The organism is Actibacterium sp. 188UL27-1 (assembly GCF_016901225.1).
Lineage (GTDB): Bacteria > Pseudomonadota > Alphaproteobacteria > Rhodobacterales > Rhodobacteraceae > 188UL27-1.
This window is the reverse complement of the sequence record NZ_JAFEUL010000002.1, coordinates 228,463-285,193: the sequence shown is the minus strand read 5'-3', so window position 1 is coordinate 285,193 and position 56,731 is coordinate 228,463. Positions and strand designations below refer to the sequence as shown.

Genomic DNA, 56,731 nt, shown 5'->3' with positions numbered 1-56,731 from the left:
GGCGGAGCGGTCGCAATTGGGCGGTCGGACACGGCTTGAACTTGCGGCATTGACACCCAGAAGTCGCCCTCAGAACGTGGTGGAGGAGGCGTTGGCAGTTCGCGCCGCTTTGGCGGCTGCCGAGCGCGAGGCAGAGGCCCGCGCCCAGCAGGAAGCCGAGGAGCTTGCCGCCAAACTTGCCGCAGAGGCCGCCGCCGCAAACCGGCCACCAAGCGCTTTGGCCGTTACCGCATCCATAGCACCCAAGAACAGGCCCCGTGCACCGGCTCGCAGCGCCCAGCCGAGTGCCGAGGATAACAATCGTGCCGTGCGCGCTAGTGCCTCGACAGCGACGACGCGGTCAGGACCTGCCGTATCGCGCAATCAACGGCTAAGGCCAACAACGCCCACCCGGGCTTCGGTCGCGCGCCAGGCAACTGTAAAAGATGCGATTCGGTTGGGCCGTGTGAACCTTATCGGCGTGTTCGGCCCTCCCAACCAGCGCCGGGCCCTGGTACGCCTGCCATCCGGCAAGCTGATGCGAGTCAAAATCGGGGACCGGGTTGATGGCGGTCGCGTGGCGGCCATCGGCAATGAGGAACTGCGCTACGTGAAAGGTGGCCGCAACCTCGTGTTAAAGATGCCCCAAGGATAATCGGGCCGTTCGGTCCGTCAGATCGAAACCAATCGAATCGTAGACCGGAATAGATAACCTAATCCCATGCCAGTGCTGCCACCATGGTGGAACTGTGCATAAAACCCAACGGCTTCGTCAATCATCCCGCGGGCGAATGGCTCGCACATCCTCAAAAACCCGGCCAGGTCGCCCGATAGACTGCAGATCCCCGGTTGGCCCCAAACGAAACTGACCTCCTTCCGGGACAGATGAAATGGACACATTCTCAACTCTCATCGCCTCGCCACATTTCGCAGATACCATGTATTCCATCTCCGTGGTCTGCCTGGTGTTCGCAGTCGGGCTTTCTGTCATAGCTTTCGCATATTACGGGCATGGACGGGAAACGGACACGGGTGATCCCCAAGCAGATCGTTGGGTCCTGTTATTTGCAACCTGGCGCGACAGCCTGATCATCACGTTGCTGTTTGTGGCCCAGGGGATGTCCTACCGCTATGGCGCGTTCAACGGATTGGCCAACCTGTCGAACCAGGGCTACGCGCTGACCGCTTCACTGGTCGTGCCCACCCTGGCACTGGTGATTGATATTCTGATCTTCATGGTCGCTGCGATGCGGATCATCGTGTTGACGCGGTGGCTGCATCGGAAGGGCCAAGACGACACAGCTGCACCTTGACCACGGCCCTTGTCATGGCCGGTCCGCATCTTATTTGCCACGCTAGGGTTGCGTCGCACGTCCATAGGGCGGGGATAATGCGCCCTTGGCCCAATCTGCCATCAGGTCATAAAAACCCGCTGTGATCCTGGTAAAATCGCGCGACCCGTCGGGCTGATCCTCATATTCCCACATGCCGTGATCCGTCGTCGGAAAGGTATGGATCGCGATATTCAGCCCGGCATCCCGCAGCTTAATCAATCGCTCCAGCGTCAGATCCACCGGGGCTTGGCGATCCGCCGCGGCAAGCACCCACAACTGCGGCACCTCCACCGCGCGCACCACCTCCACAGGATCGAGTGACCAATCGATGTTATACTGCACGAACCGGGGCAGGATCTTGATCCGGATCTCATCCACGGGAACGCTCAACAGCAGGCCCGTGTAGTCCCCCTGAACCAGCCCAAACCATGGCGCATACTCAAATCTGCGGCGGACCTGCGCAAAAGCAGCGATGGCCTCATCCGATCCGGTGGTCGCAATGCGGGCCGTCGCATCCGTGATCAGCCGCGCATCCGCGAGCGTCTGCGCCCCGTATCCGGCGGCCTGCAAATCCTGTGCGACCTGGGCGGCATCCTCCTCCCGGATATCGATGACCAGCCCATACCCGACCCCGATGAATTCAGCACCCGCCCGCCGTGCCGCCAAGGGCGCGACCCAACCGCCTTGGCTTAGACCAAAAAGGCCGAAACGACCAAAGCGCCCCTGGGCCAGCCGCTTTGCCTCGCGCGAGGCCGCAACAAGGTCATCGGCCAATTGTGGAAAATTCTGGGTATAGACACCGCCGGACCGGCCAGTGCCCCGTTTGTCATAGACAAAGACGGAAATCCCACGACCGACCATCTGATAGGGATCCCGGGCGTGGTCCAGCCAACCCGTCTCCTCCGACCCATGGGCATATACCACCAGCGGTGTATGGGGCCCCGCACCGGGTGGTTCGATCAAACGTCCAGCCAGATAAATGTCACCCGCCCGGACCACCGTATCGGTCTCCCGCAAGGCCACCCTGTCCCCATGCACGCCATCGACCTGTTGAAGGCGGCCCCCGTTGCACAGGATCCCATCCTGATCCAGCGCGCCGGTCCGGCCATCACTGAAGGTGTAGCGCAGACCGGCCTGCGACCGGGTAACCGCGACAAAGCCTGGCGCCAGCCCGCGATAGATCCCGACCGCACAGGGCTCTGGCTCAGCCATGGCAGGCATGGTGGAAGTCAGAACGGTACTCAACGCGGCTGCCCCGACCCCGCCCCACCGCAGGATCAGCCAAACACGAAAAAGCACAGCTTGTGACCATCCGGATCCCGCACATAGGCGCCATAAAAGCGATCAGGCACGCGCTGGCCAGGCGCCCCATCGCATGTCGCACCCAGAGTGATCGCCTTGTGATACATGGCATCCGCTGCCTCTTTCGACGGGGCGGGAAAGGCCACCATCACGCCATTGCCCACCGTGGCGGGTTCTTCATCATAGGGCGTACAGACGGCAATCATCGGCTTGCCCATCTCGGGCCCGATCATTGCAATCCGCCCGGCATCGATAAGCACCTTGGCCCCCTGATCCGCAAAGAGGTCGCAATAGAACGCCTTGGACTTGTCCAAATCCGCCACGCCGAGTGTTGTATATCCGATCATGTGCCTGTTCCTTTGGTTCCGGCTATGGGCCACAGCTGTAAGGGATGACACCCGCAAGCGGTATTCACGACTGCGACAGATCCCATCCCTGGTAGATCGGATCCTGTTTCGCAATCTCGGTGCTGGCCGCTGCTCCGCTGCGCGCGGCCTTGTAGATGGCGCTGACCAGCGCGACGGAGGCGCGCCCCGCCGTCAGGGTCACCGCATTGTTGGGCCTGCCGGACAACGCCGCAGCGATATCCAGAAAATACCCCTGATACCCCGACGGTTCGGGGTTGACCCGCTTCAGTACCGTATCGATCCGCGCCTGCATCTCGGCACCCCGCCCGGCAAAGCGCCACTTGCCCTGCATCGGCGCATAGGGCGGGCTGTCGCTTTCGGCTGTCAGATGTTCAAACAGCAACCGCATGCGCGACCTGTCATCGACCCCGCCCAGCGAGACCGAACTGGTGACCAACGCCCCGGCTGCGCTCCGCCAGGACAGGGCCGCACAATCCTCGGTCTCGATCGGGTTGACGCGGGTCGCCACGACACCGCTGACCTGCTCAGCCGGGCCCATGATCGCGCTGATCAAATCATGAATATGGATCGCATGGCCCAGAACCGCGCCGCCTTGCTCCCCGGCCCAGGTGCCCCGCCAGGGCACAGCGTAATAGGCAGCGTCGCGGTTCCAATGGGTCTCTAATGTGGCCACAAAGGGCCGCCCCGTCAGCTCCGCGGCCATCAACGCCCGCAACTGCGCCATGGCCGGACCGTAGCGATACTGAAAGACCGGAAAGACCTGCTTGCCCGCCCGGGCGGCCGCAGCCTCTAGCCTGTCCACATCGCAGAGCGAACAGGCAATCGGCTTTTCACAAACCACATGCTTGCCCGCCCCAAGGGCCTGCACCGCGATCGGCACATGCATCAGCGGCGGCAGACAGATATCAACGATATCGGCATCGCTGGCCAGAACGTCTTCAATCTTTCCCGTTACCGCAATGTTGCCCGCCAGATCACCAGCGCGGTCCAGATCACGGTCGCAGATCAGGCTGACGGTGAAATCATCCGGCAAGGCCAGCAGCGCCTCCAGATGTTGCGCGCCAATGCCCGCCCCAATGATGGCAATGCGCAGGGTCATGCCTCTGCCAAGGCCTGCGCCTGCACGGCCAGCTCCATCACGGTAAAGGCATGGGCCTGGGGCATCGCCGTCTCGGTCCGGTCGCGAATATCGGCGATCAGCCGGGCAAAATAGGGCAACCCTGCGCCACCCCCACTGATCCGCTCACACCGCGTGCCATTGACCAGAAACAGATGATCGGTGCCCCCGGCCCCACCAACATCCACGTATTTGCGCAGCTCCAACTGGCCTTCGGTGCCCAGGATCATCAGCCGCCCGTCCCCCCACGTCGGCAACGCATCGGGCGTATACCAATCCACCCGGATATACCCATGGCCCCGGTCGCTTTCCAACGCGATCTGCCCGAAATCCTGCAGGCCCGGATCGTTGGGATTGGCAAAGTTACCGACGCTGGCCATGGTCACACGCGCCGTATCCGAACCCGTGAAATACAAGAACTGATCGATCTGGTGCGACGCGATATCAACCAGGATCCCGCCATACCGCGCCCGGTCGAAAAACCAATCGGGCCGGGTCGCGCGGTTCAGCCGGTGCGGCCCAATCCCCACGGTCTGTACAACGCGGCCCACCGCACCCTCGGCCACCAGCTCGGCGGCGCGGGTCACGCATTCGACCTCGAACCGTTCCGAGAAATCGACAGACCAGATCCGCCCGGTCCGCGCCACGACCTCCCGCAACCGCTTGAGCTGGTCCAACGTCGTGCAGCCGGGCTTGTCGGTCATCACATCCTTGCCTGCCTCCATCGCCGCAACGGCCATGTCGGCCCGGTCCGCGGGGATGCCCGCCAACAAGATCAGGTTAATCGTCGGATCCTCTAGCAGACGCCGATGGTCGTAGGCCCGGGGCAAATCCGGGAACCGCTTCACAAAGCCCTCCAATGTCTCCGGTGTCCCGTCGGTCCACCACCCCGCCAGCTCCGCGCCCGCATCCACCATGTTCTGCGCCATGGTATAGATATGCCGGTGATCAATCCCGATGATCCCAATCCGCACCGCATCAGCCATCGCCCACCTCCACAAATCGTTTCTCGCGCGAGGCCACTTGGATTGCGTCGATCAGCCGATGCACATGCAGCGCCTCCACCCCCGTCACGCACGGATCGCGCCCCGTCTCCAGACAGGCCGCGAAATCCTCAATGATCCCCCGGTGCCAATCGGCGGTAAACGCCATCGGGTCAGCGCCGCCGCCTGTGTCTGCCGCCTGACCGACAATCTCGCTCCGCCCGTCCTGCCAATGCAGGCTGAGGCTGGCGGCATCCAGGATGGCAGAGCCCTGGGCTCCGTGCAGCGCAATCCGCTCTGCCCCGCCGGGGAAGCTTGCTGTGCTCGCCGTCAGCGACCCAACGGCGCCACTGGCAAATTCCAAACCGGCAACCACGAAATCCTCCGCCTCCATGGTGTGAAGGGCCGTGGTCCGCGCCATCGCCTGCACCCGCGCCACCGGCCCGGTCAACCGCAAAGCCAGCTCCATCGTGTGGATCGCCTGGGTGAGCAGAACACCGCCCCCATCGCGGGCATAGGTCCCCCGCCCCGGCACGTCGTAATAGGATTGCGGCCGCCACCAGGGCACCGCGATCTCAATCGCGGCCAACGCTCCCAACGCGCCTCGATCGACCAGATCCATGAGCTGCATCGCGGCGGGCCGCTTGCGATGCTGGAACACAATCCCAAGGGGCATGTCCCGGCACAGGCCAACGATCTGCGCCGCCGCCTCTGCCGTCCGCTCAATGGGTTTTTCCAACAAGATCGGTTTGCCCGTCGCCACCAGCGCCTGCACGATCTCAAGCCGCGCATCGGGCGGGGTGGCAACGATGACAAAATCCAGCGCCGGATCCCCGGCCAACGCTGCCAGATCCCCATAAACCCGCGCCGCGACATCCTGCTGCTCCAGAAAGGCCCGCGCCCGATCCGCATCGCGCGATAGCACCCCGCGCAAGGTGACCGCGCCACTGGCCTGGATCGCCTGCACATGGGTTGCGGCCACCATGCCCAACCCGATCAACGCCACCTGTTTCATGCTGCCCCCCAACTTACCATGAGTTATGGCGGGGGAGCGCCACGACATCAACCGATGCCACCCCATTGCGGTGCCCGCTCGTCAGGCTTGCTCTTTTCGGTGATAGCTAATTCCGGTCAGCCCTGCTTCTTGTAGCCGGGCAGCAAAGGTATCGGACATGAAAGTCGGCCCGGCAAACTTATCCACCCACATATGGTGATCGCCGATGGCCTCCATCGAATAGACAAGGGAGGCCGGCTCGCCTTCCACAGATTTCCAGAAACCGCGTTCATTGCGGGGATAGGTCAGCTCAGGATGATACGTATCCAGTCGGTTGCAGACATTTAGCCAGTAGTAGTCAGCAATTTTCTTCTTCCTCTCGAAGATCTCCATGGGGAAGAATTGATGCGTCTCCGGCTCCATCAAGCCACTCAAAATAAACACTATGGACAGGTTCTTGATCCTCGAGCCTAATCCCAGGATTGACGAAATACACCATCTCCACACCTCACCGCTGCGCCCCGACACCCCTCTGCCGCTCCCGCATCCAGATGATCAGGCCGGACACAACGATGATACCTGCGCCCAGCAAGGTCCAGCCATCCGGCAGGTCTGCAAACACCAGATAGCCCGCCACGGTCAAATAAATCATGAAGGAATAGGTGAAGGGCATCAGCGTGTTGGCGGGCGCAAAGGCGTGGGCGCGGGTTAGCAGCTCATGCCCGCCCCAGCCCCAGATCCCCAGCGCCACCATCAGCCCCCAGTCCAGCCCGGTCGCAGGCGCCGTCCAGACCCAAACCGCGAACGGCAACAGCGTCAGCGTGCCAAGGCCACCCATGTAGATCTGCATCGTCTCGGTCGCGACCACCCCTGCCAGCCGCCGGGTCAGGATCGAATAGAGCGCCAGTGCAGACGCGTTATAGACGCACAGCAACGCGGCCCAATGGAACGTCTCGCCAAAAGGGCGGATCACGACCATCACGCCGACAAACCCCAACAGGATCGCCGCCCAACGCCACGGTCCGACGCGCTCTCCCAATAACGGCATCGACAGGGCACACAGAATGATCGGCGCCGAAAACATGATGGCCGACGTCACCGTCAGCGTCAGGTATTTCAGTGCAATGAAATTCAGTACCGTTGCGCTGATCAATAGCGCGCCGCGCACCAGAACCAGCCCCAGATGATCCGTCGCGAACCGCTCCCACCGGGCCCCGCCCCAAACGATTTGAACGGCCGAGATCGCAAAGGCCCCGGCATAGCGCATGAAGGCCAGCTGCACCGCAGGAAGCCCGGCCAGGACAAGCCATTTGACTGACGTGTCGATGAACGCAAAGACCAGATAAGCCACCAGCATCATCGCCATGCCCAGTTCGGCCCGATCCTCCAGGGCGCGGGCCGCGATGCCGGTCATGGATCAGCCGCCATAGGTCTTGACATAGAAATCAACCATCTGGGGTACCAGGGCCTCTCCCATATCTGCCGCAACAGCGGCGCCCAGCCCAGCCTTGGCCGAGCGTGACATGATGCTATCGACGCCCAGATCCTCCGCCATCTGGGCATAATATCCAACGTCTTTCGAGGCATTCTTGACCGCAAAGGCAAGCTTGTTCGGATCGCCCTCCAACGCATAGGCCGCCACGAAATCCATCATCCCGGAATGGACGGGCCCGGCCGACATCACGTCATAGACACTTTTGCGGTCAATCCCCGCCTTGTCGGCCATGGCAAAGGCTTCGGCCATGGCGTTCGCGGTGGTCATGGCGAAAAAGTTGTTGATCAGCTTGATCGTGTGGCCGGTGCCCAGATCACCCAGGTGAAAGACGTTTTCCCCCAGATCATCCAGGACAGGGCGCACCGTGGCAAAGGCCTCCGCGTCGCCAGAGCACATGATGTTCAATTGTCCCTCCAGCGCATGGGACGGTGTGCGCCCCAGCGGCGCGTCCAGATAGGTCCCTCCCGCCGCGGCCACCTTGGCGCCCAGCGTCTTGGTCGATCCCGGCAAGGATGTGCCAAAATCGATAACCACAGCGCCCGGACGCAATCCCGCAATCACGCCATCCGGCCCCAGCATCCGCCCCTCGACCGAGGCGGAGGTGTCCATGCACAGCATCACGATGTCGCTGGCCGCCGCGACCTTTTGCGCCGCGCCAACCTCAACCGCACCGCGCGCGACCGCCGCATCGACCCGCGGACGGGACCGGTTGGCCATGACCGTCACGCCATATCCCTGCGCCTGCAACCGCTCCACCATGGCGCTGCCCATCAGGCCCAAGCCAATAAATCCGATTGCCGGTTTCGTCATTATATCATCCTCTTTTGTATCCCGTTGCGGGGGCCTGGCCCTAAACCGGCTGCAAACGCAGCAGGTGGGGCATAATCTCGTCTGGGTGCAAATCGACACCGGTATAGGTCTGGAACGACCTCAGGGCCATGTGCCGAAACAGGTCAAAGCCCGTCAAAATGCGCAGACCAGCGGCGTTGGCATCTTGCAAAAAGGCCGTGTCCACCGGCGTGTAGACGGCATCAAATGCCCAGCTTTGCCCGCCCAGATCGGCCGAGTCGAAAGCACTGCCAGGATGCTCCGCCATGCCGATGGGGGTCGCGTTGACCACACCGTCGGCGGTCCGCACGGCCTGGCTAATCTCATCATGCTTTAGCGCTGTGGCGGGCCCGCTCAATCGCGCTGTCAGATCCTGGGCGCGTGCGAGACTCACGTCCCAACAGACCACATGAAGGGCGCCGAGGGTCTGCAAAGCCGGGCCAAGGGCGCGCGCAACACCGCCCGCCCCTGCCATCGCGACCCGGCCCGGCACATCCTGGCCCAGTTGCGCCCGCCAGGCCGACAGAAAACCACTGTAATCGGTATTAAACCCGGCGACCGTGTCACCGAAAACCAGCAAGTTCGCGGCCCCCAGATGCGCCACATCCTCGGCCATACCGGGCCCGGCATACTGTGCCGCTGCGCGTTTCCACGGATGGGTCACGGTGACCCCGGACCAGCCCCGTTGGCGCAGGTCATCGACACAGGCGGCAAGGTCGAACTCCACCCGATCCGCCGTATCAATCAGTTCAAATTCCAGGTGCAAACCTGCCCGATTGCACATGATCTGCAAGGCCGCAGGCAACCGCGTCCGGCTGATATTCTCCCCAATCAGACCGGCGCGCAGGGTGGTCACATCACCGCCCCGATCTGCCAGGGCACGAATTCGTAATCGCCCAGACCCTGCGCTTCAGATTTGCTCATCTCGCCAGAGGCCACGCGCAGGATCAGGTCATAGATCTCGCGCCCCTTCTCCTGCAGCGACACGCCGTCGCTCAACATCGCGCCCGCATTCACGTCCATATCCTCGGTCATGCGGGCATACATCTCTGAATTCGTGGCGACCTTGATGGTGGGCGCAGGTTTTGACCCAAAGGCCGAACCGCGCCCGGTCGTGAACACCACCATGTTGCAGCCCGACGCGATCTGCCCCGTCACACTGGCCGGGTCATAGCCAGGACTGTCCATAAAGGTGAAGCCGCGCGCGGTCACCGGTTCCGCATATTTATAGACGCCGGTCAGGGGGGTCGTGCCGCCCTTGGCCGCAGCCCCTAGTGATTTCTCCAGGATGGTCGTCAGCCCGCCCTTCTTGTTGCCGGGGCTCGGATTGTTATCCATCGAACCCTTGTTGCGCGCCGTATAATCCTCCCACCAGCCGATCAGACCGACCAGCTTGTCGCCCACGGCGCGGTCCACGGCCCGGCGGGTTAGCAGATGTTCGGCGCCATAGATTTCGGGCGTCTCGGCCAGCACACCGGTACCGCCTTGCGCCACCAGCAGGTCGCAGGCATGGCCAAGCGCGGGATTGGCCGTGATGCCGGACCACGCATCCGATCCGCCACATTGCAGCGCCACCATCAACTCGGCGGCCGGGCACGGCTCCCGCACCGCCGCATTGGCCAAGGGCAGCATGGCGCGCACCTTCTCGATACCCATCTCGACCGTGCGGCGCAGCCCGGCCACGCCCTGAATGTTCATCGTCTGGAACAGCGGCCCCTGCTTCAGGCCGTAAGCCTCCAGCAACCAATCGATCTGGTTCATCTCGCAACCCAACCCCACCATCAGCACACCGGCATGGTTGGGATGGCGGGCATAGCCCCACATGACCCGCTGCAGCGCCTCAAACCCGTCGCCGCTATCCGCCATCCCGCAGCCCGTGCCATGGACGAACGCCACGACGCCATCAACATTGGGATAGGCGGCCAACTCCGCGGGCCCAAACGCATCGGCAATCCGGCGTGCCGCCGTCGCCGAACAGTTCACCGACGTCACGATGGCAATGTAATTGCGCGTCCCCACCCGCCCGCTGTCACGCCGATATCCCAGGAACGTATCGCCGCTGGCCGGGGTCACGGGCCGCAGATCTGTGCCAAATTCATAATCCGCTTCGGTCGCGCGGAAATCCACGTTCTGGGTATGCACATGGTCCCCCGCCTGGATCGCGGCGGACGCGTATCCGATGACTTGCGCATATTTTCGGATCGGATCCCCGATTGCGATGTCACGAACGGCGATCTTGTGACCCGATGGGATGAGGGTTGTGGTCTGCGTCCCCTCGACCGCGGTGCCCGCCTCCAGGCTACGCGTCGCCGTCACCACGTCATCGGCCGGATCCAGGCAGATGACATCCTTCATCTCAGGTCACCGCGCCGTTGCCATCCCCAGCCATGCAACCCGCGGTCCATGCATACGCGATATGCATGGTTTGTGCATGGAATGTGCATCACATCTGCCCCCGGTTATTTGAGCAAAACTTCGACGATGGGCGGCCAGATCAGCAGCACGCTCAGCGCGCAAATCTGGATGCAGATGAATGGCAGGAACCCCCGAAAGATGTCCGTCAGGGAAATATGGGGCGGTGCCACAGATTTCAGGTAGAACGCCGCCGGGCCAAAGGGCGGGCTAAGGAAACTGACCTGCATATTCATACAGAACAGGACCCCGAACCATACCGCCAGATAACGGGGGTTCAGCTCTCCAAAAAGGCCGATTTCTTCGATAGGCAGGCGTTGAACGATGGGCAGAAACACCGGGATGATCAGCAGAACGATCCCGACCCAATCCATAAAAGCGCCCATAAACAACAGGATAAGCATCATCATCAACAGGATGCCCATGGTCGGCAGGTCCGATCCCACGATCAGGTCAGCCACGTATTGGGGCCCGCCCGCAATGGTATAGGCCCCGGCCAATGTGGCTGCTCCAATGGTCACCCAGATGATGGTGCCGGTAGACTTCAGCGTCCGCATCAGGCTGTCCCAGACCAGTTCAAACGAGGCTTCACCGCGGAACAGCGCCAACAGGAACACGGCAAAGGCGCCCATGCCAGCAGCCTCCGTAATGCCCGTGATGCCCCCATATATGGACCCCATGACGACACCGATCACCACAATTGGGGGAACCAGCCCCTTGCCCATGGCCCAACCCTTGGCCGTGCGCTCCTTGCCCAGAACGAAAAAGATCAGCGCGATCGACAGGATCACGGCCCCACCGAACCATGGCAGATAATCCGCCGTGCCCAGGGTGATGGCCTCCCCGGTATTGGAGGCATTCTGCCCCGACAGCTCAAAAAATAGCGCCCGCAGGAACAAGGCAGTCGAAAAGCCCGCAACCAGAACCGCCAGGAAGGCACCGAAAAGGGCCCATTTTTCAAGGCCTTCCGGCTCTCCCGGCACGGGGTCGGGCAGCGGCGCATCTTCCGGCACCAGCCGGGTGCGCACGATGATGTAGATGATGATGAACGAGGCCAGCATGAACCCCGGCAGGAATGCCGCGGTAAACAGGGCCTTGATCGACGTCTCTGTGATCAAACCGTAGATGATCAGCACGATAGAAGGGGGGATCATCGTCCCCAACGACCCACTCGCACAAATCGTACCGATGGCAAGGTTCTGGTTATAGCCCAGTCGCAGCATTTGCGGCAGTGCGATCAGGCCCAGCAACACCACTTCACCGCCAATGATCCCCGACATCGCCGCCATGATCACCGCCATGATGGAGGTCACAACCGCGATTCCACCCCGTGTCCGGTTCAGCCAGATACTGAGGGAGGAATACATGTCCTTGGCGATGCCGGAGCGCTCCAGCAAAGCCGCCATGAAGATGAATAACGGAATGGATATAAGGACATAGTCGGTTAAGAGCCCGTATATCTTCTGCGCCAAAATGTTCAACGGCCCCGATCCCGGCCTGCCCGTCAGGATCCCGTCACCAAAGGCGAATGGGTTCATCAGCAGGCCCGGTTCAAACTTCATGACCAGCACCAGCACGGCCAAAATGGCGGAGGCAAGGCCCAGGGGCATCCCGATTGCCAGCAATGCCAGAAGCCCCAGCATCAGCACCAGCGAGATTGTTCCAATGTCCACTTATTCAGTCCCCACGGCCTTTTTGAGCCGCCTTAGCTCGTCTTCATCGATGTCATCGGCGGCGGTATGAATCACCGGTTCGGCGTTCCAGTCCGAGATCAGGTTGATCACCGCCTGCACGGCCACCATCGCCACGATGAACAACACCGTCGGCTTTACCGTGGCCGGGATTGGCGGGTTAAAGGCCGAGCCATAAAGCTCCCACCGCCCGAATTTCTGGAACGCCTCGCCGTAGCCGCCATAGAACAGGAAGAACGCAAAAAGCACGATCAACAGGGTTGAGATCGTATCACAAACCTTCTGTAGCCAGCGTGGCAACACATCATAAAGCAGGAAGATGCGGATATGGCTGCGCTGCTGCATGGCGTAAAGTCCAGAGCACAAAAAGATAAATCCAGCCAGCCATAGCGACATCTCGTTGGCCCACAGCGTACCTGCATTCAGTACGTAGCGGTTAAACACCTCGTAAAGCATCACGCTGACCAAAACGACGACCAGCATCATGGTGACCCGCCCGATAAAGACCGACAGACGGTCCAGCGGGCCCCATGCCTCAAACTCCATGGGAGCACGGCGGACGGTCATAACACCAAGGACGGCAAGGACAGGGATCATGATCAGCGAAAGCAGATCAAGGATATCGATATGGCTGCCCAGAACCACGGGCAGGCCGGGTGCAACATCCACGCGGGCGAAATGCGCGGCCAGCTGATCCCCATGACCTCCCCAATCCAGGATAAAGGCGGGCATGTGCCAGATCAGCCATCCGGCGCAAAAGATAAAGGCCAAGGGGACCAGCCACTCGACAGGCCGACCGGTATTGGGCTGCATGGTCTTCCTCCTGGGCAGGCCGCTTGTATGTATTTGTTTACGGGGCCAAAACCGGCGGCCCGGATGGGCCACCGGGATCATTCAAACGCTTACTCGGCGACGAGGCCAAGCTGGGTCAGGTAGGCCATGTGCGATTCGACGAGGGCCTTCGCCTCCGGCGTATCCGCAAATTCGGGCCATGTGGCCTGGGCTGCGGCACGGAACTTCGCCAACTCTTCAGTCGACCATTCGGACAGCGTCACGCCCTGTTCACGCAACGTGGCGGCGGCTTCGGCATTTGCCTTTTCAAAGGTCAACGCAGTCCGCAGGGCCAGGGCCTCCATCGCGACCTTCATGATGCGCTGATGCGCTTCGGGCATCGCATCAAAGACCGCCTTATTGCAGGCGAGGTGGTCAGACGGCATGGAGTGGAAGCCGGGGAAGTTGGCATATTTCGCAATATCATACAAACCCAGACCCACATTGTTGGCCAGGCCAGACGCATCCGCGCCGTCGATGATGCCGGTTTCCAGCGCCGTGAAGATCTCGGTAAAGTCCATCACGATGGGCGAGGCGCCCAGCTTTTCAAAGATCTTGGTTTCCATGCCCGGGGGCGAGCGGAATTTCCAATCCTTGAAATCCTCCGTCGAGGCGATGGGCTTGGTCGAGGCAAAGCTCTCCTGCCCATAGACCCACCAGCCGATCAACTCCATGTCGTACTTGTTGTAAAGCGGCGCGGCAGCCTCGCGACCGCCACCGTAATACAGCCAGCTGAGCTGCTGATACGGCGTGGAATATCCGCCCATGATGTCGCCCACGAACTGGAAGGCAGAGTTCTTGCCGGTCTGATAGCCACCGCCGGTCATGTCGCAATCCAGGATGCCCGTGGCGGCCGCATCAAAGGTTTCGACCGATTTGACGACCGAGGAGGAGTAGAACATCTCAACCTCAATATTGCCGCCGGACATTGCCTGAATGTCCTCGACATATTGCGCGGCCAGCTTGCCCGATACCGTTTCGGGCGCGTAATGCGTCTGGATCCGGAGTGTGGTTTTGGTGTCATGGCCATCGGCCACGGCAGCACCCGTCGCAAGGGCCGCCACCGCGACGGAGGTCGCGGCGAAATTCAACAGTTTCATGATGTCCTCCCAGACATTGTTGGCTTAGGTTTCACGCGGCTTGGCACCGTCTTTCCCCTCGGTAGACAAAGCCTAGCAAGGGTCTTTGTTAGCGGCAACAAAAATTCCTGATAATGCATACATTCATGAAATCGTCCAAAATTCAGGCGGTTGCCAGGTCGTCATCCATGTAGACCTGAATGATGCGGCGAAACGACGGCTCGGCCCGAAAACCAAGCGAGATGGCGCGTTCCGGGGCGAAATTGCGCGGCCAGGCTTTGACAATGGCTTCAATTGCTGGATCCGGTTCACGGCGGATCAGTTTGGCGATGTCATTTCCAGCCACAGCTTTCAGTGCCTCGATCTGTTCAGCGATGGTGCAACTCACACCCGGAAGGCTAAGCGCGCGTCGCCCTTCCAGTCGATCGGTGTCCAATGCGGCAGCATGGGTCAGAAAGCCGATGGCCGCGCGCGGGCTGGCATGCCAGTGGCGCACCGTATCGGGAACGGGCAGGATCGCCTCCACCCCATTCAGCGGCTCGCGGATGATACCGCTGAAAAACCCGGACGCGGCCTTGTTCGGCTTACCGGGCCGCACGCAGATCGTGGGCAACCGCAGGGATAGCCCATCGATGAAACCCTTGCGGCTGAAATCTGTGACCATCAGTTCGCAACAGGCCTTTTGGGCGCCATAGGAGGTTTGTGGCGCGCTGAGGAACGTATCGTCGATATGATCGGGGAATGGCGCGCCAAAGACGGCGATGGATGAGGTAAAGACCAGCCGGGGCCGATAGGCGCCTGCGCTGTCAATATGTTCCGCCCGCAACGCTTCAAGCAGGGCCCAGGTACCCATCATGTTGACCTGCCAGCCCAGGTCAAAATTCTCTTCCGCCTCGCCCGAGACAACCGCCGCAAGGTGATAGATCACGTCAGGGCGCAGCTCGGCCAAGCGTTTGGCCTGGCCGTCATCGGCAAGGTTGCCGGTCAGTCGGGTGCCAGCCGGGGCGCCATCGGGCGGATAGGCAACATCATACAGGATGACGTCATCCCTGGCATCGGCCAGCTTACGCGCCAGCTTTTGACCGATCATACCACCGCCGCCAATGATCAGGGTCTTCATGGTTTCAGCCCGTTCTGGTCAAGCAATTCCAGGAACAGGCCGGAATGATCCAGGTCACCGCCCTCCATATCCGCGACGAAGCGTTGGAACCTGTCTCGGACATGCTGGGCCACCGGCAGGTGGATGTCGAGGCCGCCGGCCTCCGCCAGCAGGTTGTCCAGATCCTTGACCTGGAATTTCGACAGCCCGCCCGGCACCCAGTTGCGGTCAGACATCCGCGCGCCGTGCTGCTGCAGGATCACGCTATCCGCAAATCCGCCTTTCAAGGCAGCGCGCACGGCCGTGGGATCCGCCCCCCCTTTTTCCAAAAGCAGCGTGGCTTCGGCGACGGCACCGATTGTGACCGCGACGATGGCCTGATTGGCAAGCTTGGACAATTGGCCAGAGCCAGACGGGCCAACGTGAACCGGGCGCCCCATGGCGTCAAAGACCGGTTCGGCCTTGGCAAAGGTCGCAGCATCACCCCCCACCATGATGGCCAGCGACGCACCTTCGGCACCCTTCGTGCCGCCAGAGACCGGCGCGTCGAGATGACCAAAACCCAGCGAGGCCAGATGGGCGGCCTGGCGCCGCGCCTCCTCGGGTTTGGCCGATGACATGTCGAGCCATGTGGCACCGTTCGCCATCGCATCCGTCACGGCGGTATCAAAGATGTAGCCATCCACCGCCGGGCCATCGCTCAGCATCGTAAGCACGAAATCCGCACCCGCCACGGCCTCCGGCACAGTGTCACAGACCGTGGCATCGTCGATGGCTTCCGCCTTAGCGCGGGTCCGGTTCCACGCATGGACGGTATAACCGCCCGCCAAAAGGTTGCGGGCCATCGGCGCACCCATCAACCCGGTGCCAATCACAGCTATCGTCTTGCTCATCTGATCTTCGTCCCCTTTGGCCGATTTCGACACGGCCCCTTGCGCTTACCCTGACGGCAGGCTAGCGCTAACACAAGAGCCGAAAACGGGGGTGAGATGGGGCGACTGACAGGCAAACGCGCATTGGTAACAGCAGCCGGTCAGGGGATCGGCCGCGCCTCAGCCCTCACCATGGCGGCAGAGGGCGCACAAGTGTTTGCCACCGATATCAACGCTCAGGCGCTGGATGGCCTGGACGGGTGCGAGACATACCTGCTGGACGTGCGAGACGATGCCGCGGTCACTGAGGGCGTCGCCCGGGCCAACCCTGATATCCTGTTCAACTGCGCTGGCTTCGTCCATCACGGCACGATCCAGGCTGCAACGGATGACGATTTGAACTTTGCCTTCGATCTGAATGTCAAATCCATGTACCGCACAATCCGCGCGGCCTTGCCCGGAATGCTGGACCGCGGAACAGGGTCCATCATCAACATGTCTTCGGCCCTGGGCAGTGTGATCGGCGCGCCCAACCGCTTTATCTATGGCACGACCAAGGCCGCGGTGATCGGGCTGACCAAATCGGTGGCCGTCGACTGTATCAAAACCGGCATCCGCTGTAATTGCATCTGCCCTGGCACGGTCGAAAGCCCCAGCTGGCATGACAGGGTGCGCGCCCTGGGCGAAGAGCTGGGCAGCTACGATAAGGCGATGGAACAGTTCGTCTCCCGCCAGCCCATGGGCCGGGTCGCCACACCGGAAGAGATCGCAGCCCTTGTGGTGTACCTCGCCAGCGACGAAAGCGCGTTCACGACCGGGCACCCCCATATCATCGACGGAGGCTGGAGCGGCCAATGACACAACTGCGCTCACAACGGTGGTTCAACAACCCCGACAATCCTGAGATGACCGCGCTCTACCTCGAACGCTACCTGAATTACGGCCTGACCCGCGAGGAGCTGCAATCGGGCAAACCGATCATCGCGATCGCCCAAACCGGCAGTGACCTGAGCCCCTGCAATCGCCACCATATGGAGCTGGCCAAGCGGGTGCGCGACGGGATCATCGCGGCCGGCGGCACGGCCATCGAGGTGCCCGTCCATCCGATCCAGGAGACGGGCAAACGCCCCACCGCGATGTTGGATCGGAACCTCGCCTACCTGTCGCTGGTGGAGACGCTCTTTGGCTATCCCCTCGATGGCGTCGTCCTGACCATCGGTTGTGACAAGACCACCCCTGCCCTTTTGATGGCCGCTGCCACGGTCAACATCCCCGCCATCGCCCTGTCGGTCGGCCCGATGCTGAACGGCTGGTTCAATGGCGAACGCACGGGATCAGGCACCATCGTCTGGAAAGCCCGCGAAATGCTGGCCGCAGGCGAGATCGACGATGATGGATTTATGGAGATGGTCGCCTCCTCCACCCCGTCCGTCGGCTACTGCAATACGATGGGCACGGCGACGACCATGAATTCCCTGGCAGAGGGGTTGGGCATGCAATTGCCCGGTGCCGCAGCGATCCCTGCCCCCTACCGCGAACGCGGCGCCATCAGCTACGAGACCGGCAAGCGTATCGTGCAGATGGTCCATGACGACCTGAAACCGTCCGACATCATGACCCGCGCGGCGTTTGAAAATGCCGTCGTGATCAACTCAGCCATCGGCGGGTCGACGAACGCGCCCATTCACCTCAACGGCGTCGCGCGGCATCTGAACGTCAAGCTGGACAATGACGACTGGCAGACCCTTGGCCACAAGGTCCCCCTGCTGGTGAACCTGCAACCGGCGGGCAAATATCTGGGGGAGGATTATCATCGCGCCGGTGGTGTCCCTGCCGTGATCGGTGAATTGCTGAAAGCGGGCCTGCTGCCCCACCCGGATGCGCTGACCGCAAACGGCAAGACCATGGTCGAAAATTGCGGCGATGTGCTGACCGGCAACCCGGATGTGATCTATTCCACCGATGCGCCAATGCTGAAGGATGCCGGGTTCATCAACCTCAAAGGCAATCTGTTCGACAGCGCGATCATGAAAACCAGCGTGATCTCTGCTGAGTTCCGCGACCGCTATCTGTCGAACCCCGATGACCCCGATGCGTTCGAAGGCCGCGCGATTGTCTTTGACGGGCCGGAGGATTTTCACCACCGCATTGATGATGAAAGCCTGGGCGTGGATGAACACTGCATCCTGATCATGCGGGGCGCAGGCCCCATCGGCTACCCCGGTGGGGCAGAAGTCGTGAATATGCGCCCGCCCGCCTACCTGCTGAAAAAGGGTATCCATGCTCTGCCTTGCGTCGGGGATGGGCGGCAATCGGGCACGTCCGGGTCGCCGTCGATCCTGAATGCCTCCCCCGAGGCGGCGGATGGCGGCGGGCTGGCCCTGGTGCAAACCGGGGACCGCGTGCGCATTGATCTGGCGAAATGCACCGCGGATATGCTGGTCGATGAGGCGGAATTGGCCGGTCGCCGCGCCACGCTCGACTTCAAAACACCCGTCAGCCAATCGCCCTGGCAAGAGATCTTCCGCGACAAGGTCCGACCCTTCGCCGAAGGCATGACCCTGGAGGGGGCCACCAAATACCAAGACATCGCCCACGGCCCCATGCCGCGCGACAACCACTGAGGGGACAGTATGAAACTCGTTCGTTACGGCGCGCCCGGCGCTGAAAAACCCGGCTTGATCGATGGGGATGGCAAATTGCGCGACATCTCTGGCCATGTCGCCGATATCGCCGGGCCCATGCTGGGCGATGACAGCCTGGCGGCACTGCGCAGCGTCGATCCCACGACTTTGCCAGAGGTTGCAGGCGAACAGCGGCTGGGCCCTTGCGTGGGCGATATCGGCAAATTCTTGTGCATCGGCCTGAACTATTCCGACCATGCCGCCGAAACCGGTGCCGCCATCCCCGACCATCCGATCCTGTTTTTCAAGGCGAATTCCGCGATTATCGGACCGAACGATACGGTGTCCATCCCCCGGGGATCGACCCATACCGATTGGGAGGTTGAACTGGGCGTCGTGATCGGCACAGCCGCCAAATATGTGTCCGAGGCCGACGCCCTGAACCATGTCGCGGGCTACTGCATCGTCAACGACGTGTCCGAACGGCATTTCCAGAAAGAACTGTCCGGCCAATGGACCAAGGGCAAAAGCTGCGACACGTTCGGCCCGACCGGCCCCTGGCTGGTCACCCGCGATGAGGTGCCCGACCCCCAGGCACTGGATATGTGGCTGGATGTGAACGGCACGCGGATGCAGACAGGCAACACCGCCACCATGATCTTTTCCGTGGCCCAGATCATCTCTCACCTGTCGCAGATGATGACCCTGCATCCGGGCGATGTGATCTCAACCGGCACACCTCCAGGTGTCGGCATGGGCATCAAACCCACGCCAGTCTACCTGAAAAAGGGCGATAGGATGGAGTTGCATATCCAAGGCCTGGGCCAGCAAAAACAATCCGTTACCGAAGACAGCTAATCAAAGGACCCCGCCATGACCAAAGAGATGCTTTTGATCGGCGGGGCCACCCCGCGGATGATGGACCGGTTCGCCGCTGATTTCGACAAGGTCCATGAACTCAGCAAGGTCGATAACCGCACCACCTTCCTGGCCGAACAGGGTGAAGGCATCACGGCCGTCGCCACCAATGGCCATGACGGTGTGGCCCCCGATATCATGAAGGCCCTGCCCAACCTCAAGATCATCAGCGGCTACGGCGTCGGCTATGATGCCATCGATACCGACACTGCCGTCGCCCGTGGCATTGTCGTCACCCACACGCCGAATGTGTTGAATGACGAGGTCGCCAACACCGCCGTCATGATGATGCTGACACTCTACCGCGAGTTTCTGCGGGACGAAGCCTATGTCCGCGCCGGGCGCTGGCATGTCGAAGGCAACGCACCAATCAGCCGGTCGCCGTCGAACCGCACGGTTGGCATCCTGGGGCTCGGTCGAATCGGGGAGACGATTGCGAACAAGCTGAAAGCCTTTGATGCGACAATCGTTTATCACTCCCGTAATCCCAAAGAGGTCGATTACACCTATTACGGCGATCTGACCAAGATGGCCGCGGATGTCGATGTGTTGATCGTCATCACGCCGGGCGGGTCGGCCACAAACAAGCTGGTGAACCGCGAGGTTTTGAATGCTCTGGGCCCCGATGGCACGTTGATCAATGTCTCGCGCGGCTCGGTCGTGGATGAGGCCGAACTGGTCCTCGCCCTCCAGGAAGGTCGCCTGGGCTATGCCGGGCTCGATGTGTTCGAAGCCGAACCAAAGGTGCCCGAAGCGCTGTTGACCATGCCCAATGTCGTGCTGCTGCCCCATGTCGGCAGCGCCACGGTTGAGACGCGGCAGGCCATGGGAGATCTGGTTTGTGACAACCTCACCCAGTTCCTGAAGGATGGCACGACGATCAGTCCCGTACCCGAATGCGCCCACCTGTGAACGGTTGCCGGAGGATCTGACATGCAAACCATCGGGATGATCGGCATCGGCGATATGGGGTCTGGCATCGCGCAGAACTTGCTCAATGCCGGCTTCACGGTACGCGGGTTCGATCTGTCGCCAACCGCATGGCCGCGTTCGAGGCGATGGGCGGGACGCCCTGCGCCTCCGCCGCCGATGTCGGTACAGGCGCTGAACTGGTCTTTCTGATGGTGATGAACGGCGATCAAGCGCGCGCTGCAACATTGGCTGCGGGCGGCCTGACCGAAACCCTCGCCCCGGGCGCGATCCTGGTACTGACAGCGACAATCAAACCACGCGAAGCCCGTGATCTGGCCAAAGCCTGGGCGGGCACCGGCTGGCGCCTGATCGACAGCCCGGTCAGCGGCGGTCGTCCGGGTGCCGAAGGGGGCACGCTTACCCTGATGGTCGCGGCAACCGACGACACCTTCACAGATGCGGACCCGGCTTTGCAGTCCATCGCCGGGAACATCCACCGGGTAGGCGCAGAATTCGGTGATGGCCAAACGGTCAAAGCCTGTCTGCAATCCCTGATCGGCTCCATCTTCACCGGCGCGTTCGAGGCTACAGCACTGGCGGCCAAGGCAGGCGTGCCCGGTCAGGTCCTATACGATGTCTTCTCCACCTCGGCCGCGGGCTGCGGCATCACAAAGGCCGCCATTGGGACCGTCATCGACCGCACATTCGATGGCACGGGCAGCCATATCAACACCATGCACAAAGACCTGACCATCGCACTGGATCTCGCGATGGAGCTTGGCGTTCCGCTTTTCACCGCGGGCACCGCGATGCAGCTTTTCCAGGCCGGGCGCACAAAACACCCGGACGGAGACAACCAATCCGTCGCCCGCATCACCGAAGACATCATCGGAACCGGCCTACATCGATAATTGCCGGTAGATCTCACGGTCTCGGGGAAGCGTGGGTGCGGATGGCCCACGCGGGTCTGAACCTGGCGATATCGTTCAATGGGTTAGATCATTTCTGATAACCATGTTTGCCTTAGCGCAGGCGACCAAGGCGGCGTTAGGTCCGCAAATCTTCAAGCCTATGGAATATCCCACCGGCGGGGGCGATCTACACATCTCTGTGTGACCACAGGACGTATTAGCGACGACACCGAGGGCTGGGCGTTGCTGGGCAGACTACCGATTGCAGGTTGGTCGCCCGGAGATCGCAGTTCTGTTCGCCCATCCCGATGTCAGCCTGTCCGGGCCTCCGGATCTTGCATGGTCATCCAAGGACAATCGGCGGTTTGAGCGCCTGCATATGATGGGCCACGGATTGCGAGATTGTGTCGGACAACCGCTCGAACAGCGCCGGATTTGCACCTGCCCGCCAGACCAGACCCACGGCGCGCTGGATCGCGTTCTTGCGAAACGGCAGCACGACCACGTTACTGCGCCGTGCGTCAATCTCGGACCGGATATAGAGCCGCGGCAGGAAGGCCACGCCCATCCCCATACCCACCATCTGGCGCAACGCATCCAGGCTCGTCCCCTCATAATCCCGGGCCAGAACCGCACCGTAATCACTGCAAAGCGCTGCAATTTGACTGTGCAATTTATAGGCTGGCCCCAGGGACAATACGTTCAGATTGGTCAGGTCCTGACCCGCAATCTCCGATTTGACAGCCAAGGGATGGTCGGCGGGCACGGCAAGCAATAGTGGCTCACGAAAAAGCCGCCGGGCGGCCAAATCTGCCCCGGCCTCTGGCAGTTGTGTCAGGATCACATCAAGGTTGCCGCCCAGCAACTCCTCGCGCAGATCACGGGGGGCATTCTCCCGGATATACAGCCGCAGATCAGGGTATTGCGCATGGAGCCGCTCGACCACAAAGGGCAACAGATATGGCCCGATCGTCGGCGTGGTACCCAACCGGATCGTGCCAGCCATCCCGGTTTTCAACGCACTGGCCAGATCGACGATGGCGCGAACTTCCTCGGTCGCACGGCGGGCCCGGATCAGGACCTCGCGCCCCTCCGGTGTCAGGGTGACCGGTCCGCGCCCCCGCTCAAATAGGCGCAGCCCCAACAGATCCTCCAGATTGCCGATCTGAAGGCTCAGCGATGGCTGGCTGATCCCCATATTCTGGGCCGCTTTGCGAAAGTGGCGCGCCTCAGACAGGGCGATCAGGTAGCGCAGTTGACGCAGGCTCGGGGAGGTTGACATGACAATCCGGCGGCGATGAATGACGATAGGTTTTTCCTATCAAACTTAATCATTCAATTGCCTTTCATGCAATGCAACGGCTTCCCAAATCCATCTGGTCACGATCAAGCCAACAGGGAGACCGCAGATGCTCGACACACTCCAGGATGTCTTACCCGAACAGGATATTGCCCAGGACATGCGCGTCCCTGTCGTTCTGATCCGCGGAGATGGGATTGGCCCGGAAGTGGCAGATGCCACCTGCCGTGTTCTGGAAGAGGTCCACAAGGGCTTTGACTGGTTGGAGGCCGAAGCGGGCGCGGCGGTGATGGAAAAAGGCATCAAAAGCGGCCTGCCACCCGAGACGCTGGACAAGATTGACAAGGTGGGTCTTGTCCTTAAAGGGCCGCTCGCGACACCTATCGGCCATGGCGGCAAAAGCAGCAATGTCACCCTGCGAAAACTCTATGAACTTTACGGCAATGTCCGGCCGATCCAGCCCCTGCCGGGCCTTGCCGGACCGTTTGCCGACCGCGACATCAACTTCACCGTAATCCGGGAGAATGTCGAAGACCTCTATGCCGGGGTCGAGCATATGCAGACCCCGGATGTGGCCCAGTGCCTCAAGCTGATCACGCGCAAGGGTTCTGAAAAAATCGGACGGCTGGCCTTTGCCCTGGCAGAAGCCGAACACCGCAGTTCGGTCCATGTCGTGACCAAGGCCAACATCATGAAACTGACCGAAGGACTCTTTAAGTCCTCGGTCGAGGATGTGGCGCGCGACCACCTGAACATCGATCTGGATCACATGCTGGTGGACAACTGCGCCCAACAGATGGTGCTGCGCCCGGAACAGTTCGAGGTGATCGTCACCACCAACATGAACGGCGATATCCTGAGCGATCTGGGCGCTGGTTTGATCGGCGGGCTGGGCTTGGCGCCCAGTGCCAATTTCGGTGACAACGTCGCCATGTTCGAGGCCGTGCACGGATCTGCCCCCGACATTGCAGGGCGTGACTTGGCCAATCCGACGGCGTTGATCCGTTCCGGCATCATGCTTTTGCGCCATATCGGCCAGACCGGGGCAGCAGCGCGCCTGTCGGATGCGCTGATGCAGGTCTATCGGGAGGGCACCCACCTGACGCCGGATGTGGCCCGGGCCGGCACGGGCGTGTCGACCATGGCTTTTTGTGACGCAGTCCTTGCGGCATTGACCGACATACCGGAACGCCCTGTCCCCGCGGGGACACCCCTTTCGCTAAAGCGTCCCCATACGGCCCGCCGCAATCCGTTATCCACAACCCGGAATTTTGACGGCGCGGATGTTTTCGTCGAATGGCAGGGCGATGCGCCGAAATTGGCCCTGGCGCTGGAAACGGTCCTGGCAGGGACGGGGTTTGATCTCACCATGATTTCAAACCGGGGCACGATGGTCTGGCCCCAAGCCCAGGGTCGGCCGGATACGGTCAATCACTGGCGGTGTCGCCTGATGGCCAAAGCCGGATCCGGCGCGGATGAAGCCGATCTGCCCGACCTTTTGCAGAAACTCTCCCAGGCGGTGCGGTGGATGCATGTGGAAAAGCTGGAAACGGTCAATGGCGCGCCCGGCTATTCGCTTGCCCAGGGGCAGTCCTGACCGGAACGAGATCACCCGACCACCCACAGCCACCAAGAAAGGAAGAGACACGCATGCCACATCGGAAAAGCAAGAACATGTTCGGCCTGATGGCCCGCCGTGAGACCCTGTTGGGGATGCGCGACCGGCTGGAACACAGCATTGCCGATGAACATCGCCGACCGCTTCCCGATCTGTCACGCCTCAGCAAGTTAAAGCGGCTGAAACTGCGCGCCAAGGATGAGGCGGCCTCGATCGAGGCTGTGTTGCGCACGCTTGGCCATGGCCATCAGCAAAGGGCCAGTTAACACACGAAAGCACACACCACTCACTCACACGTTCAGAAGACACGACCTGAGGCGCTGCGGTTCATCCGCAGCGCCAAAACCACGATCAACACCACCCCAGGCGGAGGCCGATTGCGCATGAAACGATTTAAAAACATCCTCGTGGTTTGCGAGGAGGCCAGCAACATCCAGCCTGCTTTGCAGCGCGCGTTGTTGCTGGCGCAGGCCAATGGGGCGCAGGTGACGCTGATGGATGTGCTGGATGCCGCGCCCGGCGACTTTGCCCGGATCTTTGCCGCCTTGCCCGGGGCGCGCGCGGCGGAAGTTGAGAATAAGGTATTAGAATACCACCAAAACCGATTGGAGCAATTGGCAGAACCGTTTCGTGCGGCAGGCATTCCCGTGCAAAAGACATTGCAACAAGGCACGGCATTCCTGAAGATCATCCAACAGGTGCTGCGCGAGGACCATGACCTGTTGATCAAGGGCGTCCACGCCCGTGGCTCCGGCGCGGCCATCCTGTTTCGCGGTTTCGACCTTCATCTTTTGCGCAAATGCCCCTGCCCCGTCTGGATCATCAAAGATGAATCTGGCGCCACGTCATCGCATATCATGGCAGCCGTCGATCCCGATCCCGAGGATGAGACACGCAACGCCCTTGGCCAGACGGTGATGCAACTTTCCACCACATTGGCCGAGATCGATGATGCCAATCTGCATGTCGTCAACGCCTGGCGCCTACAGGAAGAAAGCACCCTGCGCCATGGTCGGATCGCCATGCCCCCCGATGAACTCGACAAGATCCTTGATCGCGAATGCCGCAACAGCGAATGGCGCCTCAACACGCTGCTCAAGGAGTTTCCGGACGCGACGGGGCGACGGGTCGTCCATCACCTCAAAGGGATGGCCGGAGAAATCATTCCGAACTATGCCGAGGAAAACGGTATCGACACGATCGTCACCGGCACGGTGGGCCGAACCGGCATCAGCGGCTTTTTCATTGGAAACACGGCAGAGACGATTCTCAGCCGAGTGGACTGTTCTGTCATTGCTTTAAAGCCGCCCGGCTTTATTTCTCCAGTTACCCTGGAAAATGAAACTGCGGCCTAACGACGCCGCGCTTTTTGATCGCATCGGATTACGAATTTGACGTCATCGTTCTCAAGAAGTTGGCTCTCGCTGGCTGGCCTTTTACCTGTTGCCATAGCAACTACCCTGTTCATTCTGTTCCTCCAGGCGGTTCCGGTTATCGCAGCAGGGCGGACCCTGCGCCAAGTCTGGCAATGGGTGCCTGGCCTTGGGGTGGATCTGAGCTTTGTCATTGACGGGCTCAGTCTGACCTTTGCGCTGTTGATCAGCGGCATCGGCGCGCTGGTGATGCTGTATTCGGCGCGTTACTTGGCGGGGCATGTCCACCAGGCCCGGTTTTCCTTGCTGCTGACCAGTTTCATGCTGGCCATGCTTGGGCTCGTTTTATCGGATAACCTGCTGACGTTGTTCGTCTTTTGGGAGTTGACGACGATCACCTCCTATCTGTTGATCGGGTTTGACCACAGCGCGAAAAAGGCCCGGCGCTCTGCCTTGCAAGCCCTTTTGGTGACCGGCGTGGGCGGTCTGGCACTATTGGCGGCCATCATCCTAATCGGCACGACGGCCGGCACGTTCGAGCTGTCTGAATTGCGCGCCATGCCGGCGATCTTGACCGGCAGCACGCTTTATCTGCCGATCCTGGTGCTGGTTCTTTTGGCGGCCTTCACCAAATCGGCACAGATGCCGTTTCACTTTTGGCTGCCCAACGCCATGGCGGCCCCGACACCGGTCAGCGCCTACCTGCATTCGGCGACCATGGTCAAAGCGGGCATCTACCTGCTGGCGCGTATGCATCCCTCGCTGAGCGGTACGGATGTCTGGTTGTGGACCCTGACCATCGCCGGGGCGGTGACGACTGTGTTCGCCTCTATCATGGCCGTGCGGCAAACTGACCTGAAACTGGCGTTGGCCTATACCACGTTGATGGCATTGGGCGCGCTGACATTGCTGCTGGGCAATTCAACGGGCTACGCCATCACCGCCGCCGTGACCTTCTTGATTGTGCATTCCCTTTACAAGGCGGCGTTGTTCCTGGTGATCGGGATTGTCGACCATGGTACCGGTACGCGGGAGGTTGATCGGCTGTCGGGCCTTGTTCGTGCGATGCCTGTGACGGCGGCTGCGGCTGCCGTGGCGGCGTTGTCGATGGCGGGCTTTCCCCCGTTCCTTGGCTTCATCGGCAAGGAGTTGAAATATGCAGGCGCCCTGGCCGTCGCGTCTGAGCCCGTGCTGGTTGCAGGTGCGGTATTGCTGTCCAGCGCGTTGATGTTCGCCGTCGCCGGGATCGTGGCGTTGCGGCCGTTCTGGGGCAAAGCGGGCGATCCCCCGAAACCCCCAAAGGAAGGGCCCTGGGCGATGCTGCTGGGCCCGGTGGTTCTGGCGGGGCTGGGCGCCTTTTTCGGCATCATGCCGTCGGTCATCGCCACGACGCTGGTGAACCCGACCGTCACGGCGATTCTGGCGGAACCCGGGGAGGCCAAACCGCTGCTCCTGTGGGCCGGGATCAACCTGCCTTTGTTGTTGAGCATCGCGACATTCGTTCTGGGGGCATTCCTTTATGCGCTGCACCGGCCCTTGCGCCGCGGCCTGATCTGGATCACCCAACGCACACCCAGCCTGGACGGCGGATGGGACGGTTTTCTGGCCGGCGTCATGGCGGTCTGTCGCTGGCAGACGCAGCTCTTGCAAACCGGCATCTTGCGCCGCTACCTGTTTTTGACCTTTGCCACAGCCTTTGTCGCCATGGCCGGAACGTTGGTCGCAAAGGACGCCATCGACCTGCCCAATCTGGTGCCGGATGTGCTGCCGAAACATGGAATGCTGTTCGTTCTGATCTTTCTGGGCCTTGCCCTGACAGTCATCACGCAATCCCGGATCGCGGCCATTGCCGGGCTAGGGGTCGTGGGCATCGGCATTGCGATGCTGTTCATCCTCTTTAGCGCGCCCGATGTCGCCATCACGCAGCTTTTGGTCGAAACGCTGATCGTCGTGCTGTTTGCCGCCGCGGCCTTGCGATTGCCGCATCTGCCGCGCGGCGGGTCGGGTTGGCGGTTCTGGGATGCCATGCTGGCCCTTGGCCTTGGCGTAACCACGACTGCAATCCTGCTTATGGTGACGGCGAGCCCCGTCGACCGGGAACTGACCGGGTTCTTTGAGGGGGCGAGCTGGCCCGAAGCCTTTGGTCGCAACATCGTCAACGTGATCCTCGTGGATTTCCGCGCCCTCGACACATTCGGTGAAATCGCCGTTGTCCTGGTCGCCGCAATTGGTGCCTATGCCCTGTTGAAAGGCACCCCGGAAAGGCAGAAAAAATGAACTCCATTATCCTGATTGCAGGGGCGCGGCTGCTGGTCGTGCTCATGCTGGTATTTTCGCTTTTCATGCTGATCCGGGGCCATAATGAGCCCGGCGGCGGCTTTATCGGGGGGCTGCTGGCGGCCATCGGTTTCGTGGTCTACGCCATTGCCTGCGGCACCCGCGATGCCCGGCGCGCCTTGCGGTTTCGCCCGTCCAGCATTGCAGGCACGGGTCTGGGCCTGGCTCTGTTGGCCGGTGTCATGGCAGCGATCTGGGGGGATACCCTTTTTACCGGTCAATGGCTGTTTCTGGGCGCGACCGAGACCGACAAGGGCTGGCCGCTTTCGACGGTTCTGCTGTTCGATATCGGCGTCTATCTGGTGGTGCTTGGCGCGATCCTGTCCATCGTGTTCTCGCTGGAAGAGGCCGTCTGATGGAACAACTCCTGTCTGTTCTGATCGGCGCGCTGGTGGCCGGGTCCGTCTTTCTGATGCTGGCCGGTCATCTATTGCGGTTCCTGTTCGGGCTGATCCTGTTGTCGAATGCGGCAAACCTGACGATATTTCTGGCAGGTGGGCTGACACCGGGTGCCCCACCTTTGATCAGCGAAGGGGCGGAGGGCCCAACCGGCACCGTGGCCAATGCTTTGCCCCAGGCCTTGGTGCTGACCGCGATCGTGATCGGCTTTGGCCTGTTCGCCTTTGCCCTTATCCTGGCCTTTCGCGCTTATCAAACCCTTGGCACGCTCGACACGGATGCCATGCGCGTTGCTGAGCCGGAGGAGGCGCAATGAGTTGGCTGCTCTCCCTTCCGTTGATCATACCCTTCGCGACCGCTATCGCGGCCTTTCTGGTCCGGGGCCATGCCTCGGGGCGCTGGATCTCCCTGACGGGATCCGCGATTGCCCTGGCCGCCGCCATCGCGCTGCTGATGGTCGTGTTGGACGACGGGGTCATTGCTGGGCAGATGGGCGGCTGGCCCGCCCCGTTCGGCATTACTTTGGTCGCCGATCTTTTGTCGGCCGTGATGGTGCTGATCACTGCGATCACCGCTTTTGCCGTTGCGATCTATGCATTTGGCGATATCGACCGGCGGCGGGAGGAGTTGGGGTATCACGCGTTGTTCCAAACCCTGATCGCCGGGGTGACGGGCGCCTTCCTGACCGGCGATCTGTTCAACCTGTATGTCTGGTTCGAGGTGATGCTGATCGCCTCCTTCGGGATGCTGATCCTGGGAGGAGAGAAGGAGCAAATCGACGGCGGCGTGAAATACGTGGCCCTCAACCTTGTCTCGACCCTGCTGTTTTTGAGCGGGATCGGCCTGCTTTACGGGATGACCGGAACGCTGAACTTGGCCGACCTCGCGCAAAAGGTCGAGACGATCCCGAACCAGGGCCTGCTGACGGCGGTCGCCATGATGTTCATGGTGGGGTTCGGGATCAAGGCGGCGGTCTTTCCGCTGTTCTTCTGGTTGCCCGCCTCCTACCATACGCCCAGTTTTGCGGTCTCTGCCGTCTTTGCCGGGCTTCTGACCAAGGTCGGCGTCTATGCCATGATCCGCATGTTCACGATGATCTTTGACCACGATATCGGCTTTACCCACACCATCCTGCTGTGGATCGCAGGCTTTACCATGGTCACGGGCGTTCTGGGCGCAGCCTCGCAAGGGGATTTCCGCAAGATCCTGTCCTTCCACATCATCAGCCAGATCGGCTACATGATCCTGGGGCTGGCGCTGATGACCCCGCTGGCCCTGCTGGGCGCGGTCTTTTACCTGGTGCACCACATCATCGTGAAAGCCAACTTGTTCCTGATCGCAGGCATTGCCAGTCGGGCCACAGGCAGCACGGATCTGTACCGGATCGGCGGGCTTTATGCCTCTAGCCCCCTTCTGGCAGTGCTATTCCTGATCCCCGCCTTTTCGCTGGCAGGCTTCCCGCCCCTGTCGGGCTTTTGGGCGAAATACGTGTTGGTCAAGGCCAGCCTGGATGCCGAGTTCTGGTTCATGGCCTTCATCGCCCTGGCCGTGGGTCTGATGACGATCTTTTCCATGACCAAGATCTGGGCGGAGGCGTTCTGGAAACCCCACCCCACCAATCCTGATCCAGCACTGGATCAGGTCCCGCACCGGGGCGCTTTGCTGTTGCCGGTGGCTGGCCTGGCCGTGCTGACCATGGTGATCGGCCTTTACCCCGAACCTTTCGTGGTCTTTGCCGAACGGGCCGCCGCCCAATTGCTGGACCCGACCGCCTATATCACTGCCGTTTTGGGGGCCGCGCCATGAACCTGTTCCTGTCCAACCTGATCCTGGCCATCGTGTGGGCGGCACTATGGGGCGGCCTGAATCCCACCAACCTGTCCATCGGCTTTGGCGTCGGCTTCATCGTGTTGTGGATCGCGCGGCCGCTTTTTGGCGCAACGGATGGCTACTTCCTGCGCGCCTGGCGGATCCTGCGGTTGATCGCCTTTTTTCTGTACGAGCTTCTGGTCTCCAGCATTCGGGTCGCGCTGGATGTGCTGACGCCCCAGAACATCGCCACCCCGGCCATTCTTGAGATGCCGTTGGACGTCAAATCGGATATCGAGATCTTGCTGGTCACCAACCTGATCTCGCTCACACCCGGCACGCTCAGCCTGGATGTGACGCCTGACCGTAGCACGCTGATCGTGCATGCAATGTTTGCCGATGATCCCGACGCGGTGATTGCCGAGCTGAAAACCGGCATGGAACGCCTTGTAAAGGAGGTATTCGAGGAATGACCCCAGCTGAATTTTTAAGCCTTTCCATCAATCTGGGCCTCGGCATGGTCCTGATTTCTATCGCCTTGGGCTTTATCCGTCTGGCTGCAGGGCCTGGTTTGGCGAACCGGGTCGTCGCCCTTGATATGATGACCGTATCGATCATCGCGGTCTGCGGGGTCTATGCCATCCTGACGGGCGAAGCGGCCTTGCTGGATGTGGCGTTGGTCCTGGCGCTGGTCGGTTTTCTGGCCACAGTTGCGCTGGCCCGTTTTGCCGAACGCCGACTGGCACCGACCGACGGGGAGAATGACGATGATTGAGGTGATTGCCGGGGTTTTGATCCTGCTTGGGGCGGGCTTTGCCTTGATCGCGGCCCTGGGCGTGTTGCGCCTGCCAGATGTGCTGACCCGGATGCATGCCTCGACCAAGGCAGGCACCCTGGGCAGTAGCCTTATCCTGGTGGCGGCGGCGGTCGTTTTTGCGGAAACCGAGATCACTGTGCGGGTGATTGCCACCATCCTGTTCCTGATGCTGACGGCCCCCATCGGTGCCCATATGATCGGCCGCGCCGCAGTGCGCAAAAGGCAGCCCGAAGAGATCCCGGAGCAGCCACAGGTCACAAACGGCTAGGGCCGGATCACACTGACCGCAAACGACTGCGGTCAAATCCCTTGATATCGGCCTGCAGCCCCCGATCCATGACCAGCACGGACCGGATGGAATCCGGCCCGGCATTCTGATGCGCCGTCATGAGACGGTGATATTCCCGGATATTCGATTTTATCGCCTTGTCCTTGTCGACGCAGACCAGTTTGACCTTGTTGTTCTTTTCTTCCAGCTCATAACCGAAATGCAAAAGGCCCAGGATCTCCCGCGCGGTCACGATGTGATAACCACCTGCGAAATTCCAAAGGTTGTCCAGCGTCCGCACCGAGACGAGTTCGAAATCCGCACGCCGATGCACCCCGCCCAGAACCCAGCAATCGTTGACCGTGGGCGCCCACTTGTCCAAAACCTGGATGTTCCCGCGGGTATGCGGATCCCACAGCGTTTCTTTCTCGGTCGAGGTGAAGCCGGCCCGCGCCAGATGTTCCGCCACCCACAGGTCACCGAACCGGCCCATCATCATCGGCCCCCCGGCGCGAAGTGACTTGGAATAAGCCAACCAGCAATATTCCAGCATGTCGTTCAGGTAGTTCTTACGGCGTCCATGCTTGAACTGACCGGCCAGGATGGGGTGAACACCGCCTTTGTCCTTTTCCCACAGAAATGGGTTAATTCCTTTTGAAACACCAAGTGTTTTCAAATCCTGGCGCATGGTCGTCATTGAATAGGTCATGTAATTTCATCCTTTAAATGAAGTGCTTAGGGACGCTTCAGCGAAATTCCTCAACAAAATATCCCCAATTGTCCGCATTGGTTTTTGCAACCGGGGACAAAAATTGAGCCAGCAATTTGCAGGTGTCGACACCCTCAGATGACGGCTGATCCTTCGTGCACAAAAAAATATGTGAGATCTCGTGCATGAGGGTCTGAAAGCGGCTGTCGGGATTGTTTGGGGTTCGGAAAACCGGCGCCTTGAACCACTTTTTGTGGAGTTCGATCTCAAAATGCTTGCCCTTTGCAATGGTCAGCGGATTGTTCTTCCGTGCATATTCCTGATCCTCCTTGCGTTTGATGAGCGAACAGGCATACGCATCCACGCGTTCTGACAGGGGCGCAGCGTGGATCTTGATCGGCATGACATTGATCAGGGAGGCCGACTTACTCAGATCCTTCGCCAGGGCCCTCAGCCAATTGGGGCTGACATCACCGAACCAAGTCTGGCTAAAGCCCGTGCTTTGGGTCGTTTGTCCGTTTGCGGCCAGCTTCATTTCGTTGGACGCTTTTCGCAGGGCCGCAATCAAATTCTGATGCAAGGTTTGCAAAATTGTGACTTCGGTCGAGGGTAAGCCGGAAAGGATAAGAGACATGGCGCATTCCTGACAGTGGTGAGACGATGCAGGATCTACGCCTGTGCCGGGATCCTATTCGCCAGTTTTGCGGAAAGATCGCGGCAGGTTGGCAAAAACCAATCGAGACACCCGCCTAATGCCAGATTGCCAGCACTGATACGTCCAGTTAAGACAGGTCATGGCACGTATCACCGAAGACATGTTTTTCCTCGACACCCGATTCCAGGGCACCTTGCAGAACCAGATCCAGCAGATGGTGGCCGAGGGGATCTTGTCGGGCCGCTTTCGCCCAGGCGAAAAACTGCCCTCGACCCGCGGGCTTGCGCGGCATCTGGGCGTCAGCCGGATCACCGTGACGCTGGCCTATACCGAATTGCAGGCGAATGACTACATCACGTCGTCGGGGCGGTCGGGCTATTTCATCTCGGCCGGTGCGCCGCAACCGCCCCGCTTTCAGCCCGCCCCCGCCGCCACGTCCAGCGTGGACTGGGACACGGCCCTGACGCAGCATTTCGACAGTACCGCCGCGCTGAAAAAACCGGCCGACTGGCGCAGCTATAAATACCCGTTCATCTATGGTCAGGCCGACCCGACCCTGTTTGATTACAAGACTTGGCGGTTGTGCGCCCTGCAATCCCTGGGTCAGCGGGAGTTCGACAGCCTGACCGGCGACCATGCCGACCGCGATGATGACACGCTGGTGTCGTTCATCACGCGCCATATTTTACCACGCCGCGGGATCATCGCCGCCCCGGACGAGGTGTTGATCACCCTTGGCGCACAAAACGGGCTGTGGTTGGCCGCACAGCTTTTGCTGAACCGTGACCGGCGCGTGGTGATCGAACAGCCCTGCTATCCGGGCCTGCGCGATATCCTGGCCCATGCCGGTGCCCATGTCGTGCCCGTGACCGTAGACCGTGACGGCCTGCCGCCCGATGCCCTGCCCGGTGGGACGGATGTGGTTTTTGTCACACCGTCGCACCAATGCCCGACCAATGCGACCATGCCGCAGCTGCGCCGCGCCGCCTTGTTGGAAAGAGCCACGAGGGACAATTTCCTGATCATCGAGGATGATTACGAGTTTGAGCTATCCTTCCTGCGTGCGCCTCACCCTGCGTTGAAATCCCTGGATCGCGACGGGCGGGTTATTTATGCGGGCAGCTTTTCAAAATCGCTCTTTCCCGGTCTGCGCCTCGGCTATCTGGTCGGCCCGCAACCTTTTATTCAGCAAGCCCGCGCCCTGCGCGCAGCCGTCCTGCGCCACCCGCCGGGGCATATCCAGCGCACTGCGGCGCAATTCCTGTCCTTGGGCCATTACGACGCGCTGGTCCGCCGCATGGGTCGCGCGTTCGAGGACAGGCGCACACAGATGGGCAGCGCGATCGATGCCTGCGAGCTGACCCTTGCCGGGGCCGGAGTTTTCGGCGGATCCAGCTTTTGGATGCGCGCGCCCGACCATGTCGACACCGCCCAATTGGCCCATTCTCTACGGCCCAAAGGCGTCTTGATCGAACCCGGCGCGCCCTTTTTCAGCGATACGAACCGAGCCAGTCGCTACTACCGCCTTGCTTACTCTTCAATCCCGGCCAATCGGATCGCTGCGGGCATCGGCCTGATCGCGGATACGCTGAAGACAGGGTAATCCAAGAAGCGGCTAAGGTATCAAGATATATCCTGCGCGCATGGCCGCGGCTTTAATATCGATCTTCAGCACGCCCTGCCCCGTCCCGGTCCCGCTCGTACTGGGTTGCAGGTGGTATCGGTGGCAACCAAGCCTCGCGACGAATGACCCAGCTTTCGTATGTTGGTTTTAACTGGTCGGGGGCATAAAGAGACCCCAGATGGATCTCCACTTCGTCACCGCTGCGCGCAAAAACACTGGAACCGCATCGCGGACAGAAAAACCGCCCCGAATGGTCGCGTGTTTGACCGTCAATTTCGACAGCCTCCTCAGGGAACACCGCTGCAGCATAGAAAAGGGCACCGTGATGCTTGCGGCAATCAAGGCAGTGGCAAAGACCAACCCGGTATGGAAGACCTGACGCCACAAATCCAACACTGCCACAAACGCAGCCACCGGAGAACCGGTCCATGACACACCTCTTTGGAAATCAGCTCGCTAAAAATCTACAAGGTAACGGGTTATAGGTCCATGTTTGCGCGGCCGGGAAACGGACCTCCAGGCATAGTGAGAGGCGGCCAAGTTGGGGTTCGATGCAATCGTCGACCCGCCCTGCGGTTTGGTCACCCACAGCGCGCTACGCTCTAAATCTGCAAAGAGGGATGACGGACAACACGTTGCAGTTGACGTTATATTGGGAATGACGGTGTAAAGCGTCAAAGGACTGTTCGCCCAACCTCGATGCTCAAAATAACAAAGTGCGTAGTAATTGAGACCAGAAGCCTCAATATTGGCCTTACCGCACGCTTCAACTGGTCCTAACGATGCGTCGTTCCATCTAGTATCGTACGATAAACGACCAGAACGCTCAAATTTTCAACAGGATTGCCGGGGATACTGACACATGAAAATGACCACCGAAGAAGCCTTCGTCAAAACACTCCAGCGCCATGGGATCAAGCACGCCTTCGGGATCATCGGCTCGGCCATGATGCCAATCTCTGATATCTTTCCTGTCGCGGGCATCACCTTTTGGGATTGCGCCCATGAAGGCTCCGCCGGTTTCATGTCGGACGGCTACACCCGCGCCACTGGCGAGATGTCGATGATGATCGCGCAGAACGGCCCTGGCATCACCAACTTTGTGACCGCGGTGAAAACCGCCTACTGGAACCACACGCCGCTTTTGCTGGTCACGCCCCAGGCCGCGAACAAAACCATCGGCCAGGGTGGTTTTCAGGAAGTCGAGCAGATGAAACTGTTCGAAGACATGGTCGCCTACCAGGAAGAGGTTCGCGATCCGTCCCGCGTGGCCGAAGTGCTGGCTCGCGTGATCTCAAAGGCCAAGCGCCTGTCCGGCCCGGCGCAGCTGAACATTCCGCGCGATTTCTGGACCCAGGTGGTTGATATCGACATCCCCGATCCGATCGAGTTTGAAGTGTCGCCGGGTGGCGAAAACTCCGTGGCAGAGGCTGCCAAGTTACTGTCAACGGCCAAGTTCCCCGTCATCCTGAACGGCGCCGGAGTGGTGCTGGCCGAAGGTGGGATCGAAGCGTCCCGCGTGCTGGCCGAGAAACTCGATGCACCTGTCTGCGTCGGCTACCAGCACAATGATGCGTTCCCGGGCTCGCACCCGCTGTTTGCCGGCCCACTGGGTTATAACGGATCCAAGGCGGGGATGGAGCTGATCTCCAAGGCTGACGTCGTCCTATGCCTCGGCACGCGCCTTAACCCGTTCTCCACTCTGCCCGGCTATGGCATCAACTATTGGCCCGAAAACGCCAAGATTATCCAGGTCGACATCAACCCCGACCGGATCGGCCTGACCAAGAAGGTCACTGTGGGCATCGTCGGTGACGCGGCCAAAGTCGCCAAGGGCATCACCGCCCAACTGGCCGACGGCGCCGGTGACGCTGGCCGCGCCGATCGCAAGAACCTGATCGCCACCACCAAATCGACCTGGGCGCAGCAGCTCAGTTCCATGGATCACGAACAGGACGATCCGGGCACCACCTGGAACGAGCGGGCCCGCGCGGCCAAGCCCGACTGGATGAGCCCCCGCATGGCGTGGCGCGCGATCCAGGCCGCCTTGCCGCGGGAAGCGATCATATCGTCCGACATCGGCAATAACTGCGCCATCGGCAACGCCTATCCCAGCTTTGAAGAAGGCCGCAAATACCTGGCGCCCGGCCTGTTCGGCCCCTGTGGTTACGGTCTGCCTGCCATTGTCGGCGCCAAGATCGGCCAGCCCAATGTGCCGGTCGTTGGTTTCGCCGGTGACGGTGCCTTTGGCATCGCCGTGAACGAGTTGACGGCCATTGGTCGGTCTGAATGGCCGCCGATCACCATGATCGTCTTCCGCAACTACCAGTGGGGCGCGGAAAAGCGGAACTCGACCCTATGGTTCGACGATAACTTCGTCGGCACCGAGCTGGACGACAAGGTCAGCTATGCTGGCATCGCCAAGGCGTGTGGCCTTGAAGGCGTCGCAGCCCGCACGATGGACGACCTGACCGATATACTGAACCAGGCCATCAAGGATCAGATGGAAAACAACAAGACCACCCTGATCGAAGTCATGCTGAACCAGGAACTGGGCGACCCGTTCCGCCGCGACGCCATGAAAAAGCCCGTCCGCGTGGCAGGCGTCGACAAAACCGACATGGTCATCGAACCCGCTGAATGAGCGGGGATCACAAACTGAAACGGGCGGGGAATTCCTCGCCCTTTTTCCGTGCAGCGATGCGACTTGCGGACAACATCGCCAAACGCGCCCCGTCTTTGCGATGCCGCGACGCTCTGCCATGTCGAGTGTCGAGATACCGCCAACAGGATATATTGGGCACATCTGCATGGTGCAATCCCGAGGCCCATCGCCATGACAACATCCAAAATGGACAAGCTCCTCGCGGCACTCAAATCCCATGGCTGGATTGCGGTCTCCGCAATCGAACTTCGCAGGGGCGATCAGGTGATCATCTTTGACACCAGCCGATGGATGGAGCTTTACACGCTGGGATCCAAACGCATCTTTGATGTTCCCGATACGGACTTAACGGTCTGGACCGCGAACCTCATCGACGTATTGTTTGATCTCAGCGAAAAGGCCCAAACCCCAGGCGGGCAGACGACAAGGTAACGGTTCGGGCTGTCCGTGGGTCTGCGATCTTTTTGGCCTCCCCCCTCTCCTTCGAACGTCCATCGCCCGATCCCCGGGGATAATGTCATTAGGCGCCCAAGCGCGCCGCCACAACAGGATCCATGGGGAATGGCCGCTCATCCCGCGCGGGCGTCGCAATCGCCGCCTGCTGATGTGGGTCAGAGGCGGCCAATTTCTGCGACAGATCCGTCAGATCCTCCGCCCCGACGATCCAGTTCTGAACATGGCGGGTCACCGCCACGCCACTCAGCCCGATTTGGATGGACCGTATCCCGTCCAGCCGCTGCGCATGGATGCCCCGCTCAGGGTCCCATTGCATCCGCACCGGTGCCGCGGACAGCCCCGCCTTCCAGGCCGCGCCATCCGGGGGGCACAGATGGCGTAAAAGACGACAGGGCGGCATGTTCCGACGCTCAGAAAAACCCGCTGCGTCGGATATCGATGCCCAAAACCATCTCCTGACCGGGCTTCCGGCCATAGCCACAGCGATGCATCATCCGGCAGAACGATGGTTTGATCCACGTCATCCGTTCCATCTTGAACGGGGGAACAAAGGTCCCGGCCGACAGCGCGGCCCGGGCGATCTGAGGCGGATAGGCCTGGTAGACCCGGACGGTGTGACGGTCAAAGATCGTGCGGATCTGGCGGCCATCCATGTCGCAACAGATCTTCGTCGGGATCCCGATCTTCTTGCTGCACGTAATAGTCGCGCGCCATGGACAGGGTGATAGGGGCCCGGCATTCGCCGTCGCAATGGGGCTGTCAAACAGGATGAACTCCCGCGCGCCCGGCATCTCGTACTTTGACAGGGCAATCCCGATCTTTTCGAAGTAAAGGGAGCCGCCTTGCGCCTGCCCCAGCCCGCCACAGCGTGCGGCCAACCGGGCCACCCCCACTTACTGCAATGCGGCTTGGGCGATGCTTTCGAAGATATCATCAAGCTCTTGCGCGACGGTTGCCAGATCGGGATCTGCAGCCGCCATGTAAGGTGTGAAGACGAGCGTCGGTGTTTTATAGGACAGCGTCGCGGTGCCATCTGCGTTTTCGGTCACATACATTCGGATCGGGGCTTCGATCATGGCGGCCGTGCTAAGCTGAAGGATGCGCACCGCATAGATATTGTTGAACACCCCGATCACCCGGTTGCCGGGGATTGTGATGCCCCGCGCCTTGGCAGCTTCCGTGGGTCCGGCCTGGGTGACAACACCCATTTTGTTGGCGGTAACCGCGGCCTTCACGTCATCAACCAATTGGTCAAACGGCTTAGGGGTCGGCATCACCACCCAACCCTCCCGCTGGGTTAGATCCTCTGCACTGGCCATACTGGCCAGCAGGGCGCTGACCCATAGAATGATCACGAACCGCATGGCATCTCTCCCCTTCGCATCCTAAGCCAGCGATCCTAAGGGATGCATGAGCAACCACAACAGTCTGGCCCCCAAATAAAGGTGATCCGCACCATGGCGATCTGGCGTCCATACGATACGATCCGGGTCTTGGCGCTTGGCCTGAACTGGCGCGAAGGTCGCCTTTTGGCCAGTGAAGTTCGTGACGATGCAGGCCGGCTGACAGGGGTGCGCCCGCCCGGTGGTGGCGTCGAATTTGGGGAGCGCTGGCAAGACGCGTTGACACGGGAATTTCAGGAAGAGCTGGAGGTGACCGTCAGCATCATCGGCGCACCTTTGGTGATGGAAAACATCTTTACCCATGAAGGGGTCACGGGGCATGAGATCGTTTTCGCCACCGAAATCGCATTCCCGCCAGGTTGGAGTGACGACACCGAAACCCTTACCCTCGTCGAAGACAACGGCAGCGAACACAAGGCGCGCTGGTTCGACCTTGGCCAGCTTGATACCGGTGCTGCCGCGTTGTTTCCCAGCGGCCTCAAGTCACGACTAATCAACCGATAGGCGCGGCCCGGCAACGATTACAGCGTCCAGATACGGTTCGGCCTACTCTGCCGGAACGGCCTCTTTCCCCGTGAGGGCGTAGGTGGCAGGCAGATCACTAGCAGTGCTCGCGTTGCGCTCCATCGCCGCTGTGAGACTGGCGCCCAAGGCAGCGGCGGCTTGTTGTGCGGCGACTGTCAGCTTGCTCATCCAAGGTCCTTTCGACCGGAATGCGACGGATGCTCGGCCCCATGCCGTGCGTCGCAGATCCAATTTTACCGCCCAATCCGCCCCTTTTCAGGCAACAGACGTCACGGGATCGGGCAGTTTCGCGGCAATCCCTGGGCATAGCTCAAAATCTTGCCCATAAAAGCACAGTGACCGTGAAAAATTCTTTGACAATTTCACGCAACCGTCGTTGAAATATGACAGCGTTTTTTCACGGGGGTTCGATGTCGAACGAGGCGTTTCACGCAGCAAGTATCGGTGGCGACCTGCGGGCCCTGCGCAAGGTGCGCGGGCTGACACTGCAACAGGCGGCGCAGCACATGTCGCGCTCCACCGGGTGGATGAGCCAAGTGGAACGTGGCCTCTCTGCGCCATCGGCGGGTGAGGTTCAGCGCCTTGCCGCCCTTTACGATGTGCCGGTGTCGATGGTGCTGGGTGAAACCGGTGCGCCCGAGCCGGAACAGGGTCGCGTCGTGCGGGCCGATGCCCGCCGCCCGATCGGGCAACGCGTGCCCGGCATGGTGGAGGAACTGCTTTCCCCCGATCTGACCGACAGTTTTGAGGTGATCCACACCACTTTTCACCCCCATACAGGCATCGATACACCGCGCCAGCGCCCCACTGAGGAGATCGGGTATATCTTGTCGGGTCGTCTCAACGTGACGATTGGCGGCCACCCATTCCAAGTGAAACGCGGTGACAGCTTTCGCATCCGGGCGGAACCGTATCTTTGGGAAAACCCCTACGCCACCGCCGCCCAGGCCCTTTGGGTCATCGCGCCCCCGCTTTACTGAGAAGGACCAGCATTATGGCTGAATTGCCCACCCAAGCCCGCGTTGTCATCATCGGTGGCGGTGCCGTTGGCGTCTCGTCGCTTTACCACCTCGCCATGGAAGGTTGGACCGATTGCGTCCTGCTGGAAAAGAACGAGCTGACCGCAGGCTCCACCTGGCACGCCGCGGGCAATTGCCCCAACTTCTCCGCCTCCTGGGCAGTGATGAACATGCAGCGCTATTCGTTGGAAATGTACCGGGGCCTGGCCGAAAAGGTCGACTACCCGATGAACTACCACGTGACGGGCGCCCTGCGGCTCGGCCACACCAAGGAACGCATGCAGGAATTCGAACGTGTCGCCGGCATGGCCCGCTACCAGGGCCTTGAGATGGAGATGCTCACGCCGAAAGAGATGCAGGACCACTACCCGTTCATGGAAACCCATGACCTGGCGGGGGGCCTTTGGGACCGGCTCGATGGCGATATCGACCCGGCCCAGCTGACCCAGGCCATGGCCAAGGGGGCGCGCGACCTGGGTGCCAATATCCAACGCTTCTGCCCCGCCACTGGGGTCAGCCGCGATGGTCATGACTGGATCGTGCACACCGAAAAAGGCGACATTCGGTGCGAATACGTGGTCAACGCCGCGGGCTACTATGCGGGCCGCGTCGCCGAATGGTTCAAACCCCATGGCGGCCGCGACGCCCCCGTCACCGTCATGTCGCATCAGTATTTCCTGACCGAGAAAATCCCCGAGATTGAGGCCTGGACCAAGGAACATGGCCGCAAACTTCCCATGATCCGCGACGTCGATAGCAGCTATTACCTGCGCCAGGACAAACACGGACTGAACCTGGGCCCCTATGAGCGCAACTGTAAGGCCCATTGGGTCACGCCCGAAGATCCCATGCCCGAGGATTTCAGCTTCCAGCTTTACCCCGACGATCTGGAACGGCTGGAATGGTACATCGAAGACGCCATGGGCCGGGTGCCGCTTTTGGGCACCAGCGGCGTGGGTCGGGTCATCAACGGCCCGATACCCTACGCCCCCGACGGTCTGCCGCTCATCGGTCCAATGCCGGGCGTGCGGAACGCGTTCGAGGCGCACGCATTTACCTTTGGCATCGTCCAGGGCGGCGGCGCGGGCAAGGTTTTGGCCGAATGGATCATCCATGGCGAAACCGAATGGGATATGTGGGCCGTCGATCCCCGCCGCTTCACCGGCCATGCCGATGCCGATTATAGCGAGAAAAAAGCGCTAGAAACCTATGGCCACGAATATGCCATGCACTTCCCGCACCACGAATGGCCTGCGGCCCGCAACAAAAAGCTGTCGCCCAACCACGCCAAAATCGTCGAACAAGGCGCGGTCTTGGGCTGCTACAATGGGTGGGAGCGCGCCAACTGGTTCGCCAAGCCCGGCGATGACACGACCGAGGAAAGCACCCTGACCTGGGCCCGTTCCGGCCCGTGGGAAGAACGCATCCGCGAAGAATGTGAAGCCGTGCGCGATGCCGCTGGTCTGCTCGATCTGCCCGGCTTCTCTCGCTACCGCCTGCAGGGGGACGGTGCCGCCGAATTCCTGCGCGGGCTGACCGCCGGTCCCCTGCCCAAGGTCGGGCGCATCGGCCTCCTCTACTTCGCTGACACCCGCGGCCGCATCGTGACAGAGATGTCGGGGATGCGCCTGGGCGATGACTTTTTCTTCCTCATCACCGCCGCCCCGGCCCAGTGGCACGACTTTGAATTTCTAAAAAAGCACCGCCCGGATGATGCGGCTTTCACCATCACCGATGTCACCGATGATTTCACCTGCGCCGTCCTCACCGGCCCGAAATCGCGCGACATCCTCAGCAGCGTGACCAAGGCCGACCTGACGCAGCCGTGGCTCACCCATCAATCCGCCCAATTGGGTGACATCTGGGTGCAGCTTGTCCGGGTTTCCTTTGCCGGTGAACTGGGATGGGAGGTCCACAGCAAGATCGAGGACTCCGCGGCCATCTACGACATGCTGCAGCAGGCTGGTCAGCCCCACGGGCTGAAACCCTTCGGGATGTATGCCCTCAACAGCCTGCGCCTCGAAAAGGGTTACCGCGCCTGGAAGGGCGACCTTTCGACCGATTACACCCTGCTCGAAGGCGGGCTGGACCGGTTCGTCCGCCTGAACAAGCCCCAGGATTTCCCAGGAAAGACAGCCCTCCTCAACCAAAAGCAGCAGGGCGTCAAAAAGCGCTTCGTCACACTCACGGTTCAGGCCAATGGCCACGATGCGCCTTACATGTCCAACATCTGGTCGGGGGATACAGTTGTTGGCGAAACCACGTCCGGCGGTTGGGGCTACCGGGTCGGAAAGTCGATTGCGCTGGGGATGTTGCGCACTGACTTGACCGAGCCCGGCACCCAGGTCGAGGTTGAGATCTTTGGCGAGCGTATGCCCGCCACGGTCGAACCTGACGCGCCCCTGTGGGACCCTGAAAATGCCCGTCTCCGGGCATGACCAGGCTGGCTGATTGGCGCCAGGCGGGGATCATCCCGCCTGCCCCTCAAACCATAACCCGCGCTGCAATTGCTGGAGTGATTGCTTTGACCGCAACGCTCAGCCCCGCCTCTGCAAACGGATCATTCCAATTTCAGATGGATGACGTCTCCCAGGCCACGTTGGACATCGCCTCGACGGAGATGGTGCTCTACCGCACGCTCGATTCCTGGCCCGAAGAGATGATCAGCCTGTCCATCGAGGTTACCGCCGCACCCAAGGAGGCGGGCGACGAAGACTTCGCTTACACGCTAGAGCCTCGGTTCTACACCGAATGGCTCGACATCTCGCTCGACAAACTGGTCAGCCGTGACGCAGGTGCCCTTGATGGCTACCGGCTCAGCTACCCGGAGGAGAAAATGCCGGGCGCGCCCACGCAAATGCCCGCAGCGATCTACCAATTCTTCCATGGCGGGATCGAAACCCTGTCCCTCGCGCTCGATCACTTGGGCGGCGGTGTCTACGACCTCTCCGCCACTGGCACGGCAGAGTTCGACATGGTGTTCGACATCCAGACGCAGGTGCGCCTGTCAGAGTTTATCGTCACCCGCGATGACAATGAAAACGCGAATGACCCCGAGGTCGAGGCCGAGATGAACCGCCTGCTCGACACCAGTCAGGTACAGACCGAATGGCGCAATACCGGCGGCGACAGCCGGGCCCGCTACCGCTACGTCGCGACCTTTCCTGAAAATCCAACGCAGTAACCATGCGCATGGTTTGTGCATCCCATGTGCATAGAATGTGTATCCGCATTTGCGCACCATCCTTCGGAGAACGCCCATGACTTTGCCTACTCACGCACGTGTCGTCATCATCGGTGGCGGCGTGATTGGTTGTTCCGTTGCCTACCATCTGACCAAGAAGGGTTGGACCGATGTTGTCCTGCTGGAACGTAAACAGCTGACCTCTGGCACGACCTGGCATGCGGCGGGTCTGATCGCGCAGTTGCGCGCGACCAAGAACATGACAAAACTCTCCAAGTATTCCCAAGAGTTATACGGCGATCTCGAAGCGGAAACCGGGGTTGCCACGGGCTTTAAGCGCAACGGCTCCATCACCGTCGCGCTGACCGAGGACCGCCTGGAAGAGATCTCGCGCCAAGCCTCCATGGCCCGTGCCTTTGGTGTCGATGTGGAACGCATCACCCCTGACGAGGTCAAAAAGATGTACCCGCATCTTAATTGCGACGATATACAAGGTGCTGTTTTCCTTGAGAAAGATGGCCAAGGCGACCCGGCCAACATCGCCCTCGCCCTCGCCCGCGGCGCCCGCCAGCGCCAGGCCCGGGTGTTCGAGAAGACCGCCGTCACCGGCATCAACCGCACCGGCACCCGCGTCACCTCTGTCGATTGGGAGGCCGAGGATGGCTCCACCGGTCAAATCGCGTGCGATCATGTTGTCAATTGCGGTGGTATGTGGGCCCATGAGGTGGGCAAGATGGCAGGAGTCAACGTGCCGCTCCATGCGTGTGAACACTTCTACATCGTCACGGAAAGCATTGAAGGGCTTAAACAATTGCCCGTTCTGCGCGTTCCCGATGAATGTGCCTATTACAAGGAAGACGCCGGCAAAATGCTGCTGGGCGCGTTCGAACCCGAAGCCAAACCCTGGGGCATGGACGGCATCCCCAAGACCTTTGAATTCGACCAACTGCCCGAAGATTTCGACCATTTCGAACCAATTCTAGAGGCCGCGGTCAACCGCATGCCCATGCTGGCCGAAGCTGGCATCCATACCTTCTTTAACGGGCCGGAAAGCTTCACCCCCGACGACGCCTATCACCTTGGTTTGGCACCAGAAATGGACAACGTCTGGGTCGCCGCGGGCTTCAATTCCATCGGTATCCAATCGGCCGGTGGCGCTGGGATGGCCCTCGCCGAGTGGATGGATACCGGCGACAAACCCTTTGATCTAGGCGATGTCGATATCTCGCGTATGCAGCCTTTCCAGGGCAATAAAACGTATCTCTTTGAAAGGTCTAAGGAAACCCTGGGCCTGCTTTATGCCGACCACTACCCGTTCCGCCAGAAAACCACCGCCCGCGGCATTTGTCGCACCCCGTTTCACGAACATCTGCTGGAACGCGGGGCTGTCATGGGTGAATTCGCGGGCTGGGAGCGCGCAAACTGGTTTGCCCGCGAAGCCCAGGACGCCGTCTATGAATACAGCTGGCAACGCCAGAACTTCTTCGACAACGTCCGCGAAGAACACATGGCCGTCCGCCAGAATGTCGGCATGTATGACATGTCGTCATTCGGCAAAATCCGGGTGGAAGGGCGCGACGCCGAAGCGTTCATGAACTATGTCGGCGGCGGCGATTATTCGGTACCGATTGGCAAAATCATCTATACCCAATTCTTGAATAATCACGGGGGCATAGAGGCCGATGTTACAGTAACCCGACTGTCGGAAACCGCCTATCTGGTCGTCACGCCCGCCGCCACGCGCCTGGCCGATCAGACCTGGATGCGCCGCCATGTGGGCGACTTCAACGTGGTCATCACCGATGTCACGCCCGCCGAGGGCGTTCTGGCGATCATGGGGCCGCGGTCGCGCGAATTGCTGCAGCGCGTTTCTCCCGCCGATTTCTCGACCGAAGCGAACCCCTTTGGCACGGCCCAACGGATCGAGATTGGCATGGGCCTCGCCCGGATCCACCGCGTCACTTATGTCGGCGAGTTGGGTTGGGAACTTTACATCAAAACCGACATGTGCGGCCATGTCTTTGAAACCCTTGCCGAAGCTGGGTTCGACATGGGCCTGCGCCTGTGCGGGATGCACATGATGGATACCTGCCGGATCGAGAAAGGCTTCCGCCATTTCGGCCATGACATCACATGCGAAGATCATGTTTTGGAAGCAGGCCTTGGCTTTGCCGTCAAAACGACCAAGCCCAGTTTCATCGGGCGCGACGCCGTTCTGCGCAAGAAAGAAGGCGGGCTGGGGCAACGCCTGATCCAGTTCCGTCTGAAAGATCCCGAGCCACTTCTGTACCACCACGAACCAATCCTGCGAGATGGCGAAACGGTGGGCTACCTGACCTCGGGCGCCTATGGACATGCCTTGGGTGGCGCGATGGGCATGGGTTATGTCCCTTGTCCGGGCGAAAAGCCTGCCGACATCCTCGCCTCCACGTTCGAGATCGACGTGGCGGGCACCCGGGTCATGGCGGAAGCGTCCCTCAAGCCGATGTACGACCCCAAATCGGAGCGCGTGAAGGTTTGATCGGCCCGGCCCATCGATTTGCGACGGTAAAAAAGAGTTACCTGGCAGGCTGTTTGTAGCCTGTCACATGGCTGTCATGTTACTGGTGTCCCTCGGTCATAGCTGTACGGGGGACATCATGACGTATTTTGGCGCAAGCGCAGTGGCACTGCTGCTCACATCCACCGCCGCCTTGGCGACCTGCCCGGCGATCACTGTCGCGGATATGGGCAACATATCGGCAGGCGACTATCCGCAACAGTTTGAATTGGCTGAATTTCAGGAGGCTGCCGGGTGCGAGATGACGTTCTCGGAAAACCCCGACATCGCAGTGCTAAACGGGGAGATCCAGGGCAACCCTGACTTGCCGCCCCTGGCCGAGCGATTGCCAGCGGAGCCTCTGGTCATCATCCCCTACACCGAAGTTGGCCGCTATGGCGGCACGCTCGACGCGCTGTCAAACGCCACCGAGGCCGGGACATCCGACTTTCTGTCGGTACGCCATGTGAACCTGGTCCGCTACAGCGACGACCTGGAAACGATCGTCCCGAATATCGCCAAGAATTGGTCCTGGAACGACGATTTCACAGAGCTGACCATCACCTTGCGGGCGGGTCACAAATGGTCTGACGGGGCGCCTTTTACGTCTGAGGATGTGCGGTTCTGGCTGGAAAACCTGGCACTGGACCCCGAGGTCATTGAAAAGCCCAAGGATTACGTGCTGGCCGGTGGGGAGCCGATCCAGATCGAGGTCGTCGACGAGACGACCTTTAAATTCATCCTCGCAACCCCCAAGCCGGGCTTGCTGGTACATTTCGCAACCAGCTATGCCCAGCCGTTTCAGCCTGCGCATTTCCTTGGGCAGTTCCACCCGGCCCTCGCCGAGGATGCCGACGAAAAGGCGGCAGCGTTCGGCTTTGACAGCGGTTACGCATTGATCAGCTTCTACTACGGTAATTCGGACTGGACCGACACGCCGAGCCCGATGCTGCGCGACCCGGCCAAGGCGGCGGAGTTGCCCTATGGGACGCAGCCAACGCTGGAAAGCCACATCTACGTCGCCGACACGACCGAGGGGCGCCGGTTGGTCGCCAATCCGTACTTCCACCAAATCGACCCGACCGGTCAGCAACTGCCCTATATCTCTCGCCAGGACGAAGTCTACATTAACGACAATGAGGTACGGATCCTCAAGCTGGTCAATGCTGAGGTCGATTACAAATCGCAGTCGGTTCAGTTGCCATCCGCCCCGCTGCTGCTGGAAAACCAGGAAAGTGGTGATTACACGATCCAGCTGAAACCGCAGATCGCGATGCCACTTTTCAGCTTTAACGTCACCTCCGATGATGAGGCCAAGCGCGCTGTCTTTGGCGATGTCAGCTTTCGCCGGGCCATGTCTAACGCCATCGACCGGGATGAGTTAAACGAGGTCGCATTCTTTGGCCAAGGCACTCCGATGGCCTATACCGGTTTCTCGCCGAACCCGGATTACGCGGCCGCGTTTACAACCACCGGCATCGCCCACGACCCCGACAGCGCGAAGGCCGCTTTGGATGCCCTTGGCATGGCCGACACAGATGGTGACGGGTTTCGCGAATTGCCTAATGGTGACAAGTTGACGCTCAACATGCAGTTCGCAACCCAAGGCGTGGCCGGTGAAGTGGTTGAATTCGTGGCGCAAAACTGGGCCGATATTGGCATCCAGACCACCGTCAAGGAGGTCACGCCGGACGAATACCGCGCAGCGCAATCCGCCAATGAACTGGATGTGGGTATCTGGGCCCAGGGTACGCCGGTCGCCATCGCACTTGGGTCGAGCGAGCGGTTCGTTCCGCCCTATGGCTCCTACTTCGATCACCGGGTTGGCATGAAATGGGCCGAATGGATGGACAGCGACGGCAGTGCCGGCCTTGAGCCGCCGCAATTTGCCAAGGACATGGCCAGCGATATCGAGGCGTTTCAACAGGCTGTCCCCGGCTCACCCGAACAGGCAGAGATCGGGACACGCATCGCCGAAAACTTTGCCGAAAACATGCTGTTCATTGGCACCGTCCTGGCACCTGCGCCGATCTATCACCGCAACGCGCTGGTGAATGTGCCGGAGTTCCAGACCTGGAGCTATGAATACTATCGTACCTACCCCTACCGCGCGACCCAATGGTTCCTGTCTGACGAAAGTTAACTCCATGGGCCGTGGCGGTTCCCTGTCTCGGCCCTTGCCATGGGCCGGACCAACGCCGATTGTTTGGTGATGGGGGTCGATCAATGGCGGCGTTTCTGAGATTTGTGGTGATCCGGGCGGCCATGGCCGCCACCACCCTGCTCTTGGTATCGCTGATCGTGTTTTCCCTGATGGAACTGGTGCCCGGCAATTGTGCCGAGCGTTACCTGGCCTACAAAAACACCCAAGGACAAAACCTGACGCGGGAGGACATCGCAGCGGAAGAGGCTCGGCTGGGCCTGGATCAACCATTCATGACGCGCTGGACCGGCTGGGTCAGCAACGTGGTGTTGCGTGGAGATTTCGGGGAAAGCTGCATCTTACGGGTCGGCATCAACCAGTTGCTGGGTGACAAATTCCTGATATCCGCCGCGATCTGCCTGACCGCCCTTTTGTTGGCCTATCTCATCGCTATCCCGGTGGGCATCATCGCCGCCAGTTCCAACAGCGTATGGCTGAACGGATCGTTGCGATTTGTATCCTATCTCGGGCTCGCCTTGCCGAACTTCTTGTTGGCACTGCTGATCATGCTGGCCTCGACCGTTTATTTCGGGGACAGCCTGACCGGGCTTTTCAGCAAGGAGTTTCGCGATGCGCCCTGGTCGATGGCCAAGGTGCAGGACTTCCTCAGCCGCGTCTGGCTGCCGATCTTTATCCTGGGTTGGTCAGCCACCGCTTTTGCCTTGCAGACGGTGCGGGCCTTGATGCTGGACGAAAACGGCAAGCTTTATGTGACGGCGGCCCGGGCGCGCGGACTGTACGGGCGGCGGCTGCGCTGGCGCTATCCGGCGCGCCACGCCTTGGGGCCAATCATCAATTCGCTGGGGTTTGACCTGAACCGGATTTTCAACGAATTGCCCATCGTCGCCCTGATCCTGACCCTGACCGAGGCCGGCGCGCTGCTGATCGAGGCACTTGCCCGGTCCAATGACCAACAGCTTGCCGGTGCGATCATCTTTCTGCTGACCGCCACCATCGTCGGCCTCAACTTCCTGACCGATATCGCCTTGGCCCTGATCGATCCGCGCATGCGCAAATCGGTGATCGGAACATAGGATGGCGATAATCACCGGTCGAAAACGTCGTGACGCGGGGCCAAAGGCAAACAAGGTCACGCGCAAACAGATCCGGCAGGAGAACCGGAAAGAAGCCTATTTCACGGCCTCCCAACGGCAATTGATCTGGGCGCGGTTCCGGCGCAACGGAACCGCATTGACGGCCGGTTTCATCTTGTTGACCCTCGTTTTGATGGGCCTTTTTGCACCGTTTCTGTCGCCCTACGATCCGACCATCGCAGGCCGTGACAAGGGCTACACCAACGGCGCGCCGCAGATCCCCCGGTTTTGCGACGCGGCGGGTTGTTCGGCCCGGCCGTTCATCTACGGGACCAAGCGCGAAAGGTCGATCGAGACCAACTTTCGATGGGTAACAAGCATCGACACGGCAGACCGCCGCTACGTCCAGTGGTTCGTTCAAGGCGACCGGTATCGCCTCTTCGGACTGACAATGACGACACATCTGTTTGGCGTGGATAGTGGTAAGATCCACCTCTTTGGCACGGATGATACGGGCAAGGACATCTTCAGCCGGACGCTGCATGCGATCAAAACCTCGCTGGCCGTGGGCACGCTGGGTGTGCTGATCAGCTTTAGCCTCGCCCTGATTATCGGCGGGGTCGCGGGCTATTTCGGCGGCATCATCGACGGGGTGATCCAGATGGTGACCGATGCGATCCGCACCGTGCCATCGATCCCGCTCTTCATGGCGGTGGCCGCGTTTCTGCCAGACACTGTTTCGGCAGAGGCGCGGTTTTTTTACATTTCCCTGATCCTTGGATTGATCGGCTGGCCCACCCTCGCCCGCCGGATCCGCACCCATATCCTGGTGGAGCGCAATCAGGAATACGTGCTGGCCGCTCAACTGTCTGGCGCAGGGCCAGGCCATATCATCCGGCGACATCTGCTGCCCTCGTTCACGAGCTATATCATCGTCGATCTGGTGATCTCGTTCCCTTATATGGTGCTGTCGGAAACCGCCCTGTCTTTCATCGGGTTGGGGTTGAAGGACCCGGTCACATCGCTTGGCGTATTGCTGTCGAACACATGCCAGGCGGATGTTTTGCTGAATTATCAGTGGTACTTCATCCCGGTGATTTTCTTCATCACGCTTGTCATGGCCTTCGTGTTCGTGGGTGACGGGTTGCGTGACGCGGCTGATCCCTATGGGAGCCAGCGGAAATGACCCTGCTCTCGGTCCGTGACCTGACCGTTCAGTTCCAAACCGACGAGGGGGTCGTGACGGCGGTTGACGGCGTGTCCTTTGACCTGGCCGCCGGAGAGATCCTGGGGCTGGTCGGCGAAAGCGGATCCGGCAAGTCGGTGACGGCCAAGTCGCTGATGCAGTTGAATGGCGGCAATGCAATCTATGGGGGTCCCGGCAAGATCACCCTGTCCCCGCGGGGACAGGATCCGGTTGACGTTCTGGGCCTGCGCCGCGAGCGGCATATGGGCGTGATCCGAGGCGGCGCCATCTCGATGATCTTTCAGGAACCGATGGCCAGTTTCGCCCCCGCCCTCACCGTGGGCCAGCAGATGGTCGAGCAGTTGCGCATCCATACCGACCTCAGCCGCCGCGCCGCCCGCGACCTATCGGTCGAGATGCTGACACGGGTCGGCATTTCCGACGCAGTCAAACGGTTCGATCAGTATGTGTTCGAATTCTCGGGCGGGATGCGGCAACGCGCGATGATTGCCATGGCGCTGTCGACCAAGCCTGCCTTGTTGATCGCCGATGAGCCCACCACCGCGCTGGATGTCACGATCCAGGCCCAGGTGATTGACCTGATGAAAAATCTGGTGGCCGAGTTCGGCATGGGCATCCTGTTCATTACCCATGACCTGGGTGTGATCGCCCAGACGGCCGACCGGGTGGCGGTGATGTATCTGGGCAAGCTGGTGGAAACCGGCGCGGTGCGCGATGTCCTGCGCCATCCTGCCCATCCCTATACCAGGGGGCTGCTGGCCGCCCTGCCCCAGCTGGATGATCTGACCGCGCCCCTCATCCCGATCCCGGGAGATATTCCGGGCCCGCTGGATCGCCCGGCGGGCTGCGTCTTTCACACCCGCTGTGCCCAGGCGGTCAAAGGCATCTGCGGTATGACCGTGCCTTCGGTCACCCAGGTCACCGCGACCCACCACGCATCGTGTTTCGCCCTGGAAGTGCCGGCATGACCGCACCGCTGGTTCAGGTACGCGCGCTTGGCGTGCATTACCCCCTGGGTCGCACCGTGCTGGGCCGCGGAGCTGTGTTAAAGGCGCTGGACAACGTGTCGCTTGATATCCCGAAAGGCAGCTTTTTCGGTCTGGTCGGCGAAAGCGGATCCGGCAAGACGACGCTGGGCCGGGCGATCCTGAAGGCCGCGCCGATCTCAACCGGGGAAATCCGGTTCGATGACGAAGAGGTCAGCCATGACGTGGCCCGCCTGCGGGGTCGCGCCTTGAAAGACTACCGCAAGCGCGCGCAATTGATCTTTCAAGATCCCTATGCCGCCCTCAGCCCCCGCATGACCGTGCGCGATATCATCGCCGAACCATTGGAGGTGATGGGCCTGACATCATCGCGCATGGAAACGGATGCCCGTGTCCGCGACATCGCCCGGAAATGCCGCCTGAATCTGGAACACCTGCGCCGCTATCCGCATGCCTTTTCCGGCGGGCAGCGGCAGCGGATCAGCATCGCCCGTGCGCTGGTCAGCACACCCAGCTTTGTGGTGGCGGATGAAAGTGTTGCGGCGCTCGATGTCTCGATCCAGGCAGATATCCTGAACCTGCTCAAATCCCTGCAACGCGATCTGGATCTGACATTTCTGTTCATCAGCCATGATTTGAGTGTGGTGGCGCATACCTGTGACCAGGTCGCGGTCATGTATCTGGGGCAAATCGTCGAACAGGCGCCAGTTGCCGATCTGTTCGCCCGGCCCCGCCATCCCTATACCCGCGCGCTGCTCTCGGCGATCCCGTCGTTGGACCCGGATGCGGCCAGGACGGCACAGCGTTTGACCGGTGATATCCCGTCTCCGGCCGATCCTCCGTCAGGATGCAGGTTCCATACCAGGTGCCCGGTCGCACGGGATCGCTGCAAAACGGAAGAACCCAAGATGGAGGATGTGTCCGGCGGAGGCACCGTGGCCTGCCATTTCTGGAAGGAGACGCTGCCCGCATGACCGACCGTAACCTCGACCGCGCCTACGGATTGAGCAACAGCACGGAAACGCGCGCCCTTCATCGCGATTGGGCCGAAACCTGTGACGGCAGTTTTGGCACCGCCAAAGGCTATGTCGTGCGGCGCGACATTGCGCGATTGAAGATCAATGCTGAATATAGCCCGACCCAGGGGGATCGATCGCGATCTGATCGAAGGTGATCTGACTAAACCGCTGACAATGGACGATGCGGCCTATGGCGCCGTGATCTCCGGCGGGACGTTTACCCATGGCCATGCCGGGCCGGATTGCTTGTCGGAGCTTGTGCACCTTACCCGGCCGGGTGCCATGTCCTGTTGTGGCACCCTTCCGGCGGTTCATGACGCAACTGGGTTTGGCTCCGCACTGGCGTTGCTCGTGATCCATAGCCAGATCTCCCCCGTCCAGTTCCATGATATCGCAATTTACGAAGATGTGGATCACGACGATGCGAATGATCGCGGTCTGGTGATACTCTTCGCTCGGCTTTGAGGGCCATCACCTTGGACAGGTCGCAATGCCTGATCCCGGCAACCTGATTCTCCAAAAGGTTGAAATACGTTTTCAGAAGTCGCGTTTTACCCCAAAACCCCACAGGTTCCCTGGCTTTCCTACACAGCCATTGATTTTTACCAAGAGCTATCCACAGAAAAACATACGATTACCCCCAATTCAGTGAATAAAAGCGACCCTATGACCGTATTTATTCCAACGGTGTTGAGCTAGATTTAGTAGATATTGAGTTGGGGGTTACGCCATGTGGCAAATTCATTGGGCAAAAAACGCCATTGCGGCGGTGCTGCCATTTCAGAATACGATGCGACGCCTGAAACGGCGGGTGACGGGCAAGACCCATCGCATCCATGAGGCTTCCGTCTATTCCGGCGGGTTCGATCAGATCCAGTTTCTGCAGAAATCCGGACTGGATCTGGCAGATGCCGACATCCTTGAGGTTGGAACCGGATGGTATCCGGTCATACCTCTGATGCTGCGGCTGGCCGGGGCCCGCCATGTGCATCTGTCTGACACGCACCGCCTGATGGATCTGGACACGCTGGAGGCCGCCCGATCATTTCTAAGGGCGCGCAGCGAGGATCTGGCCCGGCGGCTGGACTGCCCCGAAAGCCAGATTGCCACTCTTCTGGACAGGGGAACCACCGGCACATTTGAACAGCGGTTGGCAGATCTGGGCCTGTCCTATCACACACCGCTGGATTACCGACGGGCCACGTTCAAGGTCGACGCGATTGTCAGCCACACAGTGATGGAGCATATCACCCCGCGCGAGATTCGCCGCATCCTGATGCACAGCCGCGCCGTGTTGAACCCGGGCGGCCTGATCTCCCACGGGATCGACCATTCCGATCACCGCGCCCATCGCGACACTGCGCTGAGCCGGCTGGATTTCCTGCGCTATTCCGACCGGGCCTGGTCATGGCTGTGTCTGAACCCGCAGGACTACACCAATCGCCTGCGCCACGCCGATTACATGGCGATGATCCGGGATGCGGGCTATGAGGTCTTGTTTGAACGCGCATTGGTTGACCATAAGGCCGCGGCAGAGGTGAAGCACCTGAAACTGGATGCCCGCTTTGCCTTTCACGGACCCGAAGATCTGGCGCGGCTCTGGTCACATATCATCGCCCGCCCGGGTCACCCCAAGCAAAACAGCGTACTGGCCCAGGTCACACATTCCCGGTCACAGGCCAGGATCACGCGGCCTGCCGGGCTTTTGGCACGGATCGGTTGGACACGCAGCCCCGGTTGAGGGCGTATACCCTCCCCGTGGCGCATGGCGCGCCGGGCGGCCTTTATGTCAAGCACACTCTTTTCCAAAAAGCACTGCCTGAGTGTGAAGATCTCAAGTGCGGAATTGAAACCAAGTATCCTGCGCCGTCTCACCCGCAAATGACAAGTCCCGGTGACCGTCGTCTCATCCACGGCTCAGGGCCCATCGGGCGCGGGATGGAAAGCATGCATTAAATCTAATCGTTCAGGCCGACCCGGCAATGTCAGGCGCGCATGGGCCGGAGGGGTTTGACTGATGATCTGGCCCCGACGGATCACGGCCCGACGGGGCGCGCGCAGGCGGATCGCCTCTGCCGGATCTCGCGCCTCCAGAACAACCAGATCGGCACTTTTGCCGACGGCGAGGCCCAGATGATCCAACTCCATGATCTGCGCTGGAACATCCGTGACCGCCTCGAAACAGGCCCATAAACCGGCTGGCTCAATCAGATGGCAGGCATGGGCACCCAGATAGGCAATGTCCAGCAGGCATCCCCGGCCCAGCGGGTACCACGGATCCATCACGCAATCCTGGGCAAAAGCCACGGCACAGCCCGCCTGCATCAGTTCCGGCACACGGGCCAGGCCACGCCGCTTTGGATAGGTGTCATACCGCCCCTGCAGGTGCAGATTAACGGCCGGGTTCACGATCACATTCATCTCGGCCTGGGCCATCTGTGTGATCAGCCGCGCCGCATAGAAATTGTCCATGGAGTGCATCGATGTCAGGTGAGAGCCCGTCACCCGCCCTTCCAATCCCAACCTGCGCGTCTCATGAACCAGCGTCTCGATGTGGCGGGAGGCGGGATCGTCATTCTCGTCACAATGCATATCGACCATTGCGTCATGCTCTGCCGCAATCTCGCACAACGCGGTGATCGAGGCGCGCCCCAACGCCGCCGTCTGTTCCAGATGCGGCGCGCCGCCCACCACGTCAAACCCCAGATCCAACACCGTGCGAATGCTGTCATCCATGTCCGGGCGGCAGAAAAACCCCATCTGGGGAAAGGCCACCAATTGCAGATCGATGTAATCCGCAACCTCGCGCTTGACCTCGGCCAGGGCCTGGGCCGCCACAAGATTGGCATCGGTCACATCCACATGGGTCCGCACTGCCAGCAAACCCTGGCTCACCGCGATGTCGAAATATCGCAATGCCCGGTCGCGATAATCATCGGCGGTCATGGCCGCCGACATCTCCTCCCACAGGGCAATGCCATCCGCCAAGGTGCCCGTCTCATTCACCTCATCCGCGCCCGCGATGCTCAGCGTGGCATCCAGATGGAAATGGGCGTCAACGAAAGGCGGCGTGACCAGATGCCCCGTGACATCCATAACCTCGGCACCGTCCCGTGGCAGATCCGCGGCAATCTGGGCAATCTTGCCCTCGACAATACCGATATCCTGCCCCAGTCGTCCGTCCGGCAAAACCGCGCCGGTCAAGATCAGGTCAAACGCCATACTATCCCCTTCAACGTCCTGGCGCTGACCTGCCCGCCACCGCTGTCACGACAGCTTATTCATCCCAAATATTTTGGCAACGTATCGGAACCAAAGGCAGTCTTGGACCGTATCAATATCAGTCACATGCTGCATATCGGCGTCGTTACGTCAAATATCGGCGGCCCCTTGAAAGGATACCCCATGCGCGCGCTTTTCTTTGGATCCATTGGAACACTCGCTGAGACGTCCGAAATCCAGCGAGCTGCGTTCAACAAAGCCTTTGCTGCCCATGGTCTGACATGGATCTGGGGGCGCGACACGTATCGGACCATGTTATCGACATCCGGCGGCCAGAACCGCATCGACGCCTTCGCCAAAAAGCGGGGAGAGCACGTAGATACAGCTGCAATCCACGCCACCAAATCCAAATTCTTCCAAGAAGAGCTGGCCGCCAGCACCCTGCAGCCCCGCATGGGCGTTCTGGCCGGCATCACCGACGCGCGCGCCCAAGGCATACCGGTCGCGTTGGTGACAACGACGTCACCCCAGAACGTGTCCCAGATCCTGGATGCACTGGCCGATGGGATTGGCAAAGACCTGTTTGACCTGGTCGTCACGGCCAAGGATGT

At 60.6% G+C, this 56,731-nt stretch carries 58 protein-coding genes and 1 pseudogene (2 of these 59 running past the window's edge); 35 read left to right on the top strand and 24 right to left on the bottom strand.

The genetic code is table 11. The features are described from left to right. Positions 1-634, top strand: partial view of a hypothetical protein gene (locus IU397_RS04495; RefSeq protein ID WP_204411166.1) — the 3' end only. The gene continues 2,141 nt to the left of window position 1, outside the view; only the last 634 of its 2,775 coding nucleotides appear in the window; its start codon lies off the left edge, out of view; the stop codon is at positions 632-634. A gap of 235 nt (positions 635-869) precedes the next feature. Continuing rightward, the gene (locus IU397_RS04490) at positions 870-1,292 is read left to right on the top strand and encodes a hypothetical protein (RefSeq protein WP_204411164.1); all 423 of its coding nucleotides are present in this window, start codon (positions 870-872) and stop codon (positions 1,290-1,292) included. A 42-nt stretch (positions 1,293-1,334) separates the two neighbouring features. Here the strand turns inward: IU397_RS04490 and IU397_RS04485 are convergent, their stop codons facing one another. The 15 genes from IU397_RS04485 to IU397_RS04415 form a co-directional block, all read right to left on the bottom strand. Further along, positions 1,335-2,612: an alpha/beta hydrolase gene (locus IU397_RS04485; RefSeq protein ID WP_204411162.1), complete on the bottom strand. Its 1,278-nt coding sequence runs from the start codon at positions 2,610-2,612 to the stop codon at positions 1,335-1,337. Then, positions 2,591-2,962, bottom strand: a complete 372-nt coding sequence (locus IU397_RS04480) for a VOC family protein (RefSeq protein WP_204411160.1) — start codon at positions 2,960-2,962, stop codon at positions 2,591-2,593. Before IU397_RS04480 ends, IU397_RS04485 begins: the two co-directional genes overlap by 22 nt. A gap of 64 nt (positions 2,963-3,026) precedes the next feature. Further along, on the bottom strand, positions 3,027-4,082 hold the full coding sequence (locus IU397_RS04475; RefSeq protein WP_204411158.1) for a Gfo/Idh/MocA family protein: 1,056 nt from the start codon (positions 4,080-4,082) through the stop codon (positions 3,027-3,029). Then, a complete protein-coding gene (locus IU397_RS04470) occupies positions 4,079-5,086 on the bottom strand; it encodes a Gfo/Idh/MocA family protein (protein WP_204411155.1) in 1,008 nt (335 codons plus the stop codon). The genes IU397_RS04475 and IU397_RS04470 overlap by 4 nt, the downstream gene beginning before the upstream one ends. Further along, the gene (locus IU397_RS04465; RefSeq protein WP_204411153.1) at positions 5,079-6,098 is read right to left on the bottom strand and encodes a Gfo/Idh/MocA family protein; all 1,020 of its coding nucleotides are present in this window, start codon (positions 6,096-6,098) and stop codon (positions 5,079-5,081) included. The genes IU397_RS04470 and IU397_RS04465 overlap by 8 nt, the downstream gene beginning before the upstream one ends. A gap of 81 nt (positions 6,099-6,179) precedes the next feature. Beyond that, positions 6,180-6,500, bottom strand: coding sequence for an imm11 family protein (locus IU397_RS04460; RefSeq protein WP_204411151.1), 321 nt, complete (start codon positions 6,498-6,500; stop codon positions 6,180-6,182). 85 nt (positions 6,501-6,585) lie between these two features. Then, complete coding sequence (locus IU397_RS04455) at positions 6,586-7,491, bottom strand: DMT family transporter (protein ID WP_204411149.1); 906 nt, start codon at positions 7,489-7,491, stop codon at positions 6,586-6,588. A 3-nt stretch (positions 7,492-7,494) separates the two neighbouring features. Next, positions 7,495-8,382 carry an NAD(P)-dependent oxidoreductase gene (locus IU397_RS04450; protein WP_204411147.1) on the bottom strand — a complete coding sequence of 296 codons (888 nt, stop codon included), beginning with the start codon at positions 8,380-8,382 and terminating at the stop codon, positions 7,495-7,497. A 40-nt stretch (positions 8,383-8,422) separates the two neighbouring features. Continuing rightward, positions 8,423-9,256 carry a shikimate dehydrogenase gene (locus tag IU397_RS04445; RefSeq protein WP_204411145.1) on the bottom strand — a complete coding sequence of 278 codons (834 nt, stop codon included), beginning with the start codon at positions 9,254-9,256 and terminating at the stop codon, positions 8,423-8,425. Continuing rightward, positions 9,253-10,755, bottom strand: a complete 1,503-nt coding sequence (locus IU397_RS04440) for a UxaA family hydrolase (RefSeq protein WP_204411143.1) — start codon at positions 10,753-10,755, stop codon at positions 9,253-9,255. The genes IU397_RS04445 and IU397_RS04440 overlap by 4 nt, the downstream gene beginning before the upstream one ends. 104 nt (positions 10,756-10,859) lie before the next feature. Beyond that, entirely contained in the window at positions 10,860-12,485 is a 1,626-nt protein-coding gene (locus tag IU397_RS04435; RefSeq protein WP_204411141.1) for a TRAP transporter large permease subunit, read from the bottom strand. After that, positions 12,486-13,316, bottom strand: coding sequence for a TRAP transporter small permease subunit (locus IU397_RS04430; protein WP_204411140.1), 831 nt, complete (start codon positions 13,314-13,316; stop codon positions 12,486-12,488). A gap of 89 nt (positions 13,317-13,405) precedes the next feature. Beyond that, positions 13,406-14,434, bottom strand: a complete 1,029-nt coding sequence (locus tag IU397_RS04425) for a TRAP transporter substrate-binding protein (RefSeq protein WP_204411138.1) — start codon at positions 14,432-14,434, stop codon at positions 13,406-13,408. Between the two features lie 142 nt (positions 14,435-14,576). Further along, a complete protein-coding gene (gene denD / locus IU397_RS04420) occupies positions 14,577-15,533 on the bottom strand; it encodes a D-erythronate dehydrogenase (protein WP_204411136.1) in 957 nt (318 codons plus the stop codon). Next, positions 15,530-16,405 carry an NAD(P)-dependent oxidoreductase gene (locus IU397_RS04415; RefSeq protein WP_204411134.1) on the bottom strand — a complete coding sequence of 292 codons (876 nt, stop codon included), beginning with the start codon at positions 16,403-16,405 and terminating at the stop codon, positions 15,530-15,532. Before IU397_RS04415 ends, denD begins: the two co-directional genes overlap by 4 nt. 96 nt (positions 16,406-16,501) lie before the next feature. Between IU397_RS04415 and IU397_RS04410 the strand changes: the two genes are divergently transcribed. From IU397_RS04410 to IU397_RS23785, 6 genes and pseudogenes are all read left to right on the top strand, one after another. Continuing rightward, positions 16,502-17,242: an SDR family oxidoreductase gene (locus IU397_RS04410; protein ID WP_204411132.1), complete on the top strand. Its 741-nt coding sequence runs from the start codon at positions 16,502-16,504 to the stop codon at positions 17,240-17,242. After that, positions 17,239-19,008, top strand: a complete 1,770-nt coding sequence (locus IU397_RS04405; RefSeq protein ID WP_204411131.1) for an IlvD/Edd family dehydratase — start codon at positions 17,239-17,241, stop codon at positions 19,006-19,008. The genes IU397_RS04410 and IU397_RS04405 overlap by 4 nt, the downstream gene beginning before the upstream one ends. Positions 19,009-19,017: 9 nt before the next feature. After that, complete coding sequence (locus tag IU397_RS04400; RefSeq protein WP_204411130.1) at positions 19,018-19,866, top strand: fumarylacetoacetate hydrolase family protein; 849 nt, start codon at positions 19,018-19,020, stop codon at positions 19,864-19,866. A gap of 15 nt (positions 19,867-19,881) precedes the next feature. Further along, positions 19,882-20,838, top strand: a complete 957-nt coding sequence (locus IU397_RS04395; protein WP_204411128.1) for a 2-hydroxyacid dehydrogenase — start codon at positions 19,882-19,884, stop codon at positions 20,836-20,838. 21 nt (positions 20,839-20,859) lie between these two features. Beyond that, positions 20,860-21,281, top strand: a pseudogene (locus tag IU397_RS23790) (NAD(P)-dependent oxidoreductase); the annotation flags it as partial. Then, positions 21,264-21,749 (top strand): NAD-binding protein, encoded by a 486-nt coding sequence (locus tag IU397_RS23785; protein ID WP_370541612.1) that lies wholly within the window; start codon positions 21,264-21,266, stop codon positions 21,747-21,749. The pseudogene IU397_RS23790 and the gene IU397_RS23785, both read left to right, overlap by 18 nt. 343 nt (positions 21,750-22,092) lie before the next feature. Here IU397_RS23785 and IU397_RS04385 read toward each other — a convergent pair whose 3' ends face one another. After that, positions 22,093-23,031: a hydrogen peroxide-inducible genes activator gene (locus IU397_RS04385; RefSeq protein ID WP_204411126.1), complete on the bottom strand. Its 939-nt coding sequence runs from the start codon at positions 23,029-23,031 to the stop codon at positions 22,093-22,095. 127 nt (positions 23,032-23,158) lie between these two features. Between IU397_RS04385 and IU397_RS04380 the strand changes: the two genes are divergently transcribed. The 10 genes from IU397_RS04380 to mnhG all read left to right on the top strand — a co-directional run bounded on the left by IU397_RS04380 (position 23,159) and on the right by mnhG (position 31,670). Then, on the top strand, positions 23,159-24,646 hold the full coding sequence (locus IU397_RS04380) for an isocitrate/isopropylmalate family dehydrogenase (RefSeq protein ID WP_204411125.1): 1,488 nt from the start codon (positions 23,159-23,161) through the stop codon (positions 24,644-24,646). A 53-nt stretch (positions 24,647-24,699) separates the two neighbouring features. Then, positions 24,700-24,933 (top strand): DUF465 domain-containing protein, encoded by a 234-nt coding sequence (locus IU397_RS04375; RefSeq protein WP_204411123.1) that lies wholly within the window; start codon positions 24,700-24,702, stop codon positions 24,931-24,933. A 117-nt stretch (positions 24,934-25,050) separates the two neighbouring features. Further along, positions 25,051-26,022 carry a universal stress protein gene (locus IU397_RS04370; protein ID WP_204411121.1) on the top strand — a complete coding sequence of 324 codons (972 nt, stop codon included), beginning with the start codon at positions 25,051-25,053 and terminating at the stop codon, positions 26,020-26,022. A 36-nt stretch (positions 26,023-26,058) separates the two neighbouring features. Beyond that, positions 26,059-28,317, top strand: coding sequence for a putative monovalent cation/H+ antiporter subunit A (locus tag IU397_RS04365; RefSeq protein WP_204411119.1), 2,259 nt, complete (start codon positions 26,059-26,061; stop codon positions 28,315-28,317). Then, positions 28,314-28,733, top strand: a complete 420-nt coding sequence (locus tag IU397_RS04360) for a Na+/H+ antiporter subunit B (protein WP_204411117.1) — start codon at positions 28,314-28,316, stop codon at positions 28,731-28,733. Before IU397_RS04365 ends, IU397_RS04360 begins: the two co-directional genes overlap by 4 nt. Continuing rightward, complete coding sequence (locus tag IU397_RS04355; RefSeq protein ID WP_204411115.1) at positions 28,733-29,092, top strand: Na+/H+ antiporter subunit C; 360 nt, start codon at positions 28,733-28,735, stop codon at positions 29,090-29,092. Before IU397_RS04360 ends, IU397_RS04355 begins: the two co-directional genes overlap by 1 nt. Further along, positions 29,089-30,582 carry a Na+/H+ antiporter subunit D gene (locus IU397_RS04350; protein WP_204411113.1) on the top strand — a complete coding sequence of 498 codons (1,494 nt, stop codon included), beginning with the start codon at positions 29,089-29,091 and terminating at the stop codon, positions 30,580-30,582. Before IU397_RS04355 ends, IU397_RS04350 begins: the two co-directional genes overlap by 4 nt. Further along, positions 30,579-31,058 (top strand): Na+/H+ antiporter subunit E, encoded by a 480-nt coding sequence (locus IU397_RS04345; protein ID WP_204411112.1) that lies wholly within the window; start codon positions 30,579-30,581, stop codon positions 31,056-31,058. The genes IU397_RS04350 and IU397_RS04345 overlap by 4 nt, the downstream gene beginning before the upstream one ends. Then, the gene (locus IU397_RS04340; RefSeq protein WP_204411110.1) at positions 31,055-31,360 is read left to right on the top strand and encodes a monovalent cation/H+ antiporter complex subunit F; all 306 of its coding nucleotides are present in this window, start codon (positions 31,055-31,057) and stop codon (positions 31,358-31,360) included. The genes IU397_RS04345 and IU397_RS04340 overlap by 4 nt, the downstream gene beginning before the upstream one ends. Continuing rightward, complete coding sequence (mnhG, locus tag IU397_RS04335) at positions 31,353-31,670, top strand: monovalent cation/H(+) antiporter subunit G (RefSeq protein ID WP_239479588.1); 318 nt, start codon at positions 31,353-31,355, stop codon at positions 31,668-31,670. Before IU397_RS04340 ends, mnhG begins: the two co-directional genes overlap by 8 nt. A 7-nt stretch (positions 31,671-31,677) precedes the next feature. On the opposite strand, the gene IU397_RS04330 is transcribed toward mnhG, so the two are convergent. Beyond that, positions 31,678-32,379, bottom strand: a complete 702-nt coding sequence (locus IU397_RS04330; RefSeq protein WP_204411108.1) for a hypothetical protein — start codon at positions 32,377-32,379, stop codon at positions 31,678-31,680. 37 nt (positions 32,380-32,416) lie between these two features. Then, a complete protein-coding gene (locus IU397_RS04325; protein ID WP_204411106.1) occupies positions 32,417-33,013 on the bottom strand; it encodes a M35 family metallo-endopeptidase in 597 nt (198 codons plus the stop codon). Between the two features lie 160 nt (positions 33,014-33,173). Between IU397_RS04325 and IU397_RS04320 the strand changes: the two genes are divergently transcribed. Continuing rightward, positions 33,174-34,637, top strand: coding sequence for a PLP-dependent aminotransferase family protein (locus IU397_RS04320; protein ID WP_239479587.1), 1,464 nt, complete (start codon positions 33,174-33,176; stop codon positions 34,635-34,637). A 52-nt stretch (positions 34,638-34,689) separates the two neighbouring features. Here IU397_RS04320 and IU397_RS04315 read toward each other — a convergent pair whose 3' ends face one another. Next, positions 34,690-35,088 carry a GFA family protein gene (locus IU397_RS04315; protein WP_204411104.1) on the bottom strand — a complete coding sequence of 133 codons (399 nt, stop codon included), beginning with the start codon at positions 35,086-35,088 and terminating at the stop codon, positions 34,690-34,692. Between the two features lie 432 nt (positions 35,089-35,520). Between IU397_RS04315 and xsc the strand changes: the two genes are divergently transcribed. Both xsc and IU397_RS04305 read left to right on the top strand, forming a co-directional pair. After that, positions 35,521-37,302, top strand: a complete 1,782-nt coding sequence (gene xsc / locus IU397_RS04310; RefSeq protein ID WP_204411102.1) for a sulfoacetaldehyde acetyltransferase — start codon at positions 35,521-35,523, stop codon at positions 37,300-37,302. A 192-nt stretch (positions 37,303-37,494) separates the two neighbouring features. Next, entirely contained in the window at positions 37,495-37,755 is a 261-nt protein-coding gene (locus tag IU397_RS04305; protein WP_204411100.1) for a hypothetical protein, read from the top strand. Positions 37,756-37,843: 88 nt separating this feature from the next. Here IU397_RS04305 and IU397_RS23560 read toward each other — a convergent pair whose 3' ends face one another. Genes IU397_RS23560 through IU397_RS04290 form a run of 3 tightly spaced genes read right to left on the bottom strand, consistent with a single transcriptional unit; the run spans position 37,844 to position 39,143 of the window. Next, the gene (locus IU397_RS23560; RefSeq protein ID WP_204411098.1) at positions 37,844-38,179 is read right to left on the bottom strand and encodes a DUF4291 family protein; all 336 of its coding nucleotides are present in this window, start codon (positions 38,177-38,179) and stop codon (positions 37,844-37,846) included. A 10-nt stretch (positions 38,180-38,189) separates the two neighbouring features. Further along, positions 38,190-38,657 carry a DUF4291 family protein gene (locus IU397_RS23555; RefSeq protein ID WP_204411096.1) on the bottom strand — a complete coding sequence of 156 codons (468 nt, stop codon included), beginning with the start codon at positions 38,655-38,657 and terminating at the stop codon, positions 38,190-38,192. Positions 38,658-38,672: 15 nt separating this feature from the next. Then, a complete protein-coding gene (locus IU397_RS04290; RefSeq protein ID WP_204411094.1) occupies positions 38,673-39,143 on the bottom strand; it encodes a DUF302 domain-containing protein in 471 nt (156 codons plus the stop codon). A 93-nt stretch (positions 39,144-39,236) separates the two neighbouring features. Here IU397_RS04290 and IU397_RS04285 point away from each other — a divergent pair, with 93 nt between their 5' ends. Continuing rightward, entirely contained in the window at positions 39,237-39,686 is a 450-nt protein-coding gene (locus IU397_RS04285; RefSeq protein WP_204411092.1) for an NUDIX hydrolase, read from the top strand. Between the two features lie 42 nt (positions 39,687-39,728). Here the strand turns inward: IU397_RS04285 and IU397_RS04280 are convergent, their stop codons facing one another. After that, a complete protein-coding gene (locus IU397_RS04280; protein ID WP_204411090.1) occupies positions 39,729-39,875 on the bottom strand; it encodes a hypothetical protein in 147 nt (48 codons plus the stop codon). Between the two features lie 242 nt (positions 39,876-40,117). On the opposite strand from IU397_RS04280, the gene IU397_RS04275 reads away from it, so the two are divergent. The 12 genes from IU397_RS04275 to IU397_RS04220 all read left to right on the top strand — a co-directional run bounded on the left by IU397_RS04275 (position 40,118) and on the right by IU397_RS04220 (position 54,639). Continuing rightward, on the top strand, positions 40,118-40,687 hold the full coding sequence (locus tag IU397_RS04275) for a helix-turn-helix domain-containing protein (protein WP_204411088.1): 570 nt from the start codon (positions 40,118-40,120) through the stop codon (positions 40,685-40,687). A 14-nt stretch (positions 40,688-40,701) separates the two neighbouring features. Next, positions 40,702-43,164, top strand: a complete 2,463-nt coding sequence (locus tag IU397_RS04270; protein ID WP_204411085.1) for an FAD-dependent oxidoreductase — start codon at positions 40,702-40,704, stop codon at positions 43,162-43,164. After that, positions 43,161-43,910, top strand: a complete 750-nt coding sequence (locus IU397_RS04265) for a hypothetical protein (RefSeq protein ID WP_204411083.1) — start codon at positions 43,161-43,163, stop codon at positions 43,908-43,910. Before IU397_RS04270 ends, IU397_RS04265 begins: the two co-directional genes overlap by 4 nt. A 76-nt stretch (positions 43,911-43,986) precedes the next feature. Then, positions 43,987-46,431, top strand: coding sequence for an FAD-dependent oxidoreductase (locus IU397_RS04260; protein WP_204411081.1), 2,445 nt, complete (start codon positions 43,987-43,989; stop codon positions 46,429-46,431). A gap of 118 nt (positions 46,432-46,549) precedes the next feature. Next, the gene (locus tag IU397_RS04255) at positions 46,550-48,592 is read left to right on the top strand and encodes an ABC transporter substrate-binding protein (RefSeq protein ID WP_204411079.1); all 2,043 of its coding nucleotides are present in this window, start codon (positions 46,550-46,552) and stop codon (positions 48,590-48,592) included. Between the two features lie 83 nt (positions 48,593-48,675). Next, complete coding sequence (locus IU397_RS04250; protein ID WP_204411077.1) at positions 48,676-49,686, top strand: ABC transporter permease; 1,011 nt, start codon at positions 48,676-48,678, stop codon at positions 49,684-49,686. Between the two features lies 1 nt (position 49,687). Continuing rightward, positions 49,688-50,872, top strand: a complete 1,185-nt coding sequence (locus IU397_RS04245; RefSeq protein ID WP_204411075.1) for an ABC transporter permease — start codon at positions 49,688-49,690, stop codon at positions 50,870-50,872. Further along, entirely contained in the window at positions 50,869-51,861 is a 993-nt protein-coding gene (locus IU397_RS04240) for an ABC transporter ATP-binding protein (RefSeq protein ID WP_204411073.1), read from the top strand. The genes IU397_RS04245 and IU397_RS04240 overlap by 4 nt, the downstream gene beginning before the upstream one ends. Further along, complete coding sequence (locus tag IU397_RS04235) at positions 51,858-52,853, top strand: ABC transporter ATP-binding protein (RefSeq protein ID WP_204411071.1); 996 nt, start codon at positions 51,858-51,860, stop codon at positions 52,851-52,853. Before IU397_RS04240 ends, IU397_RS04235 begins: the two co-directional genes overlap by 4 nt. Further along, a complete protein-coding gene (locus IU397_RS04230; RefSeq protein ID WP_204411062.1) occupies positions 52,850-53,053 on the top strand; it encodes a hypothetical protein in 204 nt (67 codons plus the stop codon). Before IU397_RS04235 ends, IU397_RS04230 begins: the two co-directional genes overlap by 4 nt. Beyond that, positions 53,001-53,363 carry a hypothetical protein gene (locus tag IU397_RS04225; RefSeq protein WP_204411060.1) on the top strand — a complete coding sequence of 121 codons (363 nt, stop codon included), beginning with the start codon at positions 53,001-53,003 and terminating at the stop codon, positions 53,361-53,363. Before IU397_RS04230 ends, IU397_RS04225 begins: the two co-directional genes overlap by 53 nt. Positions 53,364-53,628: 265 nt before the next feature. After that, positions 53,629-54,639 carry a class I SAM-dependent methyltransferase gene (locus IU397_RS04220; RefSeq protein WP_204411057.1) on the top strand — a complete coding sequence of 337 codons (1,011 nt, stop codon included), beginning with the start codon at positions 53,629-53,631 and terminating at the stop codon, positions 54,637-54,639. Between the two features lie 176 nt (positions 54,640-54,815). Here the strand turns inward: IU397_RS04220 and IU397_RS04215 are convergent, their stop codons facing one another. Further along, positions 54,816-56,120 carry a cytosine deaminase gene (locus IU397_RS04215; protein ID WP_204411055.1) on the bottom strand — a complete coding sequence of 435 codons (1,305 nt, stop codon included), beginning with the start codon at positions 56,118-56,120 and terminating at the stop codon, positions 54,816-54,818. Positions 56,121-56,303: 183 nt separating this feature from the next. Here IU397_RS04215 and IU397_RS04210 point away from each other — a divergent pair, with 183 nt between their 5' ends. After that, positions 56,304-56,731: the 5' portion of an HAD family phosphatase gene (locus IU397_RS04210; RefSeq protein ID WP_204411052.1), read on the top strand. Its footprint extends 256 nt past the window's final position; 428 of the gene's 684 nt are visible here — the first part of the coding sequence; its start codon is at positions 56,304-56,306; its stop codon lies beyond the right edge, outside the window.

Bases quoted from the DNA above. Each gene is read 5' to 3' on its own strand.
- IU397_RS04460 (WP_204411151.1), bottom strand. From the start codon at position 6,500: ATGGAGCCGGAGACGCATCAATTCTTCCCCATGGAGATCTTCGAGAGG.
- IU397_RS04220 (WP_204411057.1), top strand. From the start codon at position 53,629: ATGTGGCAAATTCATTGGGCAAAAAACGCCATTGCGGCGGTGCTGCCA.
- IU397_RS04350 (WP_204411113.1), top strand. From the start codon at position 29,089: ATGAGTTGGCTGCTCTCCCTTCCGTTGATCATACCCTTCGCGACCGCT.
- IU397_RS04455 (WP_204411149.1), bottom strand. From the start codon at position 7,491: ATGACCGGCATCGCGGCCCGCGCCCTGGAGGATCGGGCCGAACTGGGC.
- IU397_RS04265 (WP_204411083.1), top strand. From the start codon at position 43,161: ATGACCAGGCTGGCTGATTGGCGCCAGGCGGGGATCATCCCGCCTGCC.
- IU397_RS04400 (WP_204411130.1), top strand. From the start codon at position 19,018: ATGAAACTCGTTCGTTACGGCGCGCCCGGCGCTGAAAAACCCGGCTTG.
- denD (WP_204411136.1), bottom strand. From the start codon at position 15,533: ATGAAGACCCTGATCATTGGCGGCGGTGGTATGATCGGTCAAAAGCTG.
- IU397_RS04490 (WP_204411164.1), top strand. From the start codon at position 870: ATGGACACATTCTCAACTCTCATCGCCTCGCCACATTTCGCAGATACC.
- IU397_RS04475 (WP_204411158.1), bottom strand. From the start codon at position 4,082: ATGACCCTGCGCATTGCCATCATTGGGGCGGGCATTGGCGCGCAACAT.
- IU397_RS04425 (WP_204411138.1), bottom strand. From the start codon at position 14,434: ATGAAACTGTTGAATTTCGCCGCGACCTCCGTCGCGGTGGCGGCCCTT.
- IU397_RS04355 (WP_204411115.1), top strand. From the start codon at position 28,733: ATGGAACAACTCCTGTCTGTTCTGATCGGCGCGCTGGTGGCCGGGTCC.
- xsc (WP_204411102.1), top strand. From the start codon at position 35,521: ATGAAAATGACCACCGAAGAAGCCTTCGTCAAAACACTCCAGCGCCAT.
- IU397_RS04275 (WP_204411088.1), top strand. From the start codon at position 40,118: ATGTCGAACGAGGCGTTTCACGCAGCAAGTATCGGTGGCGACCTGCGG.
- IU397_RS04325 (WP_204411106.1), bottom strand. From the start codon at position 33,013: ATGTCTCTTATCCTTTCCGGCTTACCCTCGACCGAAGTCACAATTTTG.
- IU397_RS04260 (WP_204411081.1), top strand. From the start codon at position 43,987: ATGACTTTGCCTACTCACGCACGTGTCGTCATCATCGGTGGCGGCGTG.
- IU397_RS04470 (WP_204411155.1), bottom strand. From the start codon at position 5,086: ATGGCTGATGCGGTGCGGATTGGGATCATCGGGATTGATCACCGGCAT.
- IU397_RS04360 (WP_204411117.1), top strand. From the start codon at position 28,314: ATGAACTCCATTATCCTGATTGCAGGGGCGCGGCTGCTGGTCGTGCTC.
- IU397_RS04230 (WP_204411062.1), top strand. From the start codon at position 52,850: ATGACCGACCGTAACCTCGACCGCGCCTACGGATTGAGCAACAGCACG.
- IU397_RS04215 (WP_204411055.1), bottom strand. From the start codon at position 56,120: ATGGCGTTTGACCTGATCTTGACCGGCGCGGTTTTGCCGGACGGACGA.
- IU397_RS04245 (WP_204411075.1), top strand. From the start codon at position 49,688: ATGGCGATAATCACCGGTCGAAAACGTCGTGACGCGGGGCCAAAGGCA.
- IU397_RS04255 (WP_204411079.1), top strand. From the start codon at position 46,550: ATGACGTATTTTGGCGCAAGCGCAGTGGCACTGCTGCTCACATCCACC.
- IU397_RS04340 (WP_204411110.1), top strand. From the start codon at position 31,055: ATGACCCCAGCTGAATTTTTAAGCCTTTCCATCAATCTGGGCCTCGGC.
- IU397_RS04480 (WP_204411160.1), bottom strand. From the start codon at position 2,962: ATGATCGGATATACAACACTCGGCGTGGCGGATTTGGACAAGTCCAAG.
- IU397_RS04240 (WP_204411073.1), top strand. From the start codon at position 50,869: ATGACCCTGCTCTCGGTCCGTGACCTGACCGTTCAGTTCCAAACCGAC.
- IU397_RS04250 (WP_204411077.1), top strand. From the start codon at position 48,676: ATGGCGGCGTTTCTGAGATTTGTGGTGATCCGGGCGGCCATGGCCGCC.
- IU397_RS04320 (WP_239479587.1), top strand. From the start codon at position 33,174: ATGGCACGTATCACCGAAGACATGTTTTTCCTCGACACCCGATTCCAG.
- IU397_RS04380 (WP_204411125.1), top strand. From the start codon at position 23,159: ATGCTCGACACACTCCAGGATGTCTTACCCGAACAGGATATTGCCCAG.
- IU397_RS04370 (WP_204411121.1), top strand. From the start codon at position 25,051: ATGAAACGATTTAAAAACATCCTCGTGGTTTGCGAGGAGGCCAGCAAC.
- IU397_RS04430 (WP_204411140.1), bottom strand. From the start codon at position 13,316: ATGCAGCCCAATACCGGTCGGCCTGTCGAGTGGCTGGTCCCCTTGGCC.
- IU397_RS04395 (WP_204411128.1), top strand. From the start codon at position 19,882: ATGACCAAAGAGATGCTTTTGATCGGCGGGGCCACCCCGCGGATGATG.
- IU397_RS04440 (WP_204411143.1), bottom strand. From the start codon at position 10,755: ATGAAGGATGTCATCTGCCTGGATCCGGCCGATGACGTGGTGACGGCG.
- IU397_RS04225 (WP_204411060.1), top strand. From the start codon at position 53,001: ATGCTGAATATAGCCCGACCCAGGGGGATCGATCGCGATCTGATCGAA.
- IU397_RS04235 (WP_204411071.1), top strand. From the start codon at position 51,858: ATGACCGCACCGCTGGTTCAGGTACGCGCGCTTGGCGTGCATTACCCC.
- IU397_RS04285 (WP_204411092.1), top strand. From the start codon at position 39,237: ATGGCGATCTGGCGTCCATACGATACGATCCGGGTCTTGGCGCTTGGC.
- IU397_RS04410 (WP_204411132.1), top strand. From the start codon at position 16,502: ATGGGGCGACTGACAGGCAAACGCGCATTGGTAACAGCAGCCGGTCAG.
- IU397_RS04415 (WP_204411134.1), bottom strand. From the start codon at position 16,405: ATGAGCAAGACGATAGCTGTGATTGGCACCGGGTTGATGGGTGCGCCG.
- IU397_RS04290 (WP_204411094.1), bottom strand. From the start codon at position 39,143: ATGCGGTTCGTGATCATTCTATGGGTCAGCGCCCTGCTGGCCAGTATG.
- IU397_RS04270 (WP_204411085.1), top strand. From the start codon at position 40,702: ATGGCTGAATTGCCCACCCAAGCCCGCGTTGTCATCATCGGTGGCGGT.
- IU397_RS23560 (WP_204411098.1), bottom strand. From the start codon at position 38,179: ATGCCGCCCTGTCGTCTTTTACGCCATCTGTGCCCCCCGGATGGCGCG.
- IU397_RS04315 (WP_204411104.1), bottom strand. From the start codon at position 35,088: ATGGACCGGTTCTCCGGTGGCTGCGTTTGTGGCAGTGTTGGATTTGTG.
- IU397_RS23785 (WP_370541612.1), top strand. From the start codon at position 21,264: ATGGTCGCGGCAACCGACGACACCTTCACAGATGCGGACCCGGCTTTG.
- IU397_RS04305 (WP_204411100.1), top strand. From the start codon at position 37,495: ATGACAACATCCAAAATGGACAAGCTCCTCGCGGCACTCAAATCCCAT.
- IU397_RS04345 (WP_204411112.1), top strand. From the start codon at position 30,579: ATGAACCTGTTCCTGTCCAACCTGATCCTGGCCATCGTGTGGGCGGCA.
- mnhG (WP_239479588.1), top strand. From the start codon at position 31,353: ATGATTGAGGTGATTGCCGGGGTTTTGATCCTGCTTGGGGCGGGCTTT.
- IU397_RS04465 (WP_204411153.1), bottom strand. From the start codon at position 6,098: ATGAAACAGGTGGCGTTGATCGGGTTGGGCATGGTGGCCGCAACCCAT.
- IU397_RS04450 (WP_204411147.1), bottom strand. From the start codon at position 8,382: ATGACGAAACCGGCAATCGGATTTATTGGCTTGGGCCTGATGGGCAGC.
- IU397_RS04330 (WP_204411108.1), bottom strand. From the start codon at position 32,379: ATGACCTATTCAATGACGACCATGCGCCAGGATTTGAAAACACTTGGT.
- IU397_RS04385 (WP_204411126.1), bottom strand. From the start codon at position 23,031: ATGTCAACCTCCCCGAGCCTGCGTCAACTGCGCTACCTGATCGCCCTG.
- IU397_RS04375 (WP_204411123.1), top strand. From the start codon at position 24,700: ATGCCACATCGGAAAAGCAAGAACATGTTCGGCCTGATGGCCCGCCGT.
- IU397_RS04405 (WP_204411131.1), top strand. From the start codon at position 17,239: ATGACACAACTGCGCTCACAACGGTGGTTCAACAACCCCGACAATCCT.
- IU397_RS04280 (WP_204411090.1), bottom strand. From the start codon at position 39,875: ATGAGCAAGCTGACAGTCGCCGCACAACAAGCCGCCGCTGCCTTGGGC.